Annotated in this window: 53 protein-coding genes, 2 tRNA genes and 1 pseudogene (1 of these 56 cut by a window edge); 43 read left to right on the top strand and 13 right to left on the bottom strand. The window is 45.1% G+C overall.

Going from position 1 to position 57,671, the window contains the following annotated elements; genetic code table 11:
* Positions 1–196 precede the first annotated feature (196 nt).
* From Q502_RS14680 to Q502_RS07760, 5 genes are all read left to right on the top strand, one after another.
* Complete coding sequence (locus Q502_RS14680) at positions 197–697, top strand: hypothetical protein (protein WP_258001821.1); 501 nt, start codon at positions 197–199, stop codon at positions 695–697.
* Positions 698–726: 29 nt separating this feature from the next.
* Complete coding sequence (locus Q502_RS14675; protein ID WP_258006223.1) at positions 727–888, top strand: hypothetical protein; 162 nt, start codon at positions 727–729, stop codon at positions 886–888.
* Between the two features lie 270 nt (positions 889–1,158).
* Positions 1,159–1,494, top strand: a complete 336-nt coding sequence (locus tag Q502_RS14670) for a S41 family peptidase (RefSeq protein ID WP_258006222.1) — start codon at positions 1,159–1,161, stop codon at positions 1,492–1,494.
* Positions 1,495–2,625 carry a beta-aspartyl-peptidase gene (gene iadA / locus Q502_RS07765; protein ID WP_102818931.1) on the top strand — a complete coding sequence of 377 codons (1,131 nt, stop codon included), beginning with the start codon at positions 1,495–1,497 and terminating at the stop codon, positions 2,623–2,625.
* 4 nt (positions 2,626–2,629) lie between these two features.
* Positions 2,630–3,121, top strand: a complete 492-nt coding sequence (locus Q502_RS07760; RefSeq protein WP_102818954.1) for a flavodoxin family protein — start codon at positions 2,630–2,632, stop codon at positions 3,119–3,121.
* Positions 3,122–3,123: 2 nt separating this feature from the next.
* Here the strand turns inward: Q502_RS07760 and Q502_RS07755 are convergent, their stop codons facing one another.
* The gene (locus Q502_RS07755) at positions 3,124–3,672 is read right to left on the bottom strand and encodes a manganese efflux pump MntP family protein (RefSeq protein ID WP_102818932.1); all 549 of its coding nucleotides are present in this window, start codon (positions 3,670–3,672) and stop codon (positions 3,124–3,126) included.
* Between the two features lie 1,534 nt (positions 3,673–5,206).
* On the opposite strand from Q502_RS07755, the gene Q502_RS07745 reads away from it, so the two are divergent.
* Together Q502_RS07745 and Q502_RS07740 are read left to right on the top strand one after the other, a co-directional pair.
* Positions 5,207–5,881 carry a non-canonical purine NTP pyrophosphatase gene (locus Q502_RS07745; RefSeq protein WP_258001825.1) on the top strand — a complete coding sequence of 225 codons (675 nt, stop codon included), beginning with the start codon at positions 5,207–5,209 and terminating at the stop codon, positions 5,879–5,881.
* Positions 5,862–6,686 carry an alpha/beta fold hydrolase gene (locus Q502_RS07740; protein ID WP_102818935.1) on the top strand — a complete coding sequence of 275 codons (825 nt, stop codon included), beginning with the start codon at positions 5,862–5,864 and terminating at the stop codon, positions 6,684–6,686. The genes Q502_RS07745 and Q502_RS07740 overlap by 20 nt, the downstream gene beginning before the upstream one ends.
* Positions 6,687–6,708: 22 nt before the next feature.
* Here the strand turns inward: Q502_RS07740 and Q502_RS07735 are convergent, their stop codons facing one another.
* The 3 genes from Q502_RS07735 to Q502_RS07725 all read right to left on the bottom strand — a co-directional run bounded on the left by Q502_RS07735 (position 6,709) and on the right by Q502_RS07725 (position 11,024).
* Positions 6,709–9,384, bottom strand: coding sequence for an HAD-IC family P-type ATPase (locus Q502_RS07735; RefSeq protein ID WP_102818936.1), 2,676 nt, complete (start codon positions 9,382–9,384; stop codon positions 6,709–6,711).
* A 66-nt stretch (positions 9,385–9,450) separates the two neighbouring features.
* Positions 9,451–10,440, bottom strand: a complete 990-nt coding sequence (locus tag Q502_RS07730) for a GNAT family N-acetyltransferase (RefSeq protein ID WP_165775320.1) — start codon at positions 10,438–10,440, stop codon at positions 9,451–9,453.
* Between the two features lie 179 nt (positions 10,441–10,619).
* Positions 10,620–11,024, bottom strand: coding sequence for a DUF4332 domain-containing protein (locus Q502_RS07725; protein ID WP_099828708.1), 405 nt, complete (start codon positions 11,022–11,024; stop codon positions 10,620–10,622).
* A gap of 897 nt (positions 11,025–11,921) precedes the next feature.
* Between Q502_RS07725 and Q502_RS14225 the strand changes: the two genes are divergently transcribed.
* Together Q502_RS14225 and Q502_RS07720 are read left to right on the top strand one after the other, a co-directional pair.
* Positions 11,922–12,263, top strand: coding sequence for a hypothetical protein (locus tag Q502_RS14225; protein WP_133117305.1), 342 nt, complete (start codon positions 11,922–11,924; stop codon positions 12,261–12,263).
* A gap of 12 nt (positions 12,264–12,275) precedes the next feature.
* A pseudogene (locus Q502_RS07720) lies at positions 12,276–12,596 on the top strand (Pr6Pr family membrane protein); the annotation flags it as partial.
* Between the two features lie 108 nt (positions 12,597–12,704).
* Here Q502_RS07720 and Q502_RS07715 read toward each other — a convergent pair.
* From Q502_RS07715 to Q502_RS07705, 3 genes are all read right to left on the bottom strand, one after another.
* A complete protein-coding gene (locus tag Q502_RS07715) occupies positions 12,705–12,971 on the bottom strand; it encodes a hypothetical protein (RefSeq protein ID WP_099828706.1) in 267 nt (88 codons plus the stop codon).
* Positions 12,972–13,855: 884 nt separating this feature from the next.
* Complete coding sequence (locus Q502_RS07710) at positions 13,856–14,842, bottom strand: hypothetical protein (RefSeq protein ID WP_099828705.1); 987 nt, start codon at positions 14,840–14,842, stop codon at positions 13,856–13,858.
* Between the two features lie 29 nt (positions 14,843–14,871).
* Complete coding sequence (locus tag Q502_RS07705; protein ID WP_243392209.1) at positions 14,872–15,804, bottom strand: 6-bladed beta-propeller; 933 nt, start codon at positions 15,802–15,804, stop codon at positions 14,872–14,874.
* 344 nt (positions 15,805–16,148) lie between these two features.
* Here Q502_RS07705 and Q502_RS07700 point away from each other — a divergent pair, with 344 nt between their 5' ends.
* From Q502_RS07700 to Q502_RS07680, 5 genes are all read left to right on the top strand, one after another.
* Positions 16,149–17,291: an alanine--glyoxylate aminotransferase family protein gene (locus Q502_RS07700; protein ID WP_099828704.1), complete on the top strand. Its 1,143-nt coding sequence runs from the start codon at positions 16,149–16,151 to the stop codon at positions 17,289–17,291.
* Positions 17,291–18,214: a hydroxyacid dehydrogenase gene (locus Q502_RS07695; protein WP_099828703.1), complete on the top strand. Its 924-nt coding sequence runs from the start codon at positions 17,291–17,293 to the stop codon at positions 18,212–18,214. Before Q502_RS07700 ends, Q502_RS07695 begins: the two co-directional genes overlap by 1 nt.
* A 32-nt stretch (positions 18,215–18,246) precedes the next feature.
* Complete coding sequence (locus Q502_RS07690) at positions 18,247–18,426, top strand: ferredoxin (RefSeq protein ID WP_099828702.1); 180 nt, start codon at positions 18,247–18,249, stop codon at positions 18,424–18,426.
* A gap of 194 nt (positions 18,427–18,620) precedes the next feature.
* Positions 18,621–19,964: a chromosomal replication initiator protein DnaA gene (dnaA, locus tag Q502_RS07685; protein ID WP_099828701.1), complete on the top strand. Its 1,344-nt coding sequence runs from the start codon at positions 18,621–18,623 to the stop codon at positions 19,962–19,964.
* 145 nt (positions 19,965–20,109) lie between these two features.
* Positions 20,110–20,484 (top strand): FMN-binding protein, encoded by a 375-nt coding sequence (locus Q502_RS07680; RefSeq protein ID WP_099828700.1) that lies wholly within the window; start codon positions 20,110–20,112, stop codon positions 20,482–20,484.
* A gap of 108 nt (positions 20,485–20,592) precedes the next feature.
* Here the strand turns inward: Q502_RS07680 and Q502_RS07675 are convergent, their stop codons facing one another.
* A complete protein-coding gene (locus Q502_RS07675) occupies positions 20,593–21,078 on the bottom strand; it encodes a hypothetical protein (protein ID WP_102818937.1) in 486 nt (161 codons plus the stop codon).
* Between the two features lie 181 nt (positions 21,079–21,259).
* On the opposite strand from Q502_RS07675, the gene Q502_RS07670 reads away from it, so the two are divergent.
* From Q502_RS07670 to Q502_RS07575, 20 genes are all read left to right on the top strand, one after another.
* Positions 21,260–22,249, top strand: coding sequence for a DUF1175 domain-containing protein (locus Q502_RS07670; protein WP_099828698.1), 990 nt, complete (start codon positions 21,260–21,262; stop codon positions 22,247–22,249).
* A gap of 15 nt (positions 22,250–22,264) precedes the next feature.
* Entirely contained in the window at positions 22,265–26,746 is a 4,482-nt protein-coding gene (locus Q502_RS07665) for an MG2 domain-containing protein (RefSeq protein ID WP_099828697.1), read from the top strand.
* Positions 26,743–27,300 (top strand): hypothetical protein, encoded by a 558-nt coding sequence (locus Q502_RS07660; RefSeq protein ID WP_099828696.1) that lies wholly within the window; start codon positions 26,743–26,745, stop codon positions 27,298–27,300. The genes Q502_RS07665 and Q502_RS07660 overlap by 4 nt, the downstream gene beginning before the upstream one ends.
* The gene (locus Q502_RS07655) at positions 27,293–29,074 is read left to right on the top strand and encodes a M3 family oligoendopeptidase (RefSeq protein ID WP_243392203.1); all 1,782 of its coding nucleotides are present in this window, start codon (positions 27,293–27,295) and stop codon (positions 29,072–29,074) included. The genes Q502_RS07660 and Q502_RS07655 overlap by 8 nt, the downstream gene beginning before the upstream one ends.
* Before the next feature lie 98 nt (positions 29,075–29,172).
* On the top strand, positions 29,173–30,537 hold the full coding sequence (locus Q502_RS07650) for an MATE family efflux transporter (RefSeq protein WP_180977930.1): 1,365 nt from the start codon (positions 29,173–29,175) through the stop codon (positions 30,535–30,537).
* Between the two features lie 46 nt (positions 30,538–30,583).
* Positions 30,584–32,131 carry a DNA polymerase III subunit gamma/tau gene (gene dnaX, locus Q502_RS07645; RefSeq protein ID WP_258553710.1) on the top strand — a complete coding sequence of 516 codons (1,548 nt, stop codon included), beginning with the start codon at positions 30,584–30,586 and terminating at the stop codon, positions 32,129–32,131.
* A 2-nt stretch (positions 32,132–32,133) separates the two neighbouring features.
* Complete coding sequence (locus tag Q502_RS07640; RefSeq protein ID WP_099828695.1) at positions 32,134–32,499, top strand: YbaB/EbfC family nucleoid-associated protein; 366 nt, start codon at positions 32,134–32,136, stop codon at positions 32,497–32,499.
* 12 nt (positions 32,500–32,511) lie between these two features.
* Positions 32,512–33,507 carry a type I glyceraldehyde-3-phosphate dehydrogenase gene (gene gap, locus Q502_RS07635; protein WP_099828694.1) on the top strand — a complete coding sequence of 332 codons (996 nt, stop codon included), beginning with the start codon at positions 32,512–32,514 and terminating at the stop codon, positions 33,505–33,507.
* Positions 33,508–33,567: 60 nt separating this feature from the next.
* Complete coding sequence (gene tpiA / locus Q502_RS07630) at positions 33,568–35,535, top strand: triose-phosphate isomerase (protein ID WP_099828693.1); 1,968 nt, start codon at positions 33,568–33,570, stop codon at positions 35,533–35,535.
* Positions 35,536–35,627: 92 nt separating this feature from the next.
* Positions 35,628–35,864 carry a hypothetical protein gene (locus tag Q502_RS07625; protein ID WP_099828692.1) on the top strand — a complete coding sequence of 79 codons (237 nt, stop codon included), beginning with the start codon at positions 35,628–35,630 and terminating at the stop codon, positions 35,862–35,864.
* 11 nt (positions 35,865–35,875) lie between these two features.
* Complete coding sequence (locus tag Q502_RS07620; protein ID WP_099828691.1) at positions 35,876–36,157, top strand: cell division protein ZapA; 282 nt, start codon at positions 35,876–35,878, stop codon at positions 36,155–36,157.
* The gene (murI, locus tag Q502_RS07615; protein WP_099828690.1) at positions 36,147–36,974 is read left to right on the top strand and encodes a glutamate racemase; all 828 of its coding nucleotides are present in this window, start codon (positions 36,147–36,149) and stop codon (positions 36,972–36,974) included. Before Q502_RS07620 ends, murI begins: the two co-directional genes overlap by 11 nt.
* The gene (gene yvcK, locus Q502_RS07610; RefSeq protein WP_099828689.1) at positions 36,971–37,933 is read left to right on the top strand and encodes a gluconeogenesis factor YvcK family protein; all 963 of its coding nucleotides are present in this window, start codon (positions 36,971–36,973) and stop codon (positions 37,931–37,933) included. The genes murI and yvcK overlap by 4 nt, the downstream gene beginning before the upstream one ends.
* Positions 37,930–38,856 carry a DNA-binding protein WhiA gene (whiA, locus tag Q502_RS07605; RefSeq protein ID WP_099828688.1) on the top strand — a complete coding sequence of 309 codons (927 nt, stop codon included), beginning with the start codon at positions 37,930–37,932 and terminating at the stop codon, positions 38,854–38,856. Before yvcK ends, whiA begins: the two co-directional genes overlap by 4 nt.
* Positions 38,857–39,318 (top strand): transcriptional regulator NrdR, encoded by a 462-nt coding sequence (gene nrdR, locus Q502_RS07600; protein ID WP_099828687.1) that lies wholly within the window; start codon positions 38,857–38,859, stop codon positions 39,316–39,318.
* A gap of 17 nt (positions 39,319–39,335) precedes the next feature.
* Positions 39,336–39,809 (top strand): transcription elongation factor GreA, encoded by a 474-nt coding sequence (greA, locus tag Q502_RS07595; protein WP_099828686.1) that lies wholly within the window; start codon positions 39,336–39,338, stop codon positions 39,807–39,809.
* Positions 39,810–39,821: 12 nt separating this feature from the next.
* The gene (lysS, locus tag Q502_RS07590; RefSeq protein ID WP_099828685.1) at positions 39,822–41,327 is read left to right on the top strand and encodes a lysine--tRNA ligase; all 1,506 of its coding nucleotides are present in this window, start codon (positions 39,822–39,824) and stop codon (positions 41,325–41,327) included.
* A gap of 10 nt (positions 41,328–41,337) precedes the next feature.
* Positions 41,338–41,799 carry a GatB/YqeY domain-containing protein gene (locus Q502_RS07585; protein WP_099828684.1) on the top strand — a complete coding sequence of 154 codons (462 nt, stop codon included), beginning with the start codon at positions 41,338–41,340 and terminating at the stop codon, positions 41,797–41,799.
* Positions 41,796–43,166: a GlmL-related ornithine degradation protein gene (locus Q502_RS07580; protein WP_099828683.1), complete on the top strand. Its 1,371-nt coding sequence runs from the start codon at positions 41,796–41,798 to the stop codon at positions 43,164–43,166. Before Q502_RS07585 ends, Q502_RS07580 begins: the two co-directional genes overlap by 4 nt.
* A 65-nt stretch (positions 43,167–43,231) precedes the next feature.
* Positions 43,232–43,307: transfer RNA gene (locus Q502_RS07575), tRNA-Gly, on the top strand.
* Position 43,308: 1 nt separating this feature from the next.
* Here Q502_RS07575 and Q502_RS07570 read toward each other — a convergent pair.
* Positions 43,309–43,818 (bottom strand): dihydrofolate reductase family protein, encoded by a 510-nt coding sequence (locus Q502_RS07570; protein WP_243392202.1) that lies wholly within the window; start codon positions 43,816–43,818, stop codon positions 43,309–43,311.
* 115 nt (positions 43,819–43,933) lie between these two features.
* Here Q502_RS07570 and Q502_RS07565 point away from each other — a divergent pair, with 115 nt between their 5' ends.
* The 6 genes from Q502_RS07565 (at position 43,934) to disA (ending at position 52,175) form a co-directional block, all read left to right on the top strand.
* The gene (locus tag Q502_RS07565) at positions 43,934–45,868 is read left to right on the top strand and encodes a hypothetical protein (RefSeq protein WP_243392201.1); all 1,935 of its coding nucleotides are present in this window, start codon (positions 43,934–43,936) and stop codon (positions 45,866–45,868) included.
* Positions 45,869–45,871: 3 nt separating this feature from the next.
* A complete protein-coding gene (locus tag Q502_RS07560; protein WP_099828682.1) occupies positions 45,872–46,549 on the top strand; it encodes a tRNA1(Val) (adenine(37)-N6)-methyltransferase in 678 nt (225 codons plus the stop codon).
* A 5-nt stretch (positions 46,550–46,554) separates the two neighbouring features.
* Positions 46,555–47,184, top strand: coding sequence for a dTMP kinase (gene tmk / locus Q502_RS07555; RefSeq protein ID WP_099828681.1), 630 nt, complete (start codon positions 46,555–46,557; stop codon positions 47,182–47,184).
* Positions 47,185–47,189: 5 nt separating this feature from the next.
* Complete coding sequence (locus Q502_RS07550) at positions 47,190–49,682, top strand: ATP-dependent Clp protease ATP-binding subunit (protein ID WP_099828680.1); 2,493 nt, start codon at positions 47,190–47,192, stop codon at positions 49,680–49,682.
* A gap of 101 nt (positions 49,683–49,783) precedes the next feature.
* Positions 49,784–51,109: a DNA repair protein RadA gene (radA, locus tag Q502_RS07545; protein WP_099828737.1), complete on the top strand. Its 1,326-nt coding sequence runs from the start codon at positions 49,784–49,786 to the stop codon at positions 51,107–51,109.
* Complete coding sequence (gene disA / locus Q502_RS07540) at positions 51,096–52,175, top strand: DNA integrity scanning diadenylate cyclase DisA (RefSeq protein WP_099828679.1); 1,080 nt, start codon at positions 51,096–51,098, stop codon at positions 52,173–52,175. The genes radA and disA overlap by 14 nt, the downstream gene beginning before the upstream one ends.
* Here disA and Q502_RS07535 read toward each other — a convergent pair.
* The 4 genes from Q502_RS07535 to Q502_RS07520 all read right to left on the bottom strand — a co-directional run bounded on the left by Q502_RS07535 (position 52,156) and on the right by Q502_RS07520 (position 55,145).
* Positions 52,156–53,442 (bottom strand): amidohydrolase, encoded by a 1,287-nt coding sequence (locus Q502_RS07535; protein ID WP_099828678.1) that lies wholly within the window; start codon positions 53,440–53,442, stop codon positions 52,156–52,158. The two genes, disA and Q502_RS07535, sit on opposite strands and share 20 nt — an antisense overlap.
* The gene (locus tag Q502_RS07530) at positions 53,439–54,185 is read right to left on the bottom strand and encodes a WecB/TagA/CpsF family glycosyltransferase (RefSeq protein ID WP_243392199.1); all 747 of its coding nucleotides are present in this window, start codon (positions 54,183–54,185) and stop codon (positions 53,439–53,441) included. Before Q502_RS07530 ends, Q502_RS07535 begins: the two co-directional genes overlap by 4 nt.
* Positions 54,186–54,253: 68 nt before the next feature.
* Positions 54,254–54,343, bottom strand: a tRNA-Leu gene (locus tag Q502_RS07525).
* 100 nt (positions 54,344–54,443) lie between these two features.
* Entirely contained in the window at positions 54,444–55,145 is a 702-nt protein-coding gene (locus Q502_RS07520; RefSeq protein WP_099828676.1) for a DUF3298 and DUF4163 domain-containing protein, read from the bottom strand.
* A gap of 394 nt (positions 55,146–55,539) precedes the next feature.
* On the opposite strand from Q502_RS07520, the gene glpX reads away from it, so the two are divergent.
* The 3 genes from glpX to proC all read left to right on the top strand — a co-directional run.
* Positions 55,540–56,553, top strand: a complete 1,014-nt coding sequence (gene glpX / locus Q502_RS07515) for a class II fructose-bisphosphatase (RefSeq protein WP_099828675.1) — start codon at positions 55,540–55,542, stop codon at positions 56,551–56,553.
* Between the two features lie 141 nt (positions 56,554–56,694).
* Complete coding sequence (locus tag Q502_RS07510; protein ID WP_099828674.1) at positions 56,695–57,282, top strand: type 1 glutamine amidotransferase; 588 nt, start codon at positions 56,695–56,697, stop codon at positions 57,280–57,282.
* 21 nt (positions 57,283–57,303) lie between these two features.
* Positions 57,304–57,671 carry the 5' end (the start) of a pyrroline-5-carboxylate reductase gene (gene proC / locus Q502_RS07505; protein ID WP_099828673.1) on the top strand. The gene runs 463 nt beyond the window's last position, so the window shows 368 of its 831 coding nt (coding positions 1–368); its start codon is at positions 57,304–57,306; its stop codon lies off the right edge, out of view.

Raw genomic sequence — 57,671 nt, 5'->3', positions numbered from 1 at the left:
ACATAGGAGAGAGCCACTTGTATGTCGACTGGGCCCAGGATTCACGATATCAACTCTATGCTTCTATTGAACCATGAGAAGTCTATTATACATAGCAAACCGGGCAAAGCGCTTCTTCTTGAGAGCGAATAGCTTGATTTCTGCAAGACCTGAAGTAAATGATAAAATCTCATCTATAAAAGGGAGGATGGTGAAGATGAAAAGAATTCCACTAGTGTTCTTACTTCTGCTCTCACTGACTTTGCTGCTCTCCGCTAAGAGTCTAGAAGATTTAACTACCGGCGAGTGGAGGCAGGACATCGGGTTTCTCGAAGAGAAACTGCTGAGCACTCACCCTAATCTATTTTTCAATACAGATGAGGGTACGTTCAGACACCTTCTGAGAAGTCTGGAACGCGATCTGGAGGACCTGTCGTCCAGCGAGATCTACACAAGGCTTACAGAGATCGTCGCATCGATTGGAGACGGCCACACGGCGATTTATCCTGATAGCAGGCTTGCTGTCTATCCAATTTACACTTACTGGTTCACTGATGGGCTTTATATAGTTGCCACATCGGATAGTGAAAAGTATCTGCTGAACTGCAGAGTAGTTGAGATTGCAGGCCTGGAAGTCGAAGATGTCTTTGAACGGTTGAGAAAGGTTGTATCATACGATAATGAATGGGGATTTCTCCAATCTCATCTGACTATTTGAATAAAGAAGAGATTATGAAGGGCCTGGGAATGGTTGACATGGATGGAAATCTTCTTCTTAAGGTCGAAAAGGAAGGAGAGATAATTGAAGCCTCCGTAAAGCCTCAAAGAGAAGGATTCCATTGGATACAGAAGAGAGCGGATGAGATAGAGAGAACCTATCAAGGAAGGAAGTACTGGTATCAGTACTAACCTGATTCCAGGATGACGACTGGCTACTCCCTCTACCCTCATTCTATACTCTCTACTTCCTCTCTTATGACAATACACGAGGATCCTGCATTTTCATTATGCTTCATGTGGTTCGGAAAAAGGAAACCCGTTCATACTGTTTAATTGTAGAATGTTTCATTCATTTGGACCAACCCAGTAAGCAAATTCGTCCTTGATCTCAGGGGAAATAGAGGAGGCAGCTCTGTCGTTCTGGCACCTTTTATTCTAAGAATGATGATAGATTGGAGATTGAACAGAACTGGAAAGCTCTTTGTTCTAGTCGATCGCGGAACCTTCTCTTCGGCAGTTCTCAATGCCATTTCCATGAGAAAACGCACAAACGCGATCTTTGTGGGTGAACCGACCGGTGGCAGTCCGAGGCACTATGGTGAAGTAGAGAAATTTCAGCTGCCTAACTCGGGAATTTCCGTAAGTTGTTCAACCACTTATTGGAAGACTACATCCGATACATCGGAAGCTTTTATGCCGGACATATTGGCGGTGAGATCCTTCCAGGACTATTACGAAATGCGCGATCTAGCCTTTGAAGCCGTTATGGCCTTTGGATGGGAAGGGGAGGGATAGATGTTAACTCTGTTTAAGAACGTTGAAGTATTTGCTCCAGAACCTCTCGGAAGGAAAGACATTCTGATTTCTGGAGAGAGGATTGTCGAAATCGATGAAGGGATTGATGAATCGGCCGTTCGGTCGCTCAGCGGAGATGTATTCGACCTAGGTGAGGCGTACGCTATTCCTGGATTTGTTGACGGGCACGTGCATCTAATCGGGGGAGGCGGAGAAGGAGGCTTTTCATCAAGAACTGCTGAAGGTTCTTCACAGCAATTCGCCGAAGTCGGTACCACGACAGTTGTTGGGATGTTGGGCACCGATGGTGTTACCAGAGATCACGTTTCGTTGCTTGCAAAGGTTAGGGACTTCCGAAACTCGGGGATAGATTCTTACATGCTGACAGGCTCTTACAGATACCCTTTGAAGACGCTTACGGGGGATATCATGAGGGATATTGTATTCATTCCCGAGATAATCGGCGTGGGCGAGGTGGCCGTCTCGGATCATAGAAGCAGTAACCTTAGTTCCACAGAGCTTCAGAGATTTGCTATGGACGCGCGTGTGGCCGGAATGCTTTCCGGCAAGGCTGGAGTGACCGTGCTGCATCTTGGAGATGGACAGGAGAAGCTTAAACCTCTTTATGAAGCAGTTGCCGACGGTACTCTCAATCCACGACAGATTATCCCTACACACATCTGTCGATCGGAGGAACTCCTAAGTCAGGGCATCGACTGGGTGAGCAACAAGGGCGGATATATTGACTTCACTGCGGATGAACAAAGCACACACCTGGTTCTGAAAGACATCTACAGCAAGAAGATCAGATTCGACAGGATCTGTGTCTCTTCTGACGGCCTCGGTTCTCTTCCCAGATTCGATGATGAAAAGAACCTGGTCGGGATAAAGCCGGCACCGGTCGATACTCTTCTTAAAACCTTCACAAGATTGGTCAAAGACAGAGGTCTTCCGATACATGAAGCTCTGAAGCCTTTTACGGCAAACCCGGCTGCGTTCTATCATCTGCAGAGAAACGGAATTGGGCTGCTCAAGAGGGGAGGCTCTGCAAACATCTTATTCATTGATCGGGATTTCCAGATAGTCGAAGTGATTTCCAGTGGAAGATCAATTTTGGAAAAAAGGCGATGATGGTATGAAACTATGTGCAGTTTATTACAGCAGATCTGGTTCGACAAAGGAAATTGCGGAAAGCTTTTCCGATTCTATTGGTGCAGAACTCTTCAAACTTGAAGACAAAAAGCCCTTGAAATCGATGTCCGGTCTCTATGCGCTGCTTGGCCTCGGAAGTCCGTTGAAGGAACCGCTTCCAGATATCGGCAGTTTCGAATTCCTGGTGCTGTTGACTCCAATTTACGCCTGGCATCCTTCGCCTCAGATGAATACTTTCGTGAACAATGCCAATCTGAAAGGCAAGAGTGTGTTTCTAGTAGGTGTAGGAGCCGGTGAGACAAATGAGAAAGCTCTAAAGAGATTCTCCGCAAAAGCCGAAAAGGCCGGCGTGAAAGTAGTCGGGACGAAAAACTTCAAAGGATTGCAGATTAAACAGGATTTGAAGGAGGTCAAATCGAATCTTATAGAAAGCGGGAAACAATTAGCCGGAATCATCGAAAGATTTGTCCAATAGACCTAGTAGAGATGTTTGAAGAGGATCTTTAGTCCAATCGAGATTAGCACAATTCCTCCGGTTGCTTCCATGAACTTGCCAAATTTCTGACCCAGTCTCTGTCCGCCCGTTACACCTAGAGCGGAGAGCGTTGCAGTTATCAATCCCGTCATCATAGCAGTGAGGATGATTGGTCTTCCAAGGAATGCGTATGCACTCCCTACAGCCAGTGCATCTATAGAGGTAGCTATCGAAAGTAAGATGAGCGTAAGGCCTCTGGTTCGATCCTTGCATGAGACTTCTTCTTTCCTGTCAAGAGATTCGAGCAGCATCTTTCCGCCGATAATTCCAAGAAGAATGAAGGCAATCCAGTGATCGAAATCCATTATATAGTCTCGAAAGCTTGCTGCGAGGAAATATCCGATGATCGGCATTCCAAACTGGAACAGTCCAAAATGAAATGCTACCCTGAAAACATGTCTGCGGGTTACATCCTCCAGAGAGATTCCAGTACATATCGAAACGGCAAATGCGTCCAGTGCTAGACCGGTTGCGACGAGCAGGTTCTCCATCTGAAGCTCCTGGTGTGAGATACCTAGATAGTAACACACCGAGAGACGAGAAGTCTTCAGAAAGAAGCAAAAGCATACTCATTACTGCTTTCAATCATGCGGAAACCGGTTTTCCTCTCGGAGTTTCATTCACTTCACCGGTCTTTCAGCAGAGGTCCTCTGGAGACAGAGAACGTGTGCTCTCCACCACCAGATTGTCTGACGATTCTCAACCACTCTGCTCCTTCTGCGGAATTCGATAGCTAATATTCTGTGAGCCGCTATAACTGACTCATTAAGCGTACCGGTATGGGTAGCTGCAGACTGGGTGGAGCCGGCAACCGGGAAATTCGGGACGAGAGTCACCCGCGTCACGTCCGGAGCCTGCATCGTTTTGATCGCTTACTGCTACGTATAGTTCGTACAATCCTTCTCCGGAGGACGATACTCTGCCTTGAACCTGCTGTTGTTATAGAGCATCTTGATAAAGACGCCTCTTTGCTCGAAAAGCGTGGTTGATCATGACAAGGAAGGATCGAGACTCTCAATCTAGTACAGGGTGTTATTCGCCACCGAGAGTGTGGCCGCCACCTTTGAGCGGCCTCCGAAGTCAACCAGCCAGTTCAATCATCCTAGTTGTTCAGAGGTTGTTGGCTTTTGCGCCTTCGGGTAGGACGATTTTTGTGATCTTCGTGTGAGTAATTGCTCCGTCACTGAATGATCCTGGAATTCCTTTGAGGGCTTCCCGTGAGATTCGAGAAATACTGTTTGAAACATCATCTGTGAGAAGATTAGTTCGAAGTATTTTTCCATCAATTTCTCGCTGGGTCCCGTCTCTATTGTCCAGAGATCATCGCCTGATCTATGGACTGAAAATCCATTTATCTGTCCTTCCATAGTTCTGAAAAGTGAATCTGTTTCACGATCCCGCTGAGCAGAATCCCAGGCTAACTCACCCGGAAGCAGGAATTTCAGTTCCGTTGATGCCTGAGAAAAGAAGTATCGTTCTTCCTCAGTTCTTTCGATGTATTGTCAGTGGATTTTATACATTGAAGCAAGGGCAGAAGCCGGAACATATTCCATTCTCGATATCAGGGCCTTTACACTATCGTCTACTAAAATAGTGTCTTCTCTTTTGTGCTCCATGAAAATTGCACTAAGAGCAATCGGAAGGGTAGACAGAGAAACAGGCAGTAGCCTCACATTGAACCCTCGCAATCACTCATCCAGGAAGTGGCTTAGGTTGATGCAGCAATGGCCGCTATTGCGGTTAGTATTCGGCAGTTGAAGTCTACTCCCTACACTTTATAAGTTTTCGTAATTCGAAACGGCGCGGCTCGGACAAATCTACCCAAAGCGTGACTCCGGGAAGGCCGACACCCTAGTGGAGCTCTTGTTTATCTTATCTCCAGGTCATAGCAGGGGAACCTCAGAGAGGCACCATATGAAGAAGTTTTTAATAAGGTATCGAATGTTATCATGAAAGAAGGGAGTACAATGTGGTTCGAGGGGTGCAAGGATGGAGCTTATCTATGGCACATGAAACCCGGCAAAAGTGACGAGCATGAAGAAGATGCTTGATGGACTGGATCTCCAGATAAAAGACCTGTGTTCACTCGATCATCTTCCGACTGTTGAGGAGTCCGGAATTAGTCCTCTCGAAAATGCCAAAACAAAGGCGGAGGTTTACTATCGCTTAATTGGCAAACCCATCTTTGCTTGTGACTCCGGACTTTACATCGAAGGCCTAGATTCTGAACTTCAGCCGGGAGTGAAAATCAGAAGGTTGGGTCACACGGTCATGAATGACGATGAGATGATCTACTACAGTAAGCTCGCGGCTGGTCTCGGGGGTCGAGCAGTAGCACATTGTAGAAATGCAGTCTTTCTTGTTCTGAAAGAAGATGAAAGATACTGGCCGATGGACGATGCGATTGAGGAAAAAATTTATCTTGTGAGTAAGTCTCATTCGTTAAGAGCTGAAGGGGTTCCTCCGAATTCACTCTCTGTAGACATTCGAACTGGAAGGTACTTCGTTGAACTCAACGAGGAAGAGAGATCCAGTATCGATCACTGTCATAATGGTTTCAGGAGGTTTTTCAGCGAAGTAATTCGTTTGGTTCTGGAAAGGGATCGTATAACCGCAACGAAGGTGACCCCCGCGGTTCGAATTTCGCCATACGACACCGAAAAATCGACAGGAGGGAGAAATGGCTTACAAGACAATTAATGGAACTCGACTTTACTACGAGATTAGAGGCAATGAAGGAGGAAGCGAGACGATCGCCTTTTTCAATGGAGTCATGGCTTCGACGAACAGCTGGTCGCTGCAAACAGGTGTCTTTGAGAGATTCGGGTACAAGATTCTCCTTCACGATTTCAAGGGCCAGCTTCTCTCGGAAAAACCGGCTGGGCCTTATACGTTCAGAGAGCATGCTGAAGAGGCTTTGCTTCTAATGAAGGAACTGGATATTGACAAAGTGCACATAATCGGTACTTCTTACGGAGGCGAAGTAGCTCTAAGATTTGCCATTGATTTTCCTGAGATGGTTAAGTCAATTTCAATCATTGATTCGGTGAGTGAGCTCGACGAGGTTCTAAAGCTTTTTATCCGCAATTGGAAAGAAGCAGCTGGCAAAGGTGACCCTGTGAAATTCTTCTGGAATATGGTGCCAGCAATCTACAGCAATTCCTTCATAAAGAGCAATATCAAGATGCTTGAAGAGCGAGCGAATGCATTGAAAAGGGTATCAGAGGACTACTTAGAGGGCCAGATAACTCTATATGATACGTTCTTGAGCGACGTGTACATGAGCGATTCACTTGGAAGAATCAGCTGCCCAACGCTTCTAGTCTGTGGCGAAGAAGATATTCTGAAGCCCAGGAAGTTTTCGAAAATCATGGCGGACAGGATCCAGAGATCGGAATTCGCTGTTATTCCTGATTGTGGTCACGTGACAATATTTGAAAAGCCAGACGTACTGAACAGCCTGCTTCTAGGCTTCATTATGAAGAACTCCGATCTTGGAGCTTAATTAGTTTTATGACCGTTATCAGTTAAGAGCTTCTTCTTTGGAATAGCTTGAAAAGCTCCATCACTATCAACAGAGGCGCTGCACATGCCAGCAAAATCAGCCACTGGGAGATCGAAACAGGAGAAACACCGAGCAAGTTCTGGAATAAGGAAGTGTTCATTGCAATCAGGTGAAGGCCGTGTGCTGCAATAACTCCAAAAACCAGAATGTAGTTTCTCCTAAGGGGTACCCTAAAGGCCGACTCTGTTTCTGATCTGCAATTGAAAACATGAACGTTTTGCATAAGGACAAACAGAAGAAGAAGTAGATTTCTTGCGGAGTCCTCTTCCATTCCGGAACCCAGAAACACCATCCAGGCAACAAAGGCAACAAGCCCCATTGAGAACCCTGACAAGAGTGTCTCTCCAATCATCAATCTGTCGAAGATCCCCTGGTCTGTTCTTCTTGGGGGATTCTTCATCACCCCGGGTTCGCCTTTCTCGAAGGCAAGGGCAACGTCTTGTATTCCATTCGTGACAAGGTTTAGCCAGAGAATCTGAACCGCAACTAAAGGGAGAGGAACATTGAAGATCACCGCGAGAACAAATAGCAGAAGTTCAGCGGCGCCAGTCGATATCAATAAGTAGATCACTTTGCGAACGTTTGCAAACGCGAACCTACCCTCCTCTATTCCCGATACTATCGAAGCAAAATTATCATCTGTGATGATTATCGAACCGGTATCTTTGGCAACATCTGTACCCGAACCCATTGCTACACCAATGTTTGCCCTTTGCAGTGCAGGAGCGTCATTCACACCATCACCCGTAACTGCTACGAAGTGGCCTTCTCTCTTCAGTGCTTCAACGATATGAAGCTTCTGGACTGGAGACACTCTTGCAAAGACATTGGAAGAAAGGCATAGGTTGGCAAATTCTTTGCTTTCGTGGTCGCCGGCGCTCTCGAGGTCTTTGCCCGTAACTACTTTGTCGTTCTTTCCTATGATTTCGAGTTCTTCTGCAATTGCTTTGGCCGTAGACGGGTGATCTCCAGTTATCATAATGACTTTGACTCCAGCATCCTGGCTTTCTCTGACCGCACCTTTGACTTCCGGCCTCAGCGGATCTATGAATCCGACTAGTCCGATGAACACAAGGTCGTTAATCTCATCAATCTCAATATCATCACGGTCTACTTCACCTGAAGCGAAGGCCAGCACTCTGTAGCCGCCTTCAGCCAACGAAAGCGCTTTAGCCTCAATTTCCTTGCTGTCGAGCTCATTGGTGCTACCGTCATCATTCAACACAGTTTTGCATCTCGAAAGGATCGTCTCGACCGCTCCCTTCATAGCACATATCTTTTTTCCCTGGTATTCATAAATGGCTGCAGAGTATCTCTTCTCCGATTCGTATGGAACTTCTCTCAATACCCGAGTCTCTTCACGAAGCGACTTCGGTGAAAGACCCGATTTGTAGGTCATTGAGAGAAGAGCAACGTCCATTGCGTCACCACTTTGATGCCAATGGTCGTTCTCCTTTTCGAGAACACCTTCATTGGCTATAACGGAAATCTTTATTAGTTCTTTCAGAGCTTCGGGAATCTCATGTTCGATTCCTTGAAACTCTCCTTTGTCGTTATATCCTTCACCACTTATTTCATAGTCCTTTCCAGAAGCTAGTCTTACAATTCTTGCAGTCTGCTGGTTAACTGTAAGTGTTCCGGTTTTGTCACTGGCGATGACGGTGCAACTTCCGAGACTCTCAACTGCTTCGAGCTTTCTGACAATAACGTTCCTTTTTGCCATCCTGCTCGTTGCGACTGAAAGCGCAACAGTTAGAGCAACGGGAAGCCCCTCGGGGATGGCGGAAACAGAGAGCGCCACGGCGAGAAAGAAGACGTCGGAAAGAGGGTATCCTTGCAAGAGTCTGAGCAGAGCGAATCCGGCCGCTGCTATCAGCACAATATATGCAATCTTGCGCGTGAATTCCTCCATCCTAATCACGAGAGGAGCCTTCCCTTGCTCGGATCCAGTTACGACTTCTGCAATCTTTCCAATTTCGGTGCTGTTGCCTGTTGCGACTACGACTCCCTTTGCTCTACCCGTTATTACTGTTGAACCGGCAAATGCCAGGTTCTTTCGATCGCCTATCTCAAGATCTTCGTCGAGTTGATCCGTGTTCTTCTCAACGGTAGTAGATTCGCCTGTTAGAAACGACTCGTCGACAGAAAGATTGTTGGTTTCTATTAACCTGATATCAGCGGATAACCTATCACCCGACTCGGCAAGAACAATGTCTCCAGGCACCAGTTCTTTTGAGTTTACCGTTCTGGTCTCCCCGTTGCGTATTACTCTTGATTCCACTTTCATGATTTTCAGTAGAGCCTCGGCGCTCTTCTCGGCTTTGAATTCTTGAGTTGTTCCGATAATTGCGTTCAGGACAACCACGGCAAGGATAAAGATTGCATCATCGGGTTCACCAATTATCACGGAAATTAATCCGGCAATCAGGAGTATGTAGATCAAAGGGTCCTTGAACTGCGAGAGAATTATCTGGAGGATAGTGACGGGTTTTTTCTTTGGGAGTTCATTTGGACCGAATCTGTTTAACCTCTCTTTGACTTCTTCTGATGAGATTCCCTCCTTCGAGCTATCCAGATTCTGGAGAGTTTCCTCTACCGAAAGCTTATACCACTTTGTGTTTTCAATACTCTTCTGCATTGTTCCCCCCTGCATCAACAGGAATTCGAGTTTCCTGGTTTTGAGAAGGCCCTCAATGAACTGACCTCAATTGCTCTGGGTGATGAAATACTTCACCCAAGGTCTGCAATATCTAGAAGTATCCTTGAATCCAAATTTCCTGTAGAACTCAACAGTAGAATTCATGAATGATCTTTCAATGTCAAATGATTTCATTCTTCTAATGCCTTCCAAAAGTAGTTGAGTTGCAAAACCGAGATTTCTGTAGTCAACGTGTGTGCCGACCGGTTCAAAGTTTCCATATCGGTTTTCCAGATCGAGCCAAATCGTACAAAAGGAAACATGCTCGCCATTGGGACTTACAACAAAAAGGTCTAGCTCTCTACCGTAATCAGGAGCTTTCTGAATCTCTCTGAAAGCGTCTGCTGGAGGCCAATGTGAAGGTGGACAAAAACCATGAAAGGCCATCGCCTTTGCTCTTGATCTCTTGATCGGATCGTCTTCTTCAGCAATACTGAGTACTTTGTATCCTACCGGAAAGGAAGGAGTCTCTGCATCATCGTGAATCTCATAGACAATGTAGGGAATAGGTGTCTCCAGTCTGATGTAGCCTTTCTCCTCCACCACCGATTCAAGATCGTCAAGATCTTTGACATAGAGTTTCACGAACCCATATCCATTTGCCCAGTCTGCAAGGTTCTCTTCAATGTAATCGATAATCTCAGGACAAAGAAACCCGTAATTCGGATGGATTTGTGTCCAGGCTTCTCCGGGCTCTTCGTTTTCGGAATGTGCTACAGCAACTACTTCTCCATCGCCGGTTTCCCAGATTCCAATTCCGTTTTGCCATAGAGGAAGATCGTCTCTGTGGTCCACATGTGGTCTCGTCGGAACGCCGAAATAACTTGTTGAATAGTACTTATGGAGAGGTATGATGTGAAATCTACAGATATTCCACCTGTCAATGGTCCAGTTGAAAGGTCCTCCACAGAGTGGGAAAGTCTCTATTATCAGGTTTCTTATTCTCATGTAGTCACTCTCTGGGACATAGCTCCTCATGGTGACATCTTTCTTCAAAGAGATCCCTCCCTGAACATAGCATGAGACTTTCTGCACCGAATAATTGTGAATTATACCATAGCAGCAAATCCAACAACTCTCCCCAAGTCTCTCGCTACAGTACAACCAAAAGAAAGGGCCGGAATTCACCCGGCCACTTTTCATCAGTCTCGAGCTGCTGAGCTTATCTGAGGAGCTCAGTATTGAATCGCTCTAGGAAGCTTCTTGGCCTGCTCAATCCAATTCAGAATCTGTTTCTTGGATGGTAATTTGCGCACGAGTCTCTTTGCTGCATTTACTTCCACTACCTTTTCATAAAGGTTATCACCGTTTCTCTTAGAGAGTTCTGGCACTGTGTCGACTCCAGCTGCTTCAAGTAGTTCAGAGTATTCTCCCCCGATTCCCTTGATTCTCATCAAATCTGCGTGATTCACCCAGGTAAGGATGGTCTCTTCAAGAATATCGGTTTTCTTAGCAAGTTCGGCTCGTGCCTTCTTTGTTTCGCAGGTCTTCAGAAGCGCTTCGATTGAATTTACACCCGCATCCTTGAGCTTCTTTTCAAACACGGGTCCGATCCCTTCTACAATAGTGAGTTTCGCCATTGATCTTCCTCCCTTCTATATAGTGGTTTTGATTTCAAACTATCCCGCAACTGCTCTGCCACAACCACATGATTCACTTGGCCATTTCTTGAGCAAGTCCCCAACGGAGGAACTCTCGCAATCAACAACTTGCCCCTCTTTGCTCTTGTCAAGCAAATCGGATGACATCCTCTAAACATCTCCGCTGCTGCCCTATTTACAAAGCAATCACTTGTTGGCGCGGAATCAATATTTTCATCTTTTTTCTCCTTGTCAAGGACCACCAGAAGCAACTATGCCAGTTGCCTAAGAATGCCTGAAACACGATTGGGCTATAGTTTTGTCGGCTCCCAAGATTCTTCTTCATTTCATTTTCCACATAGTCCAGCTAACGCATCTCAGACTCTTTGGTCTTGTGAACGGCTGAGATGGATATACGGACATTCTCTGGAGTATCTTCCCGATGCTTCTTCAACCCCTTGCTGAGAGATTCAAAACCTGGCTCAGTCGAGGAGTAGAGCAAAAGCCCCTTTAGGAGCGTAGGGACACAGGTTAAGTGCGTTCTCTGACCTTCTCCGGAGTTGTATTAACGGATCGGGCTAGTTCCGAAGCGTCATCTTCTTCACAAAGCTGCTTCAGCTCGAGATCAAATAGTCTCACAAATGGCCTCCCTCCTTTGAAATTAGGTAACACCAATGTTATTATACTTCCTTGTTATAAAAAGAAAGGTACTTGGAGAGAGTCGACACTCGAGGAAATCAATACTCCTGGATTCAGTCCTTCCGAAATCTAGTAATACGGACTTTAAGACTTGCAGACTCTATAATTCAGTATGTTGGCTGTGAATCATTGGAGCTCAAAACTCTTCCGAGAGCTGAATTACGAGCGAACCGAATTCTTCGATACTAGGAGCTCAAAGTGAAAAGGAAAGTGAATCTGATTTCTCAATTATCGTTGTTCTGTATCTCTCTTTCTGGAATAGCCTTTCAACTGTTATTGTCCAGGAATCTTTCGGGAGCACTGATGCAATTGAGCTACTACGCTTTGCAGACGAATCTGATAGTCGCAATAGTCGCCCTCTTGAATGCAGTATTCTCCATAAGGACAGCAAAATCACAAATAACAGCAGGATTACTGAGCATTATCACGGGTGGTTCGGTGTTGTGGATAACAGTGACTATGACTATTTACCATCTCCTTCTTTCGGACCACTATTGGCCCAGAGGACAGGCTCTGTTCGCTAACAACCTTTTGCACTAAGTTACACCGCTTCTCGCGATAATCTTCTGGCTAATCTTTGAAGAAGGGAAATCATATAGGTTTTTCTATCCCTTACTCTGGGCGGTATATCCTCTTTCCTACGCGGTTGTTTCGGTGATTCGAGGAGCCATAACAGGTTTTTTCCCTTACTGGTTTCTAAAACCCGCTGCGGCCTATCCAAACGGAATTGGTTCATATCTAAATCTCTTCATCTTCACTCTTGTTGTCGGTTTGATTTTCATCGCGACCGGCTATCTAATGGTCTTCTTGAACCATCTACATCTTTCTGGCGGTCGCTTTACAAATCTATTCAAGAATAATAACCAAATTTGATTAGAAAACTGGCCTAAAAGTCAGTTTGCATTGATTCATATCTCTTGTCCTTATGTAAGTTAAGAAAAGGAGGGCTGGGCCCTCCTTAAGAGAACTAACAACTCGCTGTTAGCGTGTTCCCAAACCTTTGCGGTATCCTCTTCCTTCGCCGAAAGACTTCTCCGCTTCAGAACTACCATTTCTCAAGCGTTTCTGAAGCATCTCTCCGTCATTAGGACATGACTCTCCTACATTGGCTTCAGTTCTTTCAGCAAAACGCGGACACTCTTCGGAAGCAAGTCTAGCGCCCTTGTTTCCTCTGAGTTGCTGACCAACAGCATAGGTTAGAGTTGCCGCCAGGAAAAGTATAAGTACGATTATGACTACTTTCTTCATCCCTATGCACCTCCTTCATTCAAGCAGTACACAAGATATTACTATCCATTCCTTAGAGTTTCCTTAGATTCTCAACTTGGACTTATATTCTGCAGCAAACACTTGGACGGAGCGAATAGCATCACCTAATCAGCAAACAGATCGTGGAGTTCCAAGTAGATTTAATTATGCTGTTCATTGAATAATCGAGATTCGATATCACTGCTTTGACCGGATCCCTTCAAGAACAAAGAGGAAATACGAATTGAATTAAGTGATCTCTCCTTTCTTCCCTAGAGTAGTTGAGCATCTCTAGTTCCAGAACGTATGCTAGAACTCCCTCAATGCATTAGCATCTGTATTCCAAAGCTTTGTAGGTGATTGCATTTTCCAATTGTCGCTTTGCTAGAAGAGTTTTCGTAATAAACACTAGGGAGAGTTTGAAAGGATTTTCACTCGTTAACAATGTTCTGCTTGAAACGGAATCACTCAGGGCAAAGGCCATTCAGGAAGCCTCCACTCGTTAACAACGTTCTGCTTGAAACCCGTGAATCAATGTTCTGACATTCTGTGTTCTTGGGGACTCCTTGGAGCTCCTAGTAACCGCTTGGTCTTTCCTGCACTATCATTCTATGATTTCCCTAACGGTATTGTTCATCTCGTGAGGAATGAGAACCTCCAAGTAACCTTCTATAACATCCCTCCTTTATTGAAGGGTGACCTAAAACTACCCGCTAGCAAAGCCCCTTGAAAATCGTGACGCACTTATCTTTCGGTTCCACGATTCCACCGCTCAACAAAAACCTAGAAATAGAGTTTTGTCGATTTCATGCCGATTGTTTCGTAGATCTGTTCAGTTTGAAGGCGGAAAAGAAGAGGGCCCTGATGAGCCCTCTCTACAAAATTCAGTAGTAAATCAATTCAAGAAGCAGGTAGAAGGCATTTATGCTTTCATAGTATCCATCTATCTCCCAGTAATAGAGATCGTAGCTGCCATCGTCATATACTTCGAATTGGCAGTACACTTCTGCTGGAATCCCTCCAAGGTCGAAGGTTCCATAGAACTCTACAATATCGAGATCATCTGTTGATAGAAAGTAGTCCCAGTATGGATCGTAGAAGAAACTGTCAAAGGCTTCCCCTAGCGTCATCCAGTTGTAGTACACGTCGAAATATGAGTTCTTGACGTCCGTGATTTTCGATGCAAAGATTGAGTTCAACAACGTATTAATCAACGTATCGTCCTGAGTAACATCGTCAACTCCGAGGTAAGCGATCTCGAAGGTCCGTTCATCGACGTTTACTATGAACTGGAAGAGAGCTTCAACAAGCTCGTCGTTGCTGTAGAAGAAGCCCGAGAACTCTACAACGTCTAGATTGTCGGAAGTAAGGAAGTAATCCCAGTAACTATCGGCGAAAAAGCTGCTGAAAGACTCTCCTATTACCCTGTCGGGGAATTCGTAGAAGAAACCGTCTCTTACTATGGAGATTGCTACAGCAGCCCTATCGGGAAGAAAGATCCTCTCCAAAAAAGCGTACTGGCCGCTATTATCCTGAGGAACTCCATTGATCTCCCAATAGCTCAATGTGAAGGTAGAGTCCTCTTCTACAACCGAGAATCGCATCAGAACCGTTGAACTTCCCCTATATTCATCCGCGAAGCTGCCGCTGAACTCAACAATGTTTTGCGTTCCTTCCTTCAAATGCTTCCATCTTGACATCTCGAAGAATGAGTCAAAGGCTTCGCCTATGGGCACATCGGGGAAATTATTGAAAGTTCCGTCGGTTACAATACTGATGAACTTCGCACTGTCTTGTGACAATAACCGCTGGGAGAAAACGGAGCTGGCGATAAGGACTATCAAAATCAGCAAAACAGAAAACTTCTTCATAAACCAACCTCCTTTGTCCTATACCTTGATTAGTAATTGATCTTGAATCTTTGAATCCTATTTCCTAATTGCTCCAGTACAAACACATTGTCTTTACCGTCGACACATATATTGAAAGGCTTCGTAAATAAACCACTTGTAGTTCCTACACCTCCCCACTCAAAGAGGAAGTTTCCGTCCGGATCAAGAACTAGTATCATACTTGTCATTTTGTTTATAAAGAACAGATTTCCAAAACGATCTACCACAGACTCTCCAGGCTGGCCCCAGTTGCCTTCATAGGTTGAGGCCCAGTTTGAAATGTAGTTCCCTTGGGAATCAAACTTCTGGATTCTTCTCATTATGTCGTCCGATACGTAGATGTTTCCATTGCTGTCAACACTCAACCCCGATATTGAGGCGAGATTGCCGGGGTTCATTGCCTCGAACATGTTTACCTTTGCGCCTACTGTCAGCAGAAGAGTTCCTTCCCCATCGAAAACCTGAACTCTTTGATTGAAAGCATCGCCTACATATATTGTGTCTGCGCCATCGATTGCAATATACATAGGTCCGTCAAACTGACCGGGTTCTGCACCTTTACTTCCCCATGACTTCACAAACTTGTTCTCGTTATCGAACTTCTGAACTCTGCCATTCTGGGAATCAGCGACGTATATACTGCCTTTAGAATCTACAACAACATCATGCGGGAAAAGGAATTCACCTCGCTCGCTGCCAAACCTTCCGAAGGACATTTGGTGTTTTCCGGTGCTGTCGAAAACCTGAATTCTATGATTAAGTGTGTCGGCTACGTAAATGAAATCTTTCCCGTCTGAGGCAAGCCCCTGAGGGTCACTGAACTGTCCGTCCTTGTTTCCTTGAGACCCCCATGACTTTTCGAAAGTCACGGACAAACCTAGCAACGAAATAGAAGAAATAATCAGAACCGTAAGAATGGCAAACCACTTCAAAAAATCCACCCCTTTTGGCATCTCATTTTGCCTGTCTGATCTTATCATCCCTGATGCTCAAAACAGAACGATTTCATACACTCGTATCGGGTGATTCCGGGTCTTCGGTCGCAAATGAAAATGAAGGAGCGAGGAAGGCGCAAAACCAAGTATAAACGTGATGTGATGCTTCTACCAACAATCATTGTCTTTGTTTGAGGTTACCGGGCGTTGCCACATAAAGCTACGTGTTCTAAACTATAGATGAGATGTCGTTGATTATTCCTCATAATCGATGGTGATTCAATTTAGCAAGTATATACCCTCAAGATAGAATGAACACCAAAAACCAAATTGAATTGGAGGTGCCTCAATTGGCAAAGATGATTAAGAAGAATTACCTACTTGCTCCTGGGCCCACCCCGGTTCCTATCGATGTACTACTTGAAGGTGCTAGGGATACTATTCATCACAGAACTCCACAGTTCAAAAAAATCTTTGAAGATGCGGTAAGCGGCACTAAGAATGTCTTCAAGACGGAGAATGATCTATTCATTCTAGCTTCTTCAGGAACAGGTGCCATGGAAATGGCCGTCACGAATATTGTAAATCCCGGCGAGAAAGTCATAGTTTGCAGTGTTGGAAAGTTTGGCGAAAGATGGCTTGAGCTAGCAAAGACTTTCGGTGCAGATGTTGTCTTGTTGGAGAGGGAGTATGGAGATTTCTACACTCCGGAAATGGTTGAAGAATCCCTTAATGCCAACCCGGATGCGGTTGCAGTTCTGACGACTCTTAGTGAGACATCCACAGGTACTGTAATGGATATCGAAGGTATCAGCAAAGTTGTGAAGAAGGCCGGCAAGCTGATTGTGGTTGATGGTATAAGCGGTCTTGTTGCAGAGCCATTGCTAACGGATGAGTGGGGACTGGATATCGTTGTCTCCGGTTCTCAGAAGGGTTTCATGCTACCTCCTGGACTGGCCTTCATATCATTCAGCAAAGAAGCCGTTGAAAAGGCTAAGAACACGAAATCGACAAGCTACTATTTTAATCTGAAGAAATATCTCAAAGACCCTCTTCCATGGACGCCCGCAGTTAATTTGATCTATCAGCAGAGCCTTGCAGTAAAAATGCTCCTTGACGAAGGCATGGAGAATGTGTGGGCACGACACGAACTGATGGGAAAGGCAACAAGAGAAGCCATAAAAGCTATGGGGCTGGAGCTTTTTTCCAAGAGACCGGGAAACGTCCTCACTTCTGTCAAAGTACCTGAAGGAGTCGACGGCGGCAAAATCGTCTCTATTATGAGAGACGAATATGGCGTAACAATCGCAGGAGGACAGGGCGCGATGAAAGGAAACATCTTCAGAATTGCACACCTCGGCTATATGTCCGACTATGACGTAGTAATTGCCCTAACGGCTCTTGAGAAAGTCTTGCGAAGACTCGGCTTCAATGTCGAGTACGGGACCGGAGCGAAAGTCGCTATGGAAGTATTCGAAAAGGAGGGTGCGTGATGCTTCGACTTCATGCTAACGATCCTCTAGATAAAACTGCGATGAAGATACTCGAAGACAGCAATCTCTTCCAGATATCTGCAGAGCATCTCGATAAAGATCAGTTGCTTGAGATAATGCCTGAGGTTGAAGTGCTCGTTGTCAGGAGTGCGACGAAAGTCACATCAGAGATAATCGAGGCAGGGAAGAAACTCAAGCTAATCGCAAGAGCTGGAGTTGGGTTGGACAATGTAGATGTCGAGTCGGCAAGGAAGCACAATATCCTTGTCAGAAATACACCTGGCGCGAACGCGATATCGGTGGCTGAGCTGACTTTTGGATTGCTTCTTGGACTGGTCAGACATATTCCAAGAGGTACTTACGGAATTAAGGAAGGAAAGTGGGAGAAGAAGGAGCTCAAGGGTACCGAGATCTTTGGCAAGACTATAGGATTGATCGGGTTTGGAGCAATAGGCAGAGAAGTAGCAAAGAGAGCATTGGCATTTGGAATGAAAGTCTGTGCGTACGATCCTTTTGTTAAGGAAACCGATTTGGAAGTCGATCTGACGGACACCATTGACTCACTTATTGAGAGATCGGATATAATATCGCTCCACATACCCCTCACTCCCGAAACGAAACACATAATTGGTGAAAAAGAGATCTCCCTGATGAAAGACGGCGTTATTATTATCAATGCAAGCCGAGGTGGGACCATAGATGAACAGGCACTCTACAACGGATTGGTTTCAGGTAAGGTTTCTGGAGCAGCCCTTGATGTTTTTGAGGTAGAGCCGCCGTCCGACGAGTTGAGAAGGAAACTTATCGGACTGGGGAACGTCATTTGCGTTCCTCATGTAGGAGCAAGTACATCGGAGGGTCAGAAGAGAGTTGGCCTGGAGATGGCCAAGATAATCGTTAAAGAGTGTAAGGGCATGATATAATTCACAATGATTTTTCTGGTGGAGGTGTGAGTGTGAAAGTATATGTAGACAAAGATACTTGTATTGGCTGTGGCGTGTGCGAAGGAATATGCCCCGATGTCTTCAGAATGAATGATGATGGAAAGGCAGAGGTGATTGTTCCGGAGACAGAAGCGGCTTGTGCTCAGGATGCCGCTGATTCCTGTCCAGTTCAGTCAATAAAAGTAGAATAGTTTCCAATTCTTAACGATCACATGTAGGGGCAGACAAATGGTCTGCCCCTTTCTATAGTGGAACACAAAATTTGTCTATTTTTTCTGCGTGTTAAGTCTGGTATAGTAGTAATTGCTTCGGAGCTACATATTATTCGTTATTTCCTATTATGCGGTTCGCTTCAGGGTTACAGCTATTATCCGTGGAGGTCGTTGTGTCTAATTCTATAATAAGCACTCTTAAGAAGAAGGTCTCAAAGAAAACGTGGGACAACTGGTTCTCCACATTTGAATTGAAAGAAGTCGAAGATGAGAAAGTGGTTTTCTCTGTTGCCAATCTATTCATAAAGGATTGGCTCCAGACAAAATACGGAGGAGTCATTTCCGATTCAATATCAAGTATCCTTGGAAAGAAAATGCCTTTCGAAATAATCTACAAAAGCAAAGAGACCCCCTCTGAGGAGCAAAGCGATTCAAGAGTTTCCGGTTCTCTGTTGAAAAGAAAGCCGCTGATGATTTCCAACCTAAACCCGGAATACACATTCAGAAATTTCGTTGTTGGGAGCGAGAATAAGGCGCTCTACCAAGTTGCGCTTGATGTTGCCCAGAATCCGGGCAAATATAATCCCTTCTTCGTATACGGAGATGTTGGGCTGGGTAAGACACATCTCCTTCAGGCAATCGCTCAAGAGACGATGAACAGTTTTCCTGACAAGAAGGTGCTATACATAACAAGCGAGCAGTTTATGAACGACATGATTCAATCGATAAAAGAAAACAACATTCAGAAATTCAGAGACCACTACAGAAAGAAATCCGACATTCTTTTGATCGACGATATCCAGTTTCTAATTGGGAAGAAAGGAGTTCAAAACGAGTTCTTTCATTCATTTAATGAGCTTCACGATTCGGGAAAGCAGTTGATAATATGCTCTGACAGAAATCCTGAGGAGCTTGATACTTTCCACAGCAGGCTTAAATCAAGATTCCAGATGGGCATGCTTATGTCGATCCAGGAGCCCCAGCCTTCTACGAGATTTCATATTGCTAAACAGCTTGCTCAGAGAGAGTCCGTTTTACTTCCGGACGATGTGGCGAAAGTTTTGGCCGACAATATCGACGGAAACTTAAGAAGACTTAGAGGCGCAATCATAAAGTTGATAGTTCACAGCAGTGTTTTCAGATCACAGATAGACCTTTCTCTGGCAACTCAAATACTTCAGTCTTTTACGGGATCAGTAAATGTTCCAGTATCTCAGAGACCGATAGACCAGATCTATGCTGCTATTGAGAAGATTATGAAAGTTACCAGAAAGGAGATTGAATCGGGAAGTCGAAGTAAAGATATAGTTCTTGCCAGACAGCTGACAATGTACATTCTGAAAAATCACTTCGGCAAACAAGTAACGGAGATAGCAAGGGAAACCGGGAAGCAGCACTCAACAGTGATTCATTCTCTGAAGAAGATTGATAAAAGCGTCATGATGGGTAAGGGTGCCACAAAGCTCTTGTTTGATGACATTATCGGGATACTCTCTTCGAATTCCGCTGCCGTTTGACCTCTTGGACCTGAATCAGAAATGAGGTACGTGATTTTCGGAGAATAGCCGATAAAAGTAATCCGAATATTTCATTCAGGAAATCTCTCGGGTTGGGATGCGAGGGACAATTTCTTTATAAGCTTTTTATGGATGGGAGGTATCGATGAAATACACGATTAGCGTTTCGATTTTCTTGGCTCTCGCTATGGTGATAATCGGAGTAGTATTTAACTGGCAAGTCAATAGGCCTGAGAAGATTTCACAGATCAATTCACAACCATTTGGCAATCTGGAAGATGGAGTGTATGTTGGAAGAGAAGGTTACGTTGGACTTGAGGTTGAAATACTGGATGGGAGGATAATTGAGATAAGAATTGTTCAGAATCGTTCAGATAGGTATGCTAGAAGTGCAGAAGCCTTAACCGAAAGAATTGTTGAAGCTCAGAGTCTCGATGTAGATGTGATTACCGGAGCCACAGCAACAAGTGAGTCAATTGTTGCAGCGGTAAAGGCGGCAATAGGCGAAATCGAAGATTAGATCACCGTTCAAGAAGAACAGATAGATTCCAAAGCAAAAAGCCGATATCGTGCGCTGCATCGTCTTACGAGTTTTGTTAGAAATTAGAAATATGAATACATATTGCAATTACATACTAGCAGGCTCAAAGAAACTGATAATCGGATTGTTGAATTCTCCGGAAATCTTCCATTGACTATCAATTCCCGTCAAGAAGATCGTACTCTCGCCGCTCTTTGAATACTTCTCTTCCCCAGATGAATAGTCGAGAGTGAAGAACACAGTCATTGTTGCTTCTCGGGAGTCTCTTTCAACTCTTTCTCTATCTACTTCAACAGTGTAACTAATGCCATCGTAGAGTTCGAAGAAGTCCGCATAGAAGGAGGCAACGGTGTCTTTTGGAAGCGTTCTTCCTAATGGACTTCCCGAAGTGGCGATCCAAATCTCTTCTGCGTAGAGCTCAAGAATTCTGTCTTCCCTGCCCCTGTTGATCTCACGCTCCAGCCTCGCAATCAAGCTGTCGGGTCTTGCCAGTATATATCCAACGCAACCAGAAGTGAGAATCATAGAGATAATCATCACCACTGTAGCAAAAAAGGCTCTTCTCCTTATCATATCGTCACCCCCGCTCATCTTCTTCTCTTAATAATAACAGATTTGCTTATCCAAGGATCTTTCAAAAGAATAAGTGAACCTACAAAGAGGGGGATCTTAACTATCTGCTTTTCCCGAACAAAAACCTCTATCCAAAGTCCTATCATTGAAGGAGTATGATGGTTTACAGAGGGGGATTGCATTGAAAAGAATCAGTCTTGTGTATTTCGTTCTGGCTCTCTTGATAACTACTTTCCTATCTGCGACATATTTGAGTTTTAGAGGTAGTTTTGAACGGATAGTTGTTAATAGAAACGGTATTAGACGTGGCGACGCTTTCACAGTTAAGGTTCCTGATTCGCTTTTCGGAAGGCCTTCCTTAACATACGTGAGAGGAGCAACCCTGGAAAGCTTGTCAGCCGATCGAGGGTATACTCAATACTCTTTCGTTGCTGACGATAGCGACGCGGTAGTTGTTATTTCGTTTCAAGGACTATTCAAAGCACGTAAGACTGTCTCTCTAGAGTTCGAGGATTTCATCGATATCAATTCAGATGGCTTCCCCGACAATCTAGTGCTTGATTTGGAAGATACAGAGAACTTCAGAACTTGGTTTGTGAATATTTCAGCTTATCAGGTTATTGAGTTTTCCAGCAGGTGGAGCTCTCAAGAGAGGGATTGCAGCGGGCTAATAAGATTCGCAGCTAGAGAGGCTCTCAAAAGGCATGATGAACAGTGGTTTCTTGATTCGGGTATTGACAAAGAGCTTTGGTACGAAAAGACAGGAATAGACTTGCAAGCGGTACCTGACGTTAAGAAGTACAACTACCCGGATATACCAATTCTGAAGAATAGAATCTTCATAAGTAACACCGGAGAATTCACTTATTTTGCCGATGCTTACAACCTGATTCGTAGTAGTATGGTATTTAAGGGCAGAGATCTCAGCGTTGCAAGACCTGGAGATATACTCTTTTTTCACCACCCCTCTCCATCAACTTTTCACTCGATGATATACACTGGCGATGGGTTGATCTATCATACCGGACCTCTTTCCGAAAGTGATTCAGGTGTTCTGAAGCTCTGGAGAATAGATGATTATTTACGAACGATGCCTTATCAATGGTTGCCAATATACAACAACGAAAACTATCTCGGGGTATATTCCTTCAAGTTTCTACCCCGCAAGTGATGGAGAGTGAAGGCAATGAGAAGAACCTTGGTGTTTCTTATTATTCTGTTATTCACAGGTTTAACGGCACTTGCTTTTCAGATTCAGCAGTATGGTTATGAGCTTAGATCATCTTTCGTAGAGTTGTACTCTATGGACTATCTACCTACAATATACACAGACGGCAAGGATAGTTACATCGATATCAAGATTTATGATTTGGACGAGCAGGATCTTACTGGGGCGATCACCATCGGGGATGTCGGAATCTCCGGCGATCCACTCTACGCTTTCAGGCAGACAGTAAAGGAGAAACAAAGGATATACTTGCCCGAGAAAGCTCTAATGGGCCTGAGACTGATTGTTGTTTCGTCGCAGTCAGGAAGTGCCAAATTGATGACAAGCTATCGTATGGTTGGAGCTCAGCTGCTTGCTTATGAAGATGGAGCGATGATGAGACTCTGGAAAAAGGAAGATTCCAGCTTCATTGATAGCTTCTCCCTTTACAGACTCATAGACGGGGAGTTATTGGGACGGACAGAAAATGGAGTGTTCGTTTTTGACTATCTTCCCACGACAGGAGATGCAATACTTGTTCAGTCTGCCAATGGATCGATCCTGTGGAGGCCGGGCGAGTATGATTACTATTTCTCGTCTCGAAACATCTCTCTGATATTTACTGATCGACCGGCATACAAAGCCGGTGAAGTTGTTAATTTCAGAGCTTTCATAAGGGAGATAACATCTTCGGGCTATCAAATACCTAGAACTAATTCTGTAGAAGTTGAAATAGTAGATCCATTAAACAGGAGCGTCTTCACTGAAGAGTTGAGCCCGGATAACCTTGGCTCTGTTAGTGGTACGTTCCGAACATACTCCGAAATCACCAGGGGATCCTACAGGATTATCATCCGGTGGGAAGGAAACGAGGACTACTATTACTTCCAGATTGCCGACTACAAAAAGCCTACGTTCTTCACAACAGCGGAATCTGCATCAAAGGCATTCAGAAAGGGAGAGGCAGTTACAATCAACGTTTTGTCCGAGTACTACTTCGGAGATCCCGTCTCGCTTGGCAAAGTAGACTACACGATATACAAGGGCAGTCAGTATATTGACAATGGATCTGCGAGACTTGATGGCCTGGGTAAAGCGGTGATTGGCTACTCTGAAGAGCTTGAGAGCGGTTCATACTACGCGGTTATTACTGTCTCAGACGATACCGGTATGCAGTCACGAAGTACGGTTGACTTCAAGGTAGTACAGGGAACATTCGATTTCAATGTTGACTACAGATTCACCGATAAAGAAGCACTCGTGAAAATCGAAACAAGATTGAACAACGATACTCTTGTTTCCAAGGCATTTGAGATGAAGGCGTGGTATGAAGAACCTGTAATTCTAATGGACGAAGGAAAACAGGTTGAGAAGAAGCTTAAGATCAACATTTTCAGGGAAGAACTTTCCACTGACAGTGGTGGAAGGGCAGAGATTCTGATCAGTCTTAGGGACGTCCCGCCGGATACGGTTGTGTATTTCGAGGCCAACGGGGCCCCTTCAAATGAACCGGAAGTGGTTAACAGATATTCAGTCTATACTAGTGGGTACTATGACTACTACGGGTCTATTCTGGTGGATTCAGTTGAGTCTGCTGCTCCTGGCTCCAAGGCAAGAGTATCATTCTATACATCATCTCCAATGGATCTTTGGGTCATTGGTGATTTTTCGGGTGAATTCAAGCAGTTTCCTTTCAGTTCTACGGAGGGCAAGAACACTATCGAAATAGAGATCCCCGAGAACTATGGTTACGAGAACTTCATGCTCTTTATCGTTGGATATAAGAACTATCAGATTATTCAGTCAAGAGTCATCGAAGTTGAGATTGCTTCAAGAGACCTTTCAATCAATGTGCTTACTCAGGATAGATATGAACCTGGCGATACCGTCAATATGAAGCTGCAGGTCCTCGATGATGAAGGGAATCCCGCCGTTGTAGGACTGACGGTTTCAGTAGTATCTCAGGCAATGCTTTCTCTCTTTGAAGGCGATTCCGATCGGTGGAAGGAATCACTGGGCAGTCCCTTCAACAGGGGTTTCAACACTGTAAGTATAAACGACCTGTATTATTCTGCCTACCCGTCAATAGCCAAGCTAGGAGATCTACTGGAATCTCAACCACCCGCGGCCGAATCTAAGGTAATTGGTGGTGCTACTTTCGGGATGGGCGATCGTGGTGGAAATGGCGAAAGCTTGACTTCGGACGTGAGAGCCAGGAAACTTTTCAGCGACAGCGCCTTCTGGTCTGTTGGAACTTTCACCGATGAGAGCGGCTTTGCGGAACTGTCGTTTGTTGTACCGGAAGATCTCGATACATGGACTGTCAGAACTCTTGCGGCCGACTTTTCGGGAGATTTCAGCTACGAGAAGTCTAGTTTCGAGACTTGGAAGCCCATGACCGTTAGCAGTTTCCTTCCGGAGTTTCTGATCGCTGGCGATACAGTGAATCTAGTCTTTTCCGTGAAGAATAATCTTGACACTCGTATGCCTGTCATCACCGGTTTCTATGTTGATGATGAAGTCATTGAAGAGAAGGGAGCAACTATTGACGCCTTCGGAAGTCTTTCCTTCAGCTATGAGATGGTTCTAAGAGATCTCTTGCCTTCGGAGAAGGATGAGAGTCTCAGAGTTAAGTTTGTTGTTGAAGGAAGTCGCGGCTCCGACGGTGTTGAATACGAAATTCCTTTGAAGCCAAGGTACTCATATATCCGATTTGGCGACCTTGACTTTCTTGAAGGGAATAGAGTAATTGAATTTATGGAAGACTCAATTGGTAGTGTTACCATCTCTTCCACAATTGATCCAATTCTTCTTGAAGCAATAAGGTATCTGGTAGATTATCCCTATGGCTGTGTGGAACAGACAATGAGTAGGCTTCTTCCAGCATTGGCGGCTTCTCAACTACTTGCAGGTGCCGATGAGTCTTTTGCAGACAAAGTCTCGGTTGTAGTTGGCGATGGTCTTGAACGCCTCTTTGGCTATCAGCACTACGACGGAGGTTGGGGTTGGTGGAAAGATGACCAGAGCACTCCATTCATGACGTCTTACGTGATGTTAGGTCTATATCTTGCCACAGAAAACGGTTACGATATAAATAGGGATGTAATCGCGATGGGGTACTCGGCATTGAAGAGTCTTAACAGAGACAAGCCGGATCCTTTCCTTCAGTATGTCATTACACTGTTCAGCAGGAAACTGCGAGACCCGATAAGCTCAATCGTAGATTATAAGAATGATGTTGCCTCGATCGTTTTGACCGCGCTGACATACGAGACTCTAAACATGGACGCCAAGGCGGTTGCATTTTTTGAGGAGGCCATGGAGTATGTCGACCTAGGCGCATCTGACGTTATCTCGGGTAGCAGTTTCAACTATTTCTTTGACGATACGGTTACTCTCTCTTTCCTTCTGAAAGCTGCGGTAGATCTAGATGTACCTTCCGCAACAGTTGCAGAAATTTCCAAAAGACTCCTGAAGATGGGAAACGGCAGTTATTGGTATAGAACATCATCGACCGCTATGGCTATTCTCTCGCTTTCATCAGTTAGCAGCTCGCTTTCAAAGGATGCGGAAGTTGAAGTGGTTTTTGAAGACGGGGATGTAGTCTTCGAAGGCGGGTTGGAGGATTCAATAACAATACCGATTACCGGAAAGACAATTGTTATTGAAAGCTCTGAAATGGTAGCGGTATCGATTAACGGCGAAACGGCAGTTAGGTCAGAGGAAATCAAAGCTGAAAACGCGGGTCTGATTGTCGAAAGGGTTCTGAGAAGAAAGGTAGCCGTGCCTATGGATGATACTCACGTTCTCACCACACCTCAGATAGACTCGCCCGCCGTAGTTACTTCGATCAGGACGCTGTCGGCTGACGAAGTAGGTTCTCTTGAAATAAGTGCCTCCAAGACTATTGAAGGGATGGTTGTTGCGATAGTAGACGGTGAGCTGAAGCTTTCAAACTTTGGACTCGGTCTCAAGATCTACGAAGGCGATGTTCTCGGTATTAGCAATGGCGAGATAATCGTCAGGTCGGTTGAATACAGTTACTACAATGACGCCACGATGGAGCTTTTCGCTGTTAAGCTTGGTGAACCCGGCCCGATAAGAGTCGGGGAGACGATAGTCTCCGAAGTGAGAATAAGGATTCCCGATACAGTTCCCTATGTTGTGGTCGAAGATATGTTGCCCTCCACAGGAATCTCCGTTGAGGAGAACATTGAGGGTGACACACTCGGATACACAAAATTCTACTATTTTGACTACTACTGGTGGGGATACACCTTCAAGGATTCAAGATACGACCGCATAGCCTTCTTCTTCAATGACGGAGGAGAGTTCGTGACGAAAAGCAGCTGGAGAATTCTCACCAGAGGGGAATTCATTATTCCTCCTGTACAGGCATGGGCAATGTACGATGCAGACTATCGGGCAAACACAGAATCGGTAATGCTGAACGTTGAATGAAAGCACTAGCTATTGTTGTCATTTTGCTACTTCAAGTGACGGTTTTTTGTTTCACAAGCGCGTATGTCTCATGGGAAATGCCAGAGCTTGAAGGCTATAGAAGCTTGCTTGAAAGACTAACGGGAAGATCCGTAAATGGTACCTATATTCTAATTATCGCTTCCTCGGCTGGAGAGTTCTCTGAACTCTCCGGCATAGCTTATTGGTTTCTCGCTGCAGCAACTGGAAACACGATTATTGTGCAGCCGCTTACTCTAGTTCAGAACCTGCCGCGAACGCTTGCACATGAGATGAGCCATCTCATTCTGAGGGATTACCAACTTCCCTATTGGCTAGAAGAAGGTATTGTCTGTTATATTACGGGTGAGTGGGTTGGTCGAGAAGAAATCATTCTTGACGAGGTGAAGACTCTTGATTACTCGAAGATGGATTTCATGACATATCGTTCGTACAGTTATACTTGTTGGGTAGAAGTATCCAGGCTTCTTCGCAATAGATCTTTTGGAGAATTGATTGCAGAATTTGGAGAAGGAGGTAAACGAAGAATTGAGTGAGGGGAAACTGGTTCAGTGGGATCTCACAAGATTGTACGGTTCGCCGGACGATCCCTCCCTGGAAGAAGACATACGAATTCTGATAAGTGAGAGTGATAAGCTTATTAAAGACTTCAAAGGGAGAATTCAGACCGAGAGTGTCAAGGCTAGCGAACTGAAGATAGCTATTGAAAGAGAAGAAGACCTTATGAACCGTTTTTTCAGATTATCGATGTTCTCGTTCTTGAGCCACTCAACAGACTCTAAGGAACCAGCTGTTCAGAAGCTCCTACGTAAGATAGATGATCTTGAATCGCAACTTGAAAGCAAGCTTCTCTTTCTGAAACTCGAACTTTCGAAAGTCTCCGAGGACTTCTTTAATAGTCTTATGAATTCTACCGAACTAGCAGATTACAGACATCATCTCGATCTCATTCGAACTCAAAGGAAGCACATGCTTTCTGAGCCGGAAGAAAGAATTATGGTTCTAAAAGAGATAACGGGCAAGAAGGCGATTCTGAATCTCTATGATGAATTCACATCGAGTTTTACGTATAGAATTACTACCGGTGCATCGGAAGAGACGCTCACAGAGAGTGAAGTGGAGACTTTAAGAAGAGATCATGATTCGGAGCTTAGAAAGAAGGCCTTTGAAAGCCTCTTTAGAAAGGCGAAGGAAAACAGTATTGTTCTGACCAATCTTTACAATTCTCTTTCCAGAGATTGGGACTTGGAAGCAGACAAGAGGGGATATGATTCCCCTATTTCAATGAGGAACGAACTGAACGAAGTCTCAGATGAGGCAGTGAATTGTATCATCGACGCCACCACTGATGGTTATTCTGTTGTTCACGACTATTACCGACTGAAGGCGACAATTATGGGGAGGGAAGCCCTTCTCCACAGCGATATATATGCTCCTGTTGGAACTTCAGACAGGACATTTGATTGGCAGGAAGCGAAGAAGATGATTCTGGAGGTTATGGGAAACTTTGATCCCCGGATTGAAAGTATAGTTGCTAGATTCTTCGATGAGGATTATATTCATGGATCGATCATGCCGGGAAAGCGAAGTGGAGCTTACTGCGCGTATGCCTCGCCAAGAATGCATCCGTATGTGCTTGTCAATTACAATGGCAAGATGAGTGACGTTTTGACACTAGCACACGAACTAGGCCACGGCCTTCACGGCGTTCTGGCGTCCAAACAGACCCTAGTTAACTATGATACGCCGCTTACAATGGCCGAAACAGCCTCTGTTTTTTCTGAAATGCTTATGACGGACTTTCTTTTGAAAAACATTGAAGAAAGAGAGGAGAAGATCTCTTTTCTGGTCAACAGGATTGAAGAGATATTTGCAACAACCGCAAGGCAGAACATGTTCACCAGGTTCGAGATCTCTGCCCACGAGAAAATGTCAGGCGAGTATCTGGCGTTTGAAGAACTATCCGAGCTTTACTCCAAGGAGCTCAAACTCATGTTTGGGGACACCGTTGATTTTCTCCCGGAAAGCGAGTTCGAATGGGCTCGCATCCCTCACTTCTTTCATACCCCTTTCTATTGTTATGCTTACAACTTCGCCCAGCTTCTCGTAATTTCTTTGTACAGGAAATACCTTGAGGACGGGGCTGTCTTCAGAAGAAAGTATATCGCTTTACTTGAAAGCGGTGGATCGGAATCTCCCAAATCTCTTCTGCAGAAAGTAGGCATAGATGTCTCAGATCCTGTCTTTTGGCAAAAGGGAATTAGTTTTATCAAGGAGAATTTCCTTGATACACTGAGGAAGATGATCTAGACCTGTTCCGATCTCTAGAAAGGGTGTATAATTCCTGTGTCCATTTTGGACTCGGGCATTCTTTCACATTTCTTCACAAGGTAAGCTAGGGGGCAAAAATGGCAAGGGATCTTACTCAAGGGAGCATTCTGAAGAATCTTCTTATAATGTCTGTGCCCACAATGATAGGGTTCAGCGCACAGATGGTTTACGACATTGTAGACATCTTCTGGATTGGGCGCATCTCAGGCGAAGCAATTGCAGGAGTTACGATTTTCACCACTCTTTTTTGGATTGTGGATATTCTGAATTCGATAATCGGGCAGAGCTCAATCTCCTTGATCTCTCAGGGCTTCGGAAAAAAGGACTTCGAAGGAACAAGTAAGGCGATAGAACAGACAATTACTTTCAAGTTCATTGTTGCTCTGATTTCCGCTGTTCTAGTTGCCTCCTTCCTAAAACCATCGCTAGGATTCTTTACTGACGATATGAAAGTAATGAGATCAGCTCTTGATTACGGCTATATCAGACTTTTCTTCCTGCCAATGATGTTTTCGTCTTACTCCGTCAACACGGCTCTCAGATGCATAGGGGACGCAAAGAGTCCAATGTACATAATGATGTTCACGAGTGTTCTCAATATTTCTCTCGACCCAATAATGATGTTCGAAAAGATTCCGGGGACATCGATTCCCGGATTTGGCCTGGGCGTTTTTGGTGCGGCCGTCGCTACGGTAATCGCTCAATCGGCAGCATTTCTACTGGGATTCTACATTCTTTTCTCAGGAAAGGAAGGCGTAAAACCAAGACTGTCCGGACTTTTCAGGCTTGATAGAGCTATAGACAAGAAGCTCTTGACTATAGGGCTTCCAACTGGGCTGGAGGGGTTCTTCAGGAACTTGTCAGCTGTAGTAGTTCTGAAATTCGTTGCCTTCTACGGGACCGCTGCGGTTGCGGCGGTAGGAGTAACGGGGAGGCTTTTTGGACTAGCGTTTATGCCTCTTGTAGGGCTTAGCATGGGCGGCTCTGCGATGGTCGGTCAAAACCTGGGAGCTGACAACGCCGACCGTGCAAGAGCCACAGCCAGAACCGCTGCCTTAATCGGGTTCTTTTTCATGTTTTTCTTTGCACTAATAGCCTTCTTTGCAGGCGAGCATGTTATCGCTGTGTTCAATAAGGATCCGGAGATAATTGCTTACGGTGCCAGTTTCCTGAAATACGGCTCACTCGGCATTTCTGTCTTGGCATACGGTTTTGGTCTCTCATCGGTCTTCGGAGGGTCCGGGTACAACTTCCCGTTTGTAGTGGGGAGCGTAGTATCCAGGTGGCTTATTCAAGTGCCAATATTGGTCATTGCAGTGTTCGTGTTGAAGGCCGGCATAGTTTGGGTCTGGCTTTCATATGTATTCTCGGATATTGCAGAGGCTGCGGTGATGGTCTTTTACTATTTAAAGGGTAAGTGGGTGAAGAGAAGGGTCTACTAGCGAAAGTCGAATTCATTCCCAAGTGCTGCAGATGGATGAGTTAGTTATGAATTTCACTAACTGTTTCACTTCGGTCATCTTTGCAGCAAACAAACTTTGGGTGATCTGCTATAATTCAGATGAACGGGTGATTAAGATGTCTGAGGTTTTGTATAGGAAATATAGGCCTAGAAAATTTAGTGAGCTGGTTGGGCAGGATCAAGTGAAAGAGATCCTGGGAAGAGCAATAGAGAAGGATTCGGTTTTTCATGCTTACATATTCTCTGGCTCTAGAGGTACCGGGAAGACAACTAGTGCAAGGATCGTCGCCAAAATGCTGAACTGTCTTGCAGAGGATTCTGAGAAGCCTTGCGGTATTTGCGATTCATGCAAAGCGATTGATGCTTCTTCACACATGGATGTCATTGAGCTGGATGCAGCTTCTTACAGAGGCATTGACGAGATCAGGAAAATCCGGGATGCAGTATCGTATAGACCTGTCATGGGCAGATTCAAAGTGTACATAATTGATGAATTCCATATGCTGACCAGGGAAGCTTTCAATGCACTTCTTAAGACTCTTGAAGAACCTCCCGATAAAGTGATTTTTATTCTTGCAACTACCAATCTTGAGAAGGTTCCTGAAACAATTCTTTCTCGATGTCAGATCTTCTATTTCAAACCACTCATCGAAAGAGACATAGCTACTTATCTGGAAAGAATCGCGAAATCTGAAGGTCTGGAATATGACGACAAAGCATTGAGGTTCATTTCGAAAGCCGCACACGGAGGCATGAGAGACGCGGTTAATCTTATGGAGAGAGTTGTCTCTTATTCGGGTGATGTTAGTGAAGAATCTGTTAGAGCTACTCTTGGTATTCTGCCCGAAGAAGTTGTTAAGGAGTTCATTACTGCATTTTCTTCGGGAGAGCCGGCTTCGATATTGAAAATCTCTGAAGAGATCCAGTCTGCAGGATATACTTACGAAGTCTTCCTTGAACAGGTGATCGATACTGTGAAGGATCAGCTGATCGCTGAATCAACTGATGAGCGTTTCAAGCTCTTGCTTTCTTTATGGGAGATCACTAAAGAGCTCAAATTTGCCGAGGATAAGAGAGGAACATTTGAAGTAATGGTCCTTCTGAAGAGTGGTTATGAGAAGTCGGCAATAGGGAGAATTGGTAACTCTGAAAACGTAAAAAGCGAAGTTTTTGAAACGAGTGATAAGACCGAGAAAGCTCCAAAAAGAGACACTACAGAAGAGAATAGTTTGTCCAAACTTATCGACCATCTTCGAAATAACAACTTCGTTCTGCTCTGGACTCTTCTAAGTCTTTCGAAGGTTACTAGAAGCGAATCTGGCGGGGTATTAACTCTGGAAGCGGACAGCGACTATTCTTACGATCTTCTGAAAGATAGACTTGAGTCGCTGAACGGGATTGCAGAAGATTTAATCGGGAAACGATTCCTTCTCTCCAATGAATCAGTTGGAGGCAATCTCTTTGAAGGTCTGGATAAAGATTCTGAGGAATACGTTAACTTTGTGATTTCGAACTTGGGGTTGAAGGACGACATAAATAAAGGAAAGATAAAGATAGAGCTTGAGGAGGACTAACAATGGCAAAGAAATTTAGAGGTCTCGGCGGTAAGAACTATGGAGGTTCCAGGAAGGGATCAAACATGAGTGAACTTCTGAAACGGGCTCAGAAAGCACAGGAAGAAATGGAGAGCCTGGAAGAAACCTTCAAGACTCTGGAGGTGACGGCTTCTGCCGGAGGAGGAGCGATAAACGTTGTTGCAACTTGCGACTATCGCATTAAGTCGATCGAGGTCGAGCCTGAGATAAGAGAAGAGGATTTTGAGATTGTTCAAGATTTGATAATTGCGGGGATAAACGAGGCGTTAGCAGAGGTAGCGAAGAGAAGAGATGAAGAAACGGCTAAGGTTACAGGATCGCTCAATCTACCTGACAATATACTTTAGGAGGTGTAAGAGATGTACAAAGTAGCAATCAACGGTTTTGGAAGAATTGGAAGACTTGTTTTTAGAGAGATGGTAAAACGCGGGGATTTCGATGTAGTTGCAATCAATGACCTAACCGATGCAGCTACCCTGGCTCATCTTCTCAAATATGATTCGGTTCACGGGAGATTCAAGGGTTCAGTGGAGGCTAAGGATGGAGCGATTGTTGTAAATGGCAAGGAGGTTAAAGTCTTCGCAGAGAAGAGTCCTGCAAACCTTCCCTGGAAAAACCTTGGCGTTGAACTGGTCATTGAGTCTACAGGCGTCTTCAGAAACAGAGAGAAGACAATGCCCCATATTGAAGCCGGGGCAAAAAAGGTATTGATTACTGCCCCTGCAAAGGGTGAAGTGGATGCGACAATTGTACTTGGTGTCAATGACGATATGCTGAGGCCGGAGATGAAGATTGTCTCTAATGCCTCCTGTACAACTAACTCTATTGCGCCAATAATAAAGATCTTGAACGATAGTTTCAAGATTCAGAAAGGTTATTTGACGACTGTCCATGCTTATACGAACGATCAGAGAATTCTTGATTTGCCTCACAGTGACTTGAGAAGAGCGAGGGCTGCTGCCGCCAATACGATTCCCACTTCAACAGGCGCCGCTAAGGCAGTAGGGCTTGTCATTCCTGAACTCAAAGGCAAGCTTGATGGAATAGCTATGAGAGTTCCTGTAACTGACGGTTCAATAACTGATCTAACCGTGGTTCTCGAAAAAGATACAACAGTGCAGGAAGTAAATGCGCTCGTGAAGAAAGCGGCGGAAAACGAACTGAAAGGAATAGTCGAATATACTGAAGAAGAACTCGTTTCCTCGGATATTGTCGGAACAACGGTGTCCTCAGTATTTGACAGCAAGCTTACAGCAGTGATGGGTAACCTGTTGAAAGTTTGCGCTTGGTATGACAATGAATATGGCTATTCTTGCAGGGTAGTCGATCTTGCTGAGAAAATGATGAAGATGTAATTCTCGATTTTTTCTGACGGGGCCTGGAGGCCCCGTTTTATTGAGGAAAGGAGGTAAGAGATGTCTGGAGTTCTAACACTAAGAGATGTTGATTTGAGTGGAAAGAGGGTGCTTGTAAGGGTCGATTTCAACGTTCCTCTAGATAAAGAGACTGGCGAAGTGAGTGACGATACTAGGATTGTGGCTGCAATACCAACGATAAAGTACGTAGCCGAAAATGGTGGAAAGACAATCCTTGTTTCCCATCTGGGGAGGCCCAAGGGCAAGAGAGACCCTAAGTACTCAATGGAAAAGGTTAGCAAAAGTCTGGAAAGGTTAATCGGCAAGCCCGTTGCCTTTGTTCCTGATTGCATCGGAGATGAAGTGGAGAAAGCTGTCTCAAAAATGAACAACGGAGATATTCTTCTTCTGGAGAATGTTAGGTTCTACCCTGAAGAAGAGAAGAATGATCCGGAGTTTTCGAAGAGGCTCTCTGCGATCGCAGACATTCACGTAAACGACGCTTTCGGAACAGCACATAGAGGTCATGCATCGAATGTGGGTGCTGCCCAGTACTTGACCAGTGTACCTGGTTTCCTTATGCAGAAGGAAATCGAAATGCTTGGCATGGCCGTTGAGAGTCCCAAGCACCCCTACGTAGTCATTTTAGGAGGAGCAAAGGTTTCCGATAAGATCGGAGTCATTACGAATCTTCTGGAGAAGGCCGATAGAATACTAATCGGCGGTGCGATGATGTTCACATTCCTTAAGGCTCTGGGGAAGCAAACTGGTGACTCCCTGGTTGAAGAGGACAAGATCGAGCTGGCAAAGGAGATAATGAGGAAAGCCGAAGAGAAGAAGGTTGAGCTCGTCCTCCCTGTTGACACGGTTGTGTCCAAGGAAATCGCTGCAGGTAGTGAATCGAAGACGGTTCTCATAGATGAAGGAGTCCCATCCGGCTGGAAGGGACTTGACATCGGGACATCAACTATTGAGCTATTCAGAAGCAAGCTGGTTGACGCCAAAACCGTTGTTTGGAACGGTCCAATGGGGGTCTTCGAGATCGATGATTTTGCGAAAGGAACCGAATCGATCGCGAAGACGCTGGCTTCGCTCAAGGGTGCAGTAACGATTATCGGAGGCGGAGACAGCGCAGCCGCTATCAACAAGTTTGGCTTGGCCGACAGAGTTTCTCACGTATCAACCGGTGGCGGGGCTTCTCTTGAGATGCTTGAGGGAAAAGAGATGCCTGGTATAAGGAGTCTAGCGACTAAGGAAGGTAAAAAAAAACGTAGAATAATGGTCGCCGGAAACTGGAAGATGAACAAGTCGCCTAATGAAGCGCGAATGTTCGCCGGTTTCCTTGCATCTTCAATCGGTAACGAGAAGGCCGTTGATGTTGTAGTATTTCCAACAAGCCTTTCAGTTGCCGGGGTGGCAGACATTCTCAAGGACACGTCGATTAAGGTCGGAGTCCAGAATGTCTATCCTGCAGATAGTGGAGCCTTTACAGGCGAGATTTCTGTGCCTATGCTTTCGGACCTTGCGGTGGAGTACGTTCTTGTTGGTCATTCAGAACGAAGGCACATATTCGGCGAGACAAGCGAGATGACTAACGAGAAAATCAAGGCAGTATTAAGAGAGGGCCTAGTTCCAATATTCTGTGTTGGGGAAACTCTTCAAGAACGGGAATCAGGCAGGACGGAGCAGGTTCTCGAAGAACAGATCAGAAAAGGTCTTGCCGGCCTTGACAAGAGTGAGGTTGAGCAAGTGATCATAGCGTATGAACCAGTATGGGCGATCGGAACTGGTGTTGTGGCTACTCCCGAACAGGCCGAGGCCACCATGAAGTACATAAGGAGTTTATTATCGTCGCTATACGAGTGCAGCGTGGCAGAGCGAACAAGAATTCTCTATGGTGGCAGTATCAAACCGGATAACTTTGATTCCCTAATCGCTATGGAAAATATTGACGGTGGTTTGGTGGGAGGGGCCAGCCTTCAAGAGAGCTTTGTCCAACTGGTAGCAATAGCAAAGATTTACGCTTAATCAGAGCGATATAGCAACCGCCCGTTCGGGCGGTTGCTCGCGTTTTCTTTCTCTGTTGAGGTGTTATAATCTCAAAATAGGGGGTGTTGTTCTTGGACAGTTATCAGGAGCTTGAACTAGTCGTAGACAAGATGGTTGAAGAATTCAACCGTCTCAGGAAGGAAAACGAACAGCTCTGGACGCAGCTCGAGACAGCACAGAAAAAAGTTGAGGAATCCGAGCTAAGAATCCGGGAACTTGAACTCCGCCTTGAAAGTGAGTCAAGGACAATTTCTTCATTAATAAAAAGGGTAAGAGGCAGCCTCGTCGAAGACAGCAAGAAGGTATAAGGAGTCGAACAATGAAGCGATCAGTCACTCTGGACCTCGGAGGAAGGAAGTACACTTTTCTTACAAGCGATCCTCAGGAACTCGTGGATCAGGTCTTTTCAAAGATTACGGAGATGTACAATTCAATAAGCAAGAACGAAGAGGAAGTCGGCTATGAGAAGTTGCTTGTGGGGATTTCGGTGAACCTTGCACACGACCTTGCAAGAAGTCAGAATGAACTGCTTAGGCTAAAGGCGAAATATGAAGAGGTTCTTTCGGAATACTTCCAGGGACGTGACGAGGTTGAAAAATAGTCTGAGGATCGGTGTCTTCGATTCTGGAATTGGTGGCCTCACAGTTGTTAAAAGACTATTGGAAGCCTTTCCCGAGGGAGTAAGCCTGCACTACTTTGCCGACACTGCGCGGGTACCCTATGGCTCAAAGCCAGTTGAGACACTGAGAAGGTATGTCAGAGAGATCTTCGACTTTTTTGCCCAGTTGGGTGTCGATGCAATCGTCACTGCCTGTAACACTTCCGATTCTATACTCTCTCAAAGGGAGAAGACGGAGCTGACTACTCCATACTTCAGCATCATCGATCCAACAGCGAAGTTTCTTGGGGAGACTGCACCCGACAAGTCGACAGTTGCAGTGATCGCAACTGAGAATACTGTGAAGAAGTCTCTCTATTTAAGAAGGCTGTTTCGTTATGAAAGCATCAGCAAAATCTTACAAAGGGCCTGCCCGCTTTTCGTTCCTTTGATAGAAGAGGGAATCTGGGAGGGTGAAATCGTTGATTCGATCGTCAAGTATTATTTGGCAGACCTCGCTAAGATTCAACCGGACTTCTTGATTCTTGGATGTACTCATTATCCGTTTATTAGGAGTTCGATCGAGTCGCTTTTGTCTCCCAGGACAAGGATCATAGACCCCGCGGAGTACATTGCCAAGAATGTTGCCGATTGGGCAACGATTTCCTCGCATCATTCATCTACTGTTGAGTATTATGTAAGCGGTAATATTCGCTTTTTCCAGGAGATTCTTGGAAGATATCTAGGAAAGGCGGAAAACGTCAGGGGCGTTGACCTTACGTCTTCAGGGATTGCTTTGAAGGAACGAGTTACATCATGAGCAAGACGGTTTTGATAGGTGGCGGAACTGGTCTCTCTACCTTTGCAAGGGTCCTAAAGCATTACGATAGTAGTTTAACGCTTGTAGTTGCAGTTACGGACGATGGTGGAAGCTCAGGATTTCTCAGGGAAGCCATGAGCATGCCCCCGCCAGGGGATGTAAGGAATAACGTGATTGCTTTGGCTGATGATGAGGAATTCCTAACAAAAGTCTTTTCGTACAGATTTGAGGCTCGCGCTATGAATGGTCATTCTCTTGGCAATATAATTATTGCAGGTCTTACTGAGATGTTTCAGAGCTTTCCAGAAGCGGTCCTCGCGGCCTCAAGAATGCTGAAAATCAAAGGGAGAGTCTTGCCCGTAGCCGACGATCTTGTGCATCTTGTGGCTGAGATTGATTATGGATCATTCATTAAGGGAGAGTCAAGGATATCGGCTGCCGGAAAGAGAATAGAAAGGGTATTTCTCGATAAGGCTGTGAAGGCACTTCCAGAGGTATTGGGCGCAATAGAATCTGCAAAGACGGTAATTGTGGGCCCCGGCAGCCTGTTTACAAGTGTTGTACCCAATTTCCTGGTTTCCGGGGTCAGAGAGGCCTTCGGGAAGTCCAAAGCAAATAAGGTTTACATATGTAACATTATGACCCAACCTGGTGAGTCTACAGGTTTTTCACTTGCCGATCACGTCAATGTCGTTGAAGACTATAGTGGGGTGACTTTTGACATGATCTTTTGGACTGAAGTGGGAGAAGTAGAGCCTGCCGTGCTGAATAGGTATTATGAAAGGGGCTCTATGCCGGTGAGAAACGATATGCTTACCGATACTCGGGTTAGGGTAGTTTCAGGCGGTACTGCAGAGCTGATTGATGACGGACGGAACCGTCTGGTCGTTCGTCATTCGAGAGACAGCATTCTGTCGATCCTGAAAGAGCTGAATCTATTGGGAGAGGAAAAGATGTGAGCTATGCCGACAAACTCAAAGAAGAGCTTTGTCATCTCCCGTTGGACGACCAAGACGAGTGCAGATCTGAATATCTGGGTTTTGTTAAGTCGAGAGGGACATTACGATTAAGAGGAAGTACCGCTTTCCTTGTTATCCCGCTTACATCTATAACGAGTCTTAAAAGGCTGTTTCAGATTTCGAAGAAGCTTTCCATGCCGATTCATGAAACACAGGTAATAGAAGAAATCAGATTAGGAAGAAAGAGAGGCGGAGAGCTTACTTTTCGCTTTGAAGAGGTAGAAGAGTTCCTCCGAAAGAATGGCATTTCAGTCAGAGATGACTCCATACCAAAACCCGTTAGAGATGATCCGGTCTACTTCGGTGCGTTCATCAGGGGACTGTATTTGGCTGGAGGTTCGATTGTTGATCCATCCAAGGAGTATCACCTGGAAATAACGCTTGATACTACTGAGGCTTTTGTTAGTTCACTGAAGGAGTACATATCAGACAATTTCAACATTAAGATCGGAATAGTAAGAGTAAGAGATAAGTTCAAAGCATATGTGAAGTCGTCGCTTGACCTAATAGAACTGCTTTCTCTGATGGGGGGAAAGAAGACGGTGACGAGACTTTCGAGCGCGATCGAAGTAAGAAAGATCAGGAGCGATGTAAGCAGGACTCTGAATTTCCTTACAGCAAATGCAAACAAGTCTGCTCAGGCAATGGCAAAGCATGTAAGAGCCATAAGAATCATCGATAAGAAGTACGGCATCGACAGATTGGATGAGGATCTTCGTCAAGTTGCAATCCTCAGGATTGAAAACGAGGATCTTAATCTGAGAGAGCTGGGCGAGATTATGAATCCGCCGATGAGCAAGTCAGCAGTATATAATAGGTTGAAGAAGCTCATGGCATTGGCGGAAGAGTTGGGAGATAGCTAGATGAAATGTCCTTTTTGTGGTGGAGATTCGACAAGAGTTCTTGATTCAAGGCCGACCGATGAAAGCACTTCCATTCGGAGAAGAAGAGAGTGCGAGAGTTGTGGTGCAAGATTTACTACCTACGAAAGGTATGAGAAACTTCCTTTCTTAGTTGTTAAGAAGGATGGAAGGAGAGAGAAGTTCAGCAGGGAGAAACTCCTAAACGGGCTACTCAGAGCCTGTGAAAAGAGGCCCATATCTGTAGACACAGTCAACAGGATAGTAAATTCAGTAGAAAACGAGGTAGTGAAATCGGGAAAATATGAAGTAATCTCAAGCGAGATTGGTGAAATGATAATGGCGGAACTTAAGTCCCTGGATAGGGTTGCCTACGTCAGATTTGCATCTGTTTACAAAGAATTTAGGGACATAGACCATTTCATGGATATAATTGAGGAACTCAGAGACGATAGAGATCGTTGAATGGAGGGATTCAGTTCGTGAAAAAGCAGGTTATCTACCTCACGCAGGAAGGTTTCGACAGAATGAAAGAGGAGCTCGAGAGCCTAAGGAAGAAGCTCATGTATGATATTGCGGAGCGGATTAAGGAGGCAAGGGAGCTCGGAGACCTTAGCGAAAATAGCGAATACGACGAGGCTAAGAACGAACAGGGAAGAATCGATAGCAGGATAAAGCAGCTTGAGGAAATTCTGAATAATGCCGAGATTATTGAAGATGACGGAGATACAAGCTCTGTGAAGCTCGGTTATGTAGTTGAGCTTCAGAATATAGAGACAGGCGAAAAATCTCAGTTCAGAATTGTTAACGCACAGGAAGCCAACATTTTCGAGGGAAAAATCAGTTCCGATTCTCCGATTGGACGGGGAATCCTGACTCACAAAGTGGATGAAGTGGTAAGGGTGAAAACCCCTGCAGGCTGGGCTAAGTACAAGATTCTTACCATCGGCAAGTGATGGGGGATATTTATGGGCGAAGAAGCACGAAGACAAAGAATAGAAGAGATTAATCAGATGCGCAATGAAGGAATCGAGCCGTTTCCGTATCGTTTCGACAAGACTCATTGGGCAGATCAAATCAAGAGAGAGTTTTCCTACCTCAAGGACTCCGAAACAAAGGAAGATACGACTGTAAGAATTGCGGGAAGAATCGTGGCGATGAGAAACCACGGAAAATCAGCCTTCTTTGTTATCCGAGATAATTCCGATAGGATCCAGGCCTATGTAAGGCTTGATGGGGTCGGTGCCGAGAACTTCGAAGTCTTCAAGAAATTTGTGAATATCGGAGATTTCGTCGGAGTAGTCGGTTTCCCATTCAAGACCCATACAGGTGAGATGTCGGTCTTCGTCAAGGAATTTGAAATACTCTCAAAGGCGATACGAACGATGCCCGAAAAATGGCACGGAGTGAGGGACAAGGAGATAATCTACAGGCAGAGATACGTCGAAATGCTTTCAAGCGATGATGCTCTCAGAAGGTTCAAGGTTCGTTCGGAACTGTTCAGGCTTGTTAGAGAGTTTCTTCAGTCTAAGGATTTCATCGAAGTGGATACACCAATGCTCCACTACTTGACGGGAGGGGCATCAGCAAGGCCTTTTAGGACTCACATAAACGTTTTTGAATCGGACATGTATCTTAGAATCGCCGAAGAGCTATTCCTCAAGAGGTATCTCGTTGGTGGATTTGAAAGGATATTTGAAATCGGAAAGAATTTCCGCAATGAGGGAGTATCCTACAAGCATCATCCTGAGTTCACTATGATGGAGCTGTATTGGGCTTATGCGGACTACAACGACATAATGGACATCACTGAAGAGATGATCAATTACGTCGTGCGCGAAATCACGGGTTCTGAAAAGATTACATATCAGGGAAAAGAAATCGACTTTTCCAGACCATGGCGAAGAGTGAGGATGGCAGATTTTATCAAGGAGAATCTAGGCGTAGATATTTTGAAAGACTCCGATGAAGAACTAATAGCCATTTTGAAAAAGAACAATACTGAACTCGAAATCAAGGAAAGGGGCCACTTGATTGAGAAGCTCTGGGATCTCGTGGAACATAATCTTGTGAATCCCACTTTTGTGACCGAGCATCCGGTGATAATCTCTCCATTGTCGAAAGTCCACAGAGAAGATTCTAGAGTGACCGAAAGATTCGAGTTGATAATCAGCTCAATGGAAATGGCCAACGCCTTTAGTGAACTGAACGATCCAATAGAGCAGTACAACCGTTTTCTTCACCAGGCTAGCTTGAGAGATATTGGAGATGAGGAAGCTCAGATGATGGATCAAGACTTCATAAGGGCTCTTGAATACGGAATGCCGCCTACTGGAGGCTTGGGGGTGGGTTGGGATAGAGTAATCATGCTTGTTACAGATTCGCCGTCAATAAGGGATATCATTCCGTTCCCGCTCGTGAGACCGATCTCTTTTGATGAAGAAGAGTCGCTAAGCGACATCGAGGATCTGTAGAGGTGATTTTATGAGTCTGTTCGATCGAATCCAACAAGAGATGAAAGAAGCCATGAAATCCAGGGATACCCTGAAAACCAACACACTTAGGGGAGTTATCGCTTCAGTGAAGACATATCTTGCGTCTTCTGAAGAAACAAGAGGCGCAGAAGTTACCGATGAGTTGCTGATAGATCTCATTGCGAAGGAAGCTAAGAAACGCGAAGAATCTATTGAGGCTTACGAGAAGGCCGGGAGAGACGATCTCGTTGCAAGCGAATCGGCAGAGCTGGAAATCCTTAAGCGATTTCTTCCTGAAGAAATGACCGTTGATGAAATTCGGAAACTTGCATTGAAGACGATTGATGATTTAAAGGCCAATAATCCGTCAGATCTGGGCAAGGTAATGAGAGAACTGATGGCCAGACTGAAGGGAAGAGCAGATGGCAAGCTGGCCAACAGGATCGTAAGGGAGCTCCTTGAAAGCAGATGAGAATTGAGTTCCTGACTGCTGAAATCGGGAGCACCACTACGGTGCTCTCTGCTTTTTCTTCTGACGCTTCTGGATCAATGAGGTTTCTTGGACAGGGTGAATCCTATACTACAGTTGATGAGCAAGATGTGACAATTGGGATAGAGAAGGCTTTGAGAGCTCTTAAGATATCTCTTCGCATTGACAGTCTTGAATGGGATGCATTCCTCGCATCTTCGAGTGCGGCCGGCGGACTCAGAATGACGGTTCATGGACTTGTTTATGATATGACAGTAAAAGCCGCCAGAGAAGCGGCGCTTGGGGCTGGCGGAGTTATAAAGTTGGTAACTGCTGGCAAGCTCTCAGAAAGAGACCTGAAGAGGATAATGGAAACAAGTCCTAAATTGATTCTTCTTGCGGGCGGGGTAGACTATGGGGAGAGAGAGACGGTAGTGCGCAACGCTGAAGTTCTGGGAAACATAGATCACGAAATCCCCATTGTCTATGCAGGCAATTCCGCGGCAGCCGATGAGGTGGAGGAGATAATCTCGCAGAAGGGGCGAGATGTTCACATTGTAGATAATGTGTACCCTCGTATAGATGAACTCAATGTCGAGCCTACCAGAGAAGTAATCAGAGAGGTTTTCTCGAAAAACATTGTAAAAGGACCTGGTATGGAGAAGATCTACTCAATGATCAACAGACCAATAGTTCCTACTCCAGCAGCGGTAATGCTTGCAACAGAGTTATTTTCCAGTTTTCATGGGGACGTTGTTGCTGTAGACATAGGAGGGGCTACAACGGATGTCGATTCCGTTACAGATGGAGACCCCAAAATCGCTTCAATGCTGGTTTCTCCTGAACCGAGATCCAAGAGAACAGTTGAAGGAGATCTGGGGATCTACGTTAATGCCCGTCACGTTGTTGAACACATAGGCAGGGACAAACTGAAAATCGAGTTTCCTCATCTAGATAAAATCGTGAGCAACCTTACTCCCTATCCCAAGGACGCTAATGATGAGGCGTTCTCTGCTCGTTTGGCAACGTATTGTTTCGAGACTTCAATCAGAAGACATGCCGGAGGCCTCAAGCAGTTCTTTGGGCCAACTGGAAGAATAGAAGTGGCTTACGGCAAGGATCTTACTGCCGTTAGGTCAGTAATTGGCACAGGAGGAATTCTCAGCAGGTCTCGGTTTGCCTCGAAGATTATGGAGAGTATAAGAAGTCTATCGGCGAAACATGAAAAGGAACTCCTTCCAAGAAAGGAAGTCAGTCTTTTCAGGGATAGAGACTATATTCTTGGAGCCATAGGTCTGATATCTACTGTAGACTCTTCGTCTGCTGCGGATCTTGCGAAAGCTTCTTTAGAAGAACTTGTAGACATTTGATTGGAGAACGATCCTTCTAGAGTGATTGACAAGCATTTCACCAGGGTGATAGAATCTCCATGAATGCGGGTGTAGCTCAGTTGGTAGAGCATCAGCTTCCCAAGCTGAGGGTCGCGGGTTCGAGTCCCGTCGCCCGCTCCATCTATTTCACATCATAGACCATAAGAGTTGCTTCACCGAGTTGACGGGACTCTCTGAGTTTCATTTCCATTTTGCGACTAAGGTTTTCTCCCAACCCTTTGATTCCCTTGCTCAAGATGGGTTCAAACGTGATATGGAGTTCGTTGATTAAACCTTGATTGGCGAATTGATCAAACGTTTCTGTTCCACCTATTAGGCATACCTCCTTGAAACCTCTCTTCTCAAGCTCTTCAAGTAGTTCAAGGATCGTAGTCGAAGTAAAGAGCAATTCCCTCGAGTTCCGGTATCTCTCCGGATGCCTAGTCAAAACTACATTAAACCTTCCGGATAGAGGTTTTCCGATTGCCTCGTGGGTTTTTCTACCCATAATGACTACTCCTATTCTTGATGTTAGAGATTTGAAGTACTTCTTATCTTCGCTGGATGTCCATTCGCTTCTGTCGTCATGAGACAGCGCAATTTTACCGTTTACCGTGCTTGCAAATACTGCAATAACTCGCAGGTTGAACACCTCCCGATCCGCATTTGGTTTCATTACTCGTTGATTGTATCTTTTTTCCCCAACTTCTGGCAACATTTCGAGAGTCAGTTTCAGAAAGATGTGTTATTCTTCTTAAGATGGGAGTGTGAAGGACATCAGGAAGATTAGGTGGCTATTTGTCGTTACGTTGTTGGTCGTAATACTTGGTGCCTGCAGTGACAGTACGAGTCACAGCTTGTCAATAGTGAACATCGAATGTGAAGGTACTATGTGTTATTTGAAGCTGGATGTGTCTTCTCCCGGCAGAGACCTTCCTTCGGTTCTGGTTACCGTCGGTCGATCGCCCCTTGACGGCAATGATGGAATGAAGTTCAAAGGCTCGGAGATCTCCTTTGAGCTGAAAGAGCATGGTACTCATTCGATTTATGTGACTCTGATCAAGGGAAAGAGATTCTTGACTACGCCGGCCTATGCGAAAGCAACCGTAAATCTTCAGCCACCTAACGCTCCGGTATTTCGATGGAATCTCGCACAAGGAGAGTTGACTCTGACTTTGGAGACAGAGACTAATGGTTCAGTTACCGACTACCTTATTCTCGTTAACGATACCGAATACGGTTCATCGGATGGGGTCTTTACTTTTCCTATTGAGAGGGACAACGAATACATAGTACAAGCATTCTCAAGATCTGGTTCCATCACTTCAAAACCCTCAGTAATTGATTTGAGACTTTCTGAGGATTTTCCTCCTGTCGTCGACCTGTCAATAGGACAACCGTATTTGGGAGGGTCATTTGGAGCAGCAATAAGCGACGATTGGGACAGCGTTGCCGATCTTTCGATTAGGGCCTATATTGAAGAAAGTGGAATCCCCCTTCTCTTTGACGGGACAAAGTTGATTCCGGAGATACCTCTTCCGGAAGGACAGAATACTCTTGTAGTTCAAGTGATAGACTCTTCCGGCAACAAGACCGAATGCAGAAGACAGATTCAAGTTATTCGCAAGACTTCGGTTGATCTTCCCGAGCTCTATATTGAAGAGGGTACAATCAGAAATGCGAGATGGAGTGCTTCAGAAGGTCCGGTCGAATTGCAGAGATACAGAGATGGCGAATGGATAACACTTTCTACTCATATGCCAAACGAAAGGTCTTCTGTGATAACCAAGGAAAGCATATCTGAGAATGGCGACTTGTACAGAATTGTTTTCGAGTCAGATAGAGAGAGATTCATGCCTTCAGTTCCGGTGTTCGCGAAAGAAAGTCTGTTCAGGAGATTCAGCACTGAGGTTATCTCGTCCTTCTTGGGAATGGACGCTCTACTAGTTGGAGGTAACGACTACAGATTCTACGGGAACATTGTTGTAAGAGACGGATCGGTGATGAGAGCCGAATCTGGCTCTTCTCTTACAATTCCTAAGGGTAACACCCTTTTGGTGAGCGGAGTTCTTGATCTAGAAGGACGGAAGGATCGAATTTCGGTGAACCCGGGAGGTTCAACCGGTACTATTGAAGTTGCAAATAATGGGGTTCTGATTGCGAGAAGCGTTGATTTCAACAACACCAGAATACTGGTTAAGGAAGCTGCTGTAGTTGTCTTTGAGAATTGCACCTTTTCCAGAGGGCTCGAGATAGAAGGAGCGCGTACTGTCCAGATATACGGGAGCAACGTTAAGGGCGAAGTTGTCGTTGAGAACGTTAGAGAAATGCTTATTCATATTAGCGACTTTTCGGGAACCGAAGTCACTTTCAGCAATCTCGGAATGGCAATGCTCTCCAGGAGCGATATGAAGTCTCAGACCCTTCGAGTTATCAATTCGCGGATCGAAGTGGTTGATTCTCTTATCGAATCGAAGAGTGTTCTGGTGAACAAGACCTCCCGATTCTCATTTATCGGAGGTCCGTTGATCGATACAGTAATTGAAGTCTCCGGTGCGTCTTCTCTTCATATTGATGAACCTCAAATAATCGGAAGTGTTACGATCGACATTAAAGAGCTGTCGCGTCTATCCGTTCAGAAGAAAGTGGAGGGTTTACTCGAGATTCTTTCAGATGAAAAGTCTGCAATCAAGGTGTTCTGAGCTATGGGAATGAGTTTTAGAGAATTCGATCCGCATGTTCTTGAGCGGTTGAAACTGGATTTCACTTCTCCACATGCTCGTGTAAACCACGGCACGGTATTATTATCCTGGTTTATTGATCCTCCAAAGGGTTCTAGGACTGTTCTTGAACTGGGTTCTGGGAGTGGAGCAATATCGATCTTTCTTGCGAAGACCTTCGGCCTGAAGGCTACCGGGCTGGAGATCGATAGAAATCTCCGCGATATTTCGGTCAAGAACTCATATTCGAACTGCGTGCAAGAACTCACAACTTTCATCAATTGCAATATAGAAGAATACTTGAGAGACAAAAGTGAAGAGGTCTACGATGTAGTGATCGCTAATCCGCCGCATTTCGTTCACTCAGGAGTGGAAAGCCCCGATGAAAGAAGAAACATTGCAAGAAGGACCGATCGTGAATCCGCGAGAATATTCGCCTTTGCCACAGGTAGACTCTTGAAGAACAGAGGCGCGTTCTTTTTTCTGCTGCATCCTAGAGATATGACGAAGTGGTTTCGTCTTCTGGAGGATCAAGGTCTTGGGATTCACAGAGTACGTTTTGCACATGGATCTCTCGACAAACAAGCTCAGCTAGTTCTTTTGAGCGGAAGAAAGGGTTCATCGTCTGAAGTCGTTGTAGAACCTCCAATAGAGATGAGGTGAAAGCTATGTTCGTTAGTATAGAAGGAATAGACGGATGTGGAAAGACTACTCAAATCAAACTCCTCGAAGAGTATTTGAGTCTATTAGATGTGGAGTTTGCAATTGTCAGAGAGCCTGGAGGAACTAGAGCTGGCGAGGAGATCAGGGAGATACTTCTCCACAAGGATTATCCTTTATGCGCCGAATCGGAATTGCTCCTATTCATGGCTGCCCGCGCTCAGATTGTCAGAGAGGTCATAAAGCCAGCTCTTGAGAGCGGTCGCATAGTCATCGCCGACAGGTTCATGGACTCATCAGTTGCTTATCAAGGAGTCGGAAGATGTCTTGGGCGTGAGATTGTACAGTTGATGAATTCTTTTGCTGTGGCAGACACATTACCTGACATTACCTTGTATATTGATGTACCGGCTGATGTTGCTATCTCGCGGATGAGAAAAGAAAGGAAAAATGATAAAATAGAAGTGGAGAGTTTAGAGTTTTTCGAAAGAGTAAGAAAAGGATACGAAGAATTGATGGCTGAGAATAGAGAGAGATTTGTTGTTATAGACGGAACAAACAGTGAAGAGAGAGTGCAACAAGACATCAGAAAGGCTTTATCAGTTTTCTTAGGAAAGAGGAAGCCAAATGGGAGGTGACGATAATGTACTTCGACAAGTTTTCTGAAGGCGCTGCTCAAGTATTTGTGACAGCCCAGGACGAGGCTAGAAGTCTCGGCCACCCTTACGTTGGAACTGAACACCTCCTCCTAGCGATCATCAAGGTTGATAATGAGCAAACAACTAGGATTCTGAGAAACTACTCGATTACATACGAGAGAATCTCCAGAGAAGTTACTTCGATGGTTGGAACGAATGTACATCAGTCTGTAGTTGGGGCTCCACAGATGACCCCGAGAGCAAGGAGAGTTATCGAGCTAGCAAATGACGAGTCGAAGATGCTCGGGCAAGACAAGATTGATGTGGAACACATTATGCTCGGAATCGTTCGCGAAGGAGAAGGAATCGCGGCCCACATTTTGAAGCAGATGGGAGTGAACTTGTCGCAGCTTAGGAGAGAGATCATTGAAAACATCACGGGCGACTGGGAAGAAGGAGGAAGTGAGCAGCCTGATAATGTTTTCGTTCAACAAAGTCCGACAATGAGTTCAGCGATTAAGCAGCTTGAGGGCTTTGGCACCGATCTTACTGCTATGGCCAAAGCGGGAAAACTAGATCCGATTGTTGGTAGAGAGATTGAAAGGCAGAGGCTAATGGAGGTTCTTTCCAGACGGAAGAAGAACAATCCTGTCTTGATTGGAGAACCTGGCGTCGGAAAGACTGCGATTGTTGAAGGACTTGCACAAATGATCGTTGATGAAGAGGTTCCCGAGACACTCAAGAATAAAGTCATTTTTGCACTGGATGTAGCTTCACTCATAGCCGGGACAAAGTACAGAGGTGAATTTGAGAAGAGACTGAAGAAACTCATCCATGTTGTGAAATCCAACGGAAACATCATTCTGTTCATAGATGAAGTCCATACGATAGTTGGCGCTGGTTCGGCTGAAGGTGCCGTAGATGCTGCAAATATCCTAAAGCCAGCTTTGGCCAGTGGGGAGATTAGATGTATAGGCTCGACAACTCCTGATGAATACAGGAAGTACATAGAAAAGGATGCAGCTCTGGAGCGGAGATTTCAGAAAATCTATGTGACCGAGCCGTCTCCCGAACAGTCTGTAGAGATTTTGAAAGGTATAAGACACAAGTATGAACTTCACCACAAAGTTCGTTATACAGATAAGGGCCTGGAGGCGGCGGTAAGTTTGTCACATAGGTACGTGTCTGACAGATTCCTTCCTGACAAGGCAATAGACATCATTGACGAGGCAGGTTCCAGGGCTAGACTGAAGAAACTCACAGTACCGAATGAGTTGAAGAACATGCAGGGAGAGATCGAGGTTCTTAAGATAAAGAGAGAGACAGCTGCAGCAGATCAAGAATATGAGAAGGCGGCTCAGCTTAAAGAGAAAGAACGTCTGATACAGCAGAAATATAGAGACGGTTATAACGAATGGAGAAGCAGGGTCGATTCCGAGATTGTAACTCTCGATGATGATGAAGTCGCCGAGATCGTATCCAATTGGACTGGGATTCCGCTCAGAAAACTTGAGGAGACCGATAGCGAGAAGTTGCTGACTCTTGAATCCGCGTTACACGAGAGGATAGTATCCCAGGACGAAGCAATTACCGCCGTTGCAAAGTCAATTAGGCGTGCTAGGAGCGGTCTTAAAGATCCTAGAAGACCGATTGGAGCCTTCCTATTCTTAGGTCCTACAGGAGTCGGAAAGACTGAACTAGCGAAGGCCTTAGCCGAGTACTTGTTTGGGGATGACAAGGCCCTTGTCAGGTTCGACATGTCGGAGTATATGGAAAGGTTCTCCGTTTCCAGGCTTATTGGAGCACCTCCAGGTTATGTTGGTTATGACGAAGGCGGAACCCTGACAGAACGAATAAGAAAGAGGCCTTTTTCGGTGATACTTTTTGATGAGATTGAGAAGGCACATACCGATATTTTCAACATTCTTCTACAGATAATGGACGATGGTAGACTTACCGATTCGCAGGGTAGACAGGTCGACTTCCGGAATACCATAGTTATAATGACGAGCAATTTAGGCGGGGAATTCATAAACAAAACGAAATCTTCGATAGGTTTTGTCGAGTCTATTCAGGAGGAAAAAGAATATGAGGCCATGAAAACTTCTGTCCTCGAAGAGGTAAAACGAACTTTTAGACCTGAGTTCCTTAACAGACTCGATGAGGTAGTAGTATTCCATCAACTAACCAAAGTTCAGATAAAGTCGATAATCGATATACTAATGAACGATATGAGAAAGAGACTTAAGGAGAAACGCTTGACATTGCTTCTTTCGGAAGCAGCTCAGGACTTTCTGGTCGATGAAGGGTTCAACCCTGTATATGGTGCTCGACCACTGAAGAGAGCTATCCAGAAGTACGTTGAAGATCCTCTTTCCGAAGAACTTCTCAGAGGAAGATTCCAAGAAGGGGATCTAATAACGGCTGAAGTTGACAACAGAGTTCTCGTCTTCAAGAAGAAGAAGGATGAGAAAACTGAAGTGAAAGCAGTTACCTAGAGCTCATTCCAGATAAGATAGAAAGGGGGGCAGTTTCTCGCCCCCCTTTCTGGAATCTAAGGATAGGGGGTGCAATAGCCGCAGCAAAGCGGTTGTAAATGATGAAGAAGAGAAGAAGTTACGTTTGCGAAGTCTGTGGTTATGATTCCCCTGCCTGGTTCGGCCGTTGCCCTTCCTGCGGCGAGTGGAATACCGCGGTGTCTTTTACTGCAGAAGGAAGCCGCGAAGAAGCTTCCTCGATTGCAGACCTAGAGGCTAGACCTCTCTCTGAAATCGACACTAGAGAATCCTTGAGAATAGACACTCACATCGAAGAGTTGAACAGATCTCTTGGCGGCGGTATAGTACCCGGTAGCGCAATTCTTGTCAGTGGAGAACCTGGAATTGGGAAGTCTACTCTGATGCTGCAACTATCAGACTTGGTGGCAGATGAGAGACCCGTTCTTTATTTATCTGGGGAGGAATCTGTCCATCAACTGAAGTTGAGGGGCGACAGACTTTGGCTACTAAACAAGGAACGAATAGAAGTTGTATCCACTAACGAAATAGACGCTCTCAGATCGCTTGAGATTGGAAAGTACGGTATGCTGGTGGTAGATTCATTGCAGACCATAAGGGTGTCCAGCGCTCCTTCATTACCCGGTTCTGTGGTGCAAGTCAAGGAGTGTGCAAACATGCTCGTTTCACTGGCGAAGACCTCTGAAATACCTGTTATGATAGTATCTCACATAACTAAAGGTGGGCAAATCGCTGGTCCAAAGCTTGTGGAGCATCTTGTCGACACAGTCCTTTATTTCGAATCAAGCAAGACGGGATACAGGTTCCTTAGAACCGTGAAGAATCGATTTGGTCCATCCGATGAAATCGCCGTCTTCGAAATGACTGCGGAAGGGCTGAAAGAGGTTCCTGACATAAGTAGCCTCTTTGTTGAGGATTACACAAGTGCTCCCGGCAACGTAGTATCGGTTGTCTACGAAGGCTCAAGATCCTTTCTGGTAGAAGTTCAGGCGCTCGTTTCGAAACCAGTATATGGAACCCCCAGGAGGCTATCAACCGGAGTGCCACTAGAAAGACTGCTTCTCGTAAGCGCCGTGCTGAATAAGAGGGCGGGTATTCCACTGGACAGTCTTGATCTATACCTTAACGTTGCAGGAGGGCTTCAGATAGAGGATACCGGTGTTGACTTAGCAATTGCAGCAGCTTTGATATCTTCGTACTCCGATACATCATTGTCTGAAGGTGTAGGCTTTTTTGGTGAGATCGGCCTCGACGGGACCATTCGCTCAGTATCTTCAACAGAGAAGAGGCTGGAGAGAGCTAGAAAATCATCTTTCTCAAGGATAGTCTCGCCAGAGGGAAGAAATGGTATAAAAGATGTGAAGCAACTCTTGAAAATCATCGGAGGTATGAAGAGTGGAAAGGAGTGAACTAATAGAGAAAATCAAGAAGATTGCGCCGGGGACTCCGTTAAGACATGCTCTCGATGATATACAGGATGCCAGCGTGGGAGGTCTGATTTTCTTTGTCGATGACTACAAGAAGTATGGTCAGCTTATGCAGATAGGGTTTCTTCTGAACTGCCAGTTCAATCCTAACAAGTTGTATGAGTTAGCCAAAATGGATGGTGCGATCGTGGTGGATGATGATCTCACAACGATAGTTGGAGCTAACGTTCAGCTGATTCCCGATCACACGATCCCGACCAATCAGACAGGCATGAGGCACAGGGCTGCCGAAAGAATGGCTAAAGAGACTGGCAAGATGCTTGTTGCAGTTTCAAAGAGAAGAAATACGATGACTATCTTTTTGGGCGATTACACTTATACCTTGAACAGTGTTGAGACGCTTACCTCCAAAATAACTCAGACAATAAGAACGGCAGAGAAGTACAAAGAGGCCTTCATTGAGGCGCTGCAGGGAATAGAATTCATGGAGCGAGCAGGTTCACTCACGCTCTTTGATGTTGTTAAGACAATACAAAAGGGACTGATGGTCCTTCAAATTTGCGAGGAAGCAGAGTTTACAATAGCCGAATTAGGTAACCACGGAAGATTTCCTGCATTGCAACTAGCAGAGATTTTGGTGAATGTTAATGAAGAAATCGAAAGTCTCGTCCTGGATTTCAGTGAACAGTTGCTTGATCAGGATAATCTTGAAGAGGCAATTGGAAAATTGAGGAATCTAAGCGAAAAAGAGATAAGCAGTTTCGGGGTAATATTGAGACATCTTGGATACGAAATTAACACTGCCTCTCAGGCTGTTGAGTATTTCATTAGATCAAGAGGAATACGTTTTGCTCGGCATATACCTAGAATTCCTCTTCAGGTCGCAATAAACCTGGGCAAGGAATTTGGGACGCTATCTAATCTTCTTGAGGGAACGGAAGACGAACTGATGGATGTCGACGGAATTGGCGAAAAGCGTGCCTCTGCAATAAGGCACGCAATTGAAGTTTACAAGAAGTCCGGCGAGATCACAATTCCAGGTTTCTGAGCTCCTTAGAGAGATCTTTAAGCTCTTTCTTCGAAATCCTCTGAGGGAAACCTTTGTCAAGAATCAATTCCCCTGAATTCCAAACCTTATCAAAACTCGTGTCAAAGGACGATTTCAGGACCAATTGAAGTGTTATAGGCAAATGAGGATCGAACTTTTCCAGGTCAAGGCAGGACCTCGACAACGCCAGGTCGGCCGAATAGCCTTCTTTAAGCACTCCCGTACTTTTTCCGAACAACCTCTGGAACAACCTGTGGTTGTTATCGAAGAGAGTCTTTCTTATCTCATAATCGATGACATAATTGTCGAAACCCCTGTGGTACCTTTCAGTAAGAATAACTTCCTTTGCCTCTCCAAACATATCCGAACCAATGAATCCTGTGCCCAAACAAACTTGCATCCCCCGACCGAGTAGGTCGGATATGTTTGACTGAAAGCTACCTGCGTACATTTCTGATCTAAGTGATTTCGTCACGAAGATTCTCCGGGAAGAGATAATATCCATGTCAGTTTCGCTTAGATTACCTCCGTAGATGACACCACATTCGGGTCCAAGGATACCGTTTTTCAGGAGTCTCTCTATAAGACTCTCTCCCCACCTGAGAAGACAAGTCTCATTCTCTCTCTTCATGTCGAAAATGAAGAGGTTCAGATTCATCCCTTTTTCGTACAGCTCCCTCAATTTTCTCAGGCTATCTTCGCTATAGGTGGCAAGCTCACTTACGTAGACTATTGGGCAGAACGTGGAATCGCGAGTAACGCTTTCCCAGCGCCCCGCGACGTTGTCAATTGTCTCCTCGGTCAATACAGGTCCGACAGCAAGGTAAACTCCGTACTTGGCTGCGACTTCCTTGTAGAATGTTGGATCGATTTCAGGATGATCGACTATTGGGCTGCTGATTGCGACAGAACCACTCCTGATTGCTTTCAATACGGCAACTTCCGCAGAAAGCCTTACTAAAGAAGGGTTAATCTCGCTTCTGACGGATTCCAGCAGATTGCTGAAAAAGCTTTTGTTAGTCTGATTATCTTTAAGAAGTTTCAATGGATATGGGGAGATGCTGGAATAGACGCTGTAATGTGCATTAAAAAACGAAGGCAAGAGAATTCCCTTTTCGCCGTCGATTATCTCTTCGTCTTCTTGGATGCTGTACTCTCTCCTCGGTCCGACAAAAGTGATCTTCCCATTCTCAAATCTAACCAAAGCATCATCCACAAGAGGGTTCTTTAGATCATTTGTGAATGCCAAAACATTAGTTACGATCATCTGGAACCACCTCTTCTTGATTTGAAATAGGATCTGATAACGTAACACTCAAAGCTGAATAATTTCGGGATAATCTTGAGTCGTTTTCCTGGTTCTTGAAATATCCTGTACAGCCACTCAAGGCCGGCTTTCTGCATGAACAAAGGAGCTCTCTTCAGATCGCCTGAGATAACATCAAACGATCCACCGACTCCCATCAAAAGCATGGCATTAAGTCTGTCAAGGTTCTTCGCAATCCAGATATCTTGTCTTGGAACACCCATACCGACAAAAACAATATCCGCTGATGAATTGTTTATTTTCGAAACGATTGTATCACTTTCCTCTCGTGTGAAAAAGCCGCTGTGATACCCAACGATGTCTATTAGTGGAAATCTTTGTTTTAGTTTTTCGGTAGTCTTTGTTACGATACTCTCTTTCGACCCCAGAAGGAATATCTTTTGACCCGCCTCGGATGAAAGTTCGCAGATTTTCAGCATTAGGTCTATTCCGGGTACTCTTTCAATTCTTTGTTTTGAAATCAGCTTGATCGCTTTCAGCACACCGCTGCCATCGGGAACTACATAATTGACTGTACTCAGAGCCTTCTTGTATTCTTCGTTGTTGATGTATTCATAAGCAATCAAGGCGTTGAGCGTAAGCACATGTGATCTCACTCCCAATTGCGTTCGCTGTATGAGCTCATCGGCTGCAGAAAAGAGGTCTTTTTCCTGGAGATCAAAATCAAGGAACTGCAAACACACACCTCCACACTTCATTAAAGCACAAATGAAAACCTTTTCAACGAAAAGAGGAAGGCTAAGCCTTCCTCTGGTGCCGAGGGCGGGAATCGAACCCGCACGGGGCTCTCAACCCCAGCGGATTTTGAGTCCGCCGCGTCTGCCAGTTCCACCACCTCGGCCAGCAATAAAACTTTACCATCAATGATTATTGGTGTCAACGAGCGTTCACTCAGAGATAAGCATAGAAATCACTTTGGAATGCAAGCTAGGTAAGAGTCATCAGTTGCCAAGCAACTCCTCAAGCGAAAAACAAAACTCAGGCATTCCAACTGCCCAGGGACCGATTTCGTACGGTTGGAAGTAAATGCAAAGCCTTCCTCCCTTAAGGTAGAAGCCCTGATCCGACGTGACTCCTTCAAAGTACTCAGGCCAGAGATCATCGCGGGCAGAGATTTCTTCCTTAATCAATCCGTTCAATTTCTCTTCAGTTTTTTTGCTTCCGAGAATGTTGTGCAAAGCAACAAGTCGGGACTTCTCCAGATCGATGTTATACGTTCTTCTCGATGCGTTTGGATGTGCGCCTCCGGTGAACTCACTGAAGACCATGTCTATGCTTAGAATTCCATCACTAAGATAAGCGGAGTAAACAACATAGACATCGAAAGTTCTGAATGGCCACTCAGAAGTCTTAGACTCTTCAAAAGCTTTCCGGGCCAATTCCTCGATTTCGCTTCTATACTGGGATATTTCACCCTCGATAGTAGAATTCAGAAACTGCTCGAAAGGTCTGTCTCTAAGTCCATTGACTGAAGGTATCTGTACATTTACGGCACAGATTTCGGAATCCTCAATTACATTCTCTCCAAGAACGGAGATCAGTTTCCCTTGAGAAACAAAGATCTGCTCAGGAAGATCGACCGTATAGGAGAAGACAACGGCCAGTGCAATAAATAGATAGCCTGCTATCAACAGCTTACGCATACAATTCCCTCCTTTTGATCACTTAAAAGACCGGTCCAGTATTCTTCACAACCGGAAGCGTTCTCCTGCGATCATCTAGAAAGATCATATCACTGAAAATCGGGATTAGTTGCCTATCAAGAAAGTGTGGGTCGTGATCATTGAGAGATCAATGGATACAGATATTGATTGCCGCAGAATCAGGAAAGATTCTAATCGTCCAAGCTCTGTTATCGTTTCTCACAACGGTCTTCTGTACAGAATGAGCAGTGATTTGCAGCAAATATCGGTTCCGAAAAAGCACAAACGCTTCGCAATGTTTCTGACAACTACAGAATTCGAAAACGGGCGCTGAAATCATTCAGCAAAAAAGCCTTATTCCGGTGCTATGATTATCACATGGGGGGTGATAGTCTTGATTGCAGAAATAACCCTAGATATGGTGAGGGTGACAGAGGCGGCGGCCCTTTTTTCTAGTGTTTATCTTGGCCGCGGTAACAAAGAAGCAGTAGATCAAAGAGCTGTAGATGCAATGAGAGGTATTTTAGATTTGCTCGACATGAAGGGAACCATAATCATTGGCGAAGGAGAAAAGGACGATGCACCAATGCTGGCTGCCGGAGAGCATGTTGGAAAGTGGAATGACGACGATCCGGAAGTCCTTATCGCTGTTGACCCGGTAGATGGAACCAGGTTGGTTGCGAATGGAAGATCTAATGCGTTAAGCGTGATTGCAGCAACCGAAGGAGGCAAGGTAGCTCCCTTACCAACCTACTATGTAGACAAATTGGCGGTTGGAAAGGAGCTTGCAGGAAACCTGGATATCGACGCAACTCCACGAGAAAACCTCCGTATCGCGGCAGCTATCCTTGGTGTCAAAGTATCGGAACTGACGGTGACAATGCTCGATCGAGAGAGAAACTACCCTCTCGTTGAAGCCGTTAGAGCTGTCGGTGCAAGAATCAGACTGATCAATGATGGAGACATTGCTGCGGCAATCGCGACTGCTCTTCCTGATGGAGGGACAGAAATCTACATGGGCGTTGGAGGCTCTCCAGAAGCAGTTCTGGCTGCAGCGGCACTTCAGTGTATGGGTGGTGAGATCCAGGTGAAGTGCTGGCCAAGAGATTCAGAAGAGATTGAAAAGGTAGAAAATTCTTCGTTTGAGCTTGATAGAGTCTATCGAACAAAGGATCTGATTGATGGTGAGGAGGTTGTCTTCAGCGCTACCGGAATAACTGACGGTTCATTCCTGAAGGGTGTTCGCTTCACCCATAACCAGGCTATAACCGATTCTATCGCCATGCGATCAAGCACCAGAACGGTTAGGAGAATAAGGGCTTATCACGAAATCGCCTATAAGACCATCACAACGAAATCGGGAGGTGAAGTCTTCATTTTCAACAGCTTGCTTGGTAAGAGAGGTTAGTAGTTTATCCGCAGTTCTTTACTTCCCTGAGTTTGAAGGTCTGAAGTCGTTTCAAATCATAAATGATCTGCTTTTCATTTTGCGGACAGCTACCACAAGATAAAGTGCTATAATTGCCGCAAAACAGAGGGGGGAGACTCTGTGATTTGCATCTTGGTGAACGACACCGATTTTGGGACATCTGTATCGCCTGTTGAAAGCGCTTTGGAGACAGCAGGCGTAGCATACAGAACCTGGAGGATATTTCTTGAGGGCTTTCCTGAAGATGGATCGGGATGTGATGGTCTGGTTCTGTCAGGAGGCTTCTCGATGAGCGAGTATTTCGATGGTGGTTCTCTTTCTTGGGGAGCCTCATTTGTTAAGGATTTTCATGGTCCTGTTCTGGGTATTTGTCTGGGAATGCAAATCTTGGCTCGGCTCTTTCAGGAATCCTTGGTAGCCTCGCGTGAGCTCGGAGTATCAAAGGTTAGGTTGGACACTTCGAATGAGCTGTTCATGGGAATGAAATCGGAAGTGAATGCCTATCAGCGTCACAACTATGGCCTTCCATACATTCCCGGTGGCTATTATCAAATTGCATGGGGGGAATCGACCTTCATACAAGGGATAGCTTCTCTTGACGGATCGCGATTCGGTGTGCAGTTCCATCCAGAGGAAATCGAACTTGGTTCTGAAGAAGAGTTGCTGAGAATCTTCTCCAATTTCTCGACTATAGTTAATTCTCGCTAGACAGCTATTCAGGAGGGGAAAATGAAAATAGGCATTATTGGTGTTGGCAACATAGGTGGTATTTTTGCGAACAGACTGCTTCACGAGCTGCATGACCTTGAGAAGCTTTACTTGCTGGACAGAAATCTCGACAGACTCTCCGGTCTTTCTGCCGAAAGTGAAAAAGTGGTAATCGCAAAGAGTCCAGATGAAGTTCTTTCCAATTGCACCCACGTGATCATTTCGGTGAAACCTCAAGACTGTGGGGAGCTATTCCTGGAGATAATTAACGGAAAGAACGACGGTCCGGTGGTTATCAGTACTATCACCGGGATAGAAATCAAGGTCATTTCGAAGAATACAGGACTGGAGAAGATTGCAAGGATCATGCCAAATGTTCCGAGCGCTAT

The sequence above is a fragment of the Mesotoga sp. Brook.08.YT.4.2.5.2. genome (assembly GCF_003351125.1).
GTDB lineage: Bacteria > Thermotogota > Thermotogae > Petrotogales > Kosmotogaceae > Mesotoga.
The sequence above is the reverse complement of the archived record's forward strand: the minus strand, read 5'-3'. Positions and strand labels throughout refer to the sequence as shown.

What these genes read in the sequence shown, in the direction of transcription:
- yvcK (WP_099828689.1), top strand. Translation starts at nt 36,971, where the DNA reads ATGAGCAAGACGGTTTTGATAGGTGGCGGAACTGGTCTCTCTACCTTT.
- Q502_RS07665 (WP_099828697.1), top strand. Translation starts at nt 22,265, where the DNA reads ATGAGAAGAACCTTGGTGTTTCTTATTATTCTGTTATTCACAGGTTTA.
- dnaX (WP_258553710.1), top strand. Translation starts at nt 30,584, where the DNA reads ATGAATTTCACTAACTGTTTCACTTCGGTCATCTTTGCAGCAAACAAA.
- Q502_RS07560 (WP_099828682.1), top strand. Translation starts at nt 45,872, where the DNA reads ATGGGAATGAGTTTTAGAGAATTCGATCCGCATGTTCTTGAGCGGTTG.
- tmk (WP_099828681.1), top strand. Translation starts at nt 46,555, where the DNA reads ATGTTCGTTAGTATAGAAGGAATAGACGGATGTGGAAAGACTACTCAA.
- Q502_RS07755 (WP_102818932.1), bottom strand. Translation starts at nt 3,672, where the DNA reads ATGGAGAACCTGCTCGTCGCAACCGGTCTAGCACTGGACGCATTTGCC.
- Q502_RS07715 (WP_099828706.1), bottom strand. Translation starts at nt 12,971, where the DNA reads ATGAAGAAAGTAGTCATAATCGTACTTATACTTTTCCTGGCGGCAACT.
- Q502_RS07680 (WP_099828700.1), top strand. Translation starts at nt 20,110, where the DNA reads ATGAAATACACGATTAGCGTTTCGATTTTCTTGGCTCTCGCTATGGTG.
- Q502_RS07725 (WP_099828708.1), bottom strand. Translation starts at nt 11,024, where the DNA reads ATGGCGAAACTCACTATTGTAGAAGGGATCGGACCCGTGTTTGAAAAG.
- Q502_RS07580 (WP_099828683.1), top strand. Translation starts at nt 41,796, where the DNA reads ATGAGAATTGAGTTCCTGACTGCTGAAATCGGGAGCACCACTACGGTG.
- gap (WP_099828694.1), top strand. Translation starts at nt 32,512, where the DNA reads ATGTACAAAGTAGCAATCAACGGTTTTGGAAGAATTGGAAGACTTGTT.
- Q502_RS07675 (WP_102818937.1), bottom strand. Translation starts at nt 21,078, where the DNA reads ATGATAAGGAGAAGAGCCTTTTTTGCTACAGTGGTGATGATTATCTCT.
- Q502_RS14680 (WP_258001821.1), top strand. Translation starts at nt 197, where the DNA reads ATGAAAAGAATTCCACTAGTGTTCTTACTTCTGCTCTCACTGACTTTG.
- iadA (WP_102818931.1), top strand. Translation starts at nt 1,495, where the DNA reads ATGTTAACTCTGTTTAAGAACGTTGAAGTATTTGCTCCAGAACCTCTC.
- Q502_RS07520 (WP_099828676.1), bottom strand. Translation starts at nt 55,145, where the DNA reads ATGCGTAAGCTGTTGATAGCAGGCTATCTATTTATTGCACTGGCCGTT.
- Q502_RS07735 (WP_102818936.1), bottom strand. Translation starts at nt 9,384, where the DNA reads ATGCAGAAGAGTATTGAAAACACAAAGTGGTATAAGCTTTCGGTAGAG.
- lysS (WP_099828685.1), top strand. Translation starts at nt 39,822, where the DNA reads ATGGGCGAAGAAGCACGAAGACAAAGAATAGAAGAGATTAATCAGATG.
- Q502_RS07760 (WP_102818954.1), top strand. Translation starts at nt 2,630, where the DNA reads ATGAAACTATGTGCAGTTTATTACAGCAGATCTGGTTCGACAAAGGAA.
- tpiA (WP_099828693.1), top strand. Translation starts at nt 33,568, where the DNA reads ATGTCTGGAGTTCTAACACTAAGAGATGTTGATTTGAGTGGAAAGAGG.
- Q502_RS07695 (WP_099828703.1), top strand. Translation starts at nt 17,291, where the DNA reads ATGCTTCGACTTCATGCTAACGATCCTCTAGATAAAACTGCGATGAAG.
- nrdR (WP_099828687.1), top strand. Translation starts at nt 38,857, where the DNA reads ATGAAATGTCCTTTTTGTGGTGGAGATTCGACAAGAGTTCTTGATTCA.
- Q502_RS07650 (WP_180977930.1), top strand. Translation starts at nt 29,173, where the DNA reads ATGGCAAGGGATCTTACTCAAGGGAGCATTCTGAAGAATCTTCTTATA.
- Q502_RS07710 (WP_099828705.1), bottom strand. Translation starts at nt 14,842, where the DNA reads ATGAAGAAGTTTTCTGTTTTGCTGATTTTGATAGTCCTTATCGCCAGC.
- Q502_RS14675 (WP_258006223.1), top strand. Translation starts at nt 727, where the DNA reads ATGGTTGACATGGATGGAAATCTTCTTCTTAAGGTCGAAAAGGAAGGA.
- Q502_RS07640 (WP_099828695.1), top strand. Translation starts at nt 32,134, where the DNA reads ATGGCAAAGAAATTTAGAGGTCTCGGCGGTAAGAACTATGGAGGTTCC.
- Q502_RS07620 (WP_099828691.1), top strand. Translation starts at nt 35,876, where the DNA reads ATGAAGCGATCAGTCACTCTGGACCTCGGAGGAAGGAAGTACACTTTT.
- radA (WP_099828737.1), top strand. Translation starts at nt 49,784, where the DNA reads ATGAAGAAGAGAAGAAGTTACGTTTGCGAAGTCTGTGGTTATGATTCC.
- Q502_RS07535 (WP_099828678.1), bottom strand. Translation starts at nt 53,442, where the DNA reads ATGATCGTAACTAATGTTTTGGCATTCACAAATGATCTAAAGAACCCT.
- Q502_RS07585 (WP_099828684.1), top strand. Translation starts at nt 41,338, where the DNA reads ATGAGTCTGTTCGATCGAATCCAACAAGAGATGAAAGAAGCCATGAAA.
- Q502_RS07550 (WP_099828680.1), top strand. Translation starts at nt 47,190, where the DNA reads ATGTACTTCGACAAGTTTTCTGAAGGCGCTGCTCAAGTATTTGTGACA.
- Q502_RS07660 (WP_099828696.1), top strand. Translation starts at nt 26,743, where the DNA reads ATGAAAGCACTAGCTATTGTTGTCATTTTGCTACTTCAAGTGACGGTT.
- Q502_RS07740 (WP_102818935.1), top strand. Translation starts at nt 5,862, where the DNA reads ATGGCTTACAAGACAATTAATGGAACTCGACTTTACTACGAGATTAGA.